The organism is Microlunatus phosphovorus NM-1 (assembly GCF_000270245.1).
GTDB lineage: Bacteria > Actinomycetota > Actinomycetes > Propionibacteriales > Propionibacteriaceae > Microlunatus > Microlunatus phosphovorus.
Genome location: NC_015635.1, coordinates 2,764,755 through 2,822,425, shown reverse-complemented (window position 1 = coordinate 2,822,425; position 57,671 = coordinate 2,764,755). Strand labels below are relative to the sequence as shown.

Sequence of the window (57,671 nt, the reverse complement as noted above, 5' to 3'; positions counted from 1 at the left end):
ATCGTGAACGCCGGGGCGCTGGTGGTCTACGACGAGATCGAGCCGGAGCTGCGTGACCGGATCGAGGACGTGATCCTGAACCGCCGCGCGGATGCCACCGAACGGCTGTTGGAGATCGCCGAGGCACACAACCGGGCCTCGGAGAAGGTCGACGACGCCGCGGCCCTGGCGTGGCGAGACGCACCGGTACGAGAGCGGATCACGCACGCCCTGGTGAAGGGGATCGACGACTTCATCGTCGACGACACCGAACAGATGCGGGTCGAACTCGCCGCCGAGGGCAAGCGTCCGCTGGAGGTGATCGAGGGCCCGCTGATGGACGGCATGGGCGTGGTCGGCGATCTCTTCGGCGCCGGCAAGATGTTCCTTCCTCAGGTGGTGAAGTCGGCCCGGGTGATGAAGAAGGCGGTCGCACACCTGATCCCGTTCATCGAGGCGGAGAGGAAGCCCGGCGACGCGGCGACCTCGAACGGCAGGATCGTGATGGCCACGGTCAAGGGCGATGTGCACGACATCGGCAAGAACATCGTCGGAGTGGTGCTGCAGTGCAACAACTACGAGGTGATCGACCTCGGAGTGATGGTGCCCGGCCAGAAGATCCTGGACACCGCTCGCGAGGTCGGTGCCGACATCATCGGCCTGTCCGGGCTGATCACTCCGTCGCTGGACGAGATGGTCAGTGTGGCCTCCGAGATGGAGCGCCAAGGCTTCACCATCCCGCTGCTGTTGGGCGGCGCGACCACCTCGCGCGCACATACCGCGGTGAAGGTGGAGCCGAAATACTCCCACCCGGTGGTGTGGGTGAAGGACGCCTCCCGCTCGGTGCCCACGGCGGCGGCGCTGCTGTCGGACGGCGAACGCCGGGAGCAATTGCTCGCCGAGGTGGCGGCGGACTACGAGGCGATCCGCAGACGTCATGCGGCCAAGAAGAACGACCGTCCGCTGCTGACCTATCAGCAGGCGCTCGATGCCCGGACTCCGATCGACTGGGGGGGCTATCAGCCGCCGCGGCCGAGATTCCTGCTGCAGCAGGCCAAGGAATTCCTGCTGCAGCAGGCCAAGGACGTGTGCACGGAGCCGCATTGCGGCGGACACGCCCGTTCGTACACTCGCACGTTCCGCGACTATCCGGTGGAGGTGTTGCGCGAGTACATCGACTGGCAGCCGTTCTTCAACGCCTGGGAGATGAAGGGAAGCTTCCCGGACATCCTGCACAACCCGGCGAGCGGGGAGGCCGCGCGGAGACTGTTCGAGGACGCGAACACGATGCTGGACCGGATCATCGATCAGGGGTGGTTGCGACCGCAGGGTGTGGTCGGCCTCTTCCCGGCCAATGCCGTCGGTGACGACATCGAGATCTACACCGACGAGCACCGCCACGAGATCCGGACCGTGCTGCACCACCTACGACAGCAGGGGCAACATCGCCACGGTATCCCTAACAAGTCACTGGCTGATTTCATCGCACCGAAAGAGACCGGACTGCCCGACTACATCGGGGGATTCGCAGTGACCGCCGGGATCGGCGCCGCAGAGAAGATCATGCAGTTCAAGGCCGAACTCGACGACTACTCCGCGATTCTGCTGGAGTCGGTCGCCGATCGCTTGGCAGAGGCCTTCGCGGAGCGGATGCATGCGGTGGTCCGGCACGACCTGTGGGGTTACGCCGCGGACGAGCAGCTCACCAACGACGAGCTGATCGCCGAGGCTTACCGCGGTATCCGGCCGGCTCCCGGATACCCCGCATGCCCGGATCACACCGAGAAGCAGGCGATCTGGGACCTGCTGGACGTGGAGACGCAGACCGGCATCGAACTGACCGAGTCGATGGCCATGTGGCCGGGTGCGTCGGTCAGCGGTTGGTACTTCTCGCATCCGCAGTCGCAGTACTTCGTGGTCGGCCGGCTCGGGCGCGACCAGGTCGAGGACTATGCGGCTCGCAAGGGATGGAGCCTGCGGCAGGCGGAGAAGTGGCTGGCGCCGAATCTGGGGTATGAGCCGGAGGACTGACCCGAGCGCGGGGGCGACCCTGCACCCAGAGAGATTTGTTTGTGATGGGAATTTGACTCTCACCGTTGATGTCGGGCCTGTTTCGTCCGGGGTGAGTTGAGATCTGTGGATGACGCTCCCTGGGGTGCGGGTCAGCCTGTGGACAACGGAACCACGACGGAAATCGGCCGCTCATCGGGCTCGAACCCCCGCGACACGCCGAGATCTCCACGTTGACAGTCAAATTCCCGTCATGAACTAACTCAAAGCTCAAGGAGGTGAACGTCCGAGGTGGCGTGGCGGGTTGCTCGGGGCTGCGAGAATAGCCGGGCCATGAACGACGCCACCCCGACGCTCACCCCAGAAACCGGTCTCGCCGAGCCTGCCCTTGCCCCGCAGGCGGTGCTCTGGGACTTCGACGGCACCCTGGCAGACACCGAGCCGCTGTGGATCGCTGCCGAGTTCGCGGTCATCGAAGGCGAACTGGGCGCGCCCTGGTCGATGGAGCATGCCGAGCGATTGGTCGGCAGTGATCTGATCGAGGCCGCGATCTACATGCTCGAGACCATCGGCCGGACGGATCTGGAGCCAGCCTGGATGGTGAGTCGGATCCTGGATCGCGTGGTGGCAGCTGTCACGAGCAGTGACGAGTTGGCCTGGCGGCCCGGCGCACTGGAACTGCTGGCGGAACTCCGCGCAACGGGCATGCCCTGCGCTCTGGTCTCGGCTTCCTATCGTGTGCTGCTGGATGCCGTGCTCGAACGGCTGCCGGCCGGTACGTTCGCTGTCTCGGTGGGTGGCGACGAGGTGACCAGGGGCAAGCCGCACCCGGAGCCCTACCAGCGGGCCTGCGCTCTGCTGGGTGTCGAGCCCGAGGACTGCGTGGTGCTGGAGGACTCGATCACCGGTGCCCGGGCCGGCAACGCCGCGGGGTCGGTGGTGGTCGGCATCCCGAACATCGTCGACATTCCGCCGGCGCCCGATCGCGTCATCGTGCCTTCGCTGGTCGGCCTCGATCTTGCCTCACTGACCACGATCTACGCGACGGTGACCCGTGCTCGGTAGCCGACTGCGGGCCGGGCTGGCTGCCCTCACCGTCGCAGTGCTGGCCCTGGCGGCCGGCTGCACCAACGACAACCCGGAGCCGGGACCGTCGCAGAGTTCACCGACCAGCCGACCGCTGATGGTGTTGTCGACCGACCCGATCCGCCAAGCCGATCCGGCCGCGGTCACCGATCCTGCCTCGGTCGTGCTCTCGCTCAATGTCTTCCAGCGGCTGATGACCACCGAGCCAGGCCAGTGGGCGCTCAAGCCGGACGCGGCCAAGGACTGTGCATGGACCGCGCCGACCGTGATGACCTGCACGCTGAATCAGAATCTGCGGTTCCACAACGGTCACGAGCTGACCTCCAGCGACGTGAAGTTCAGCATCCAGCGCGCGCTGCGGCTGGATGTCCGCGGATCCTCGGCGTCGTTGCTGTCCACGCTGCGGCGGATCGAGACCCCCGACCCACTCACGGTTCGCTTCGTCTTGAGCCAGGTGGACAACCAGTTCGCCTGGGGCCTGGCTTCCCCGGCTGCCTCCATCGTCGACGAGCAGGTCTACAACGCCGATGAGGTGCGAGCCAACGACCAGCCGATCGTCGGCTCGGGAGCGTTCGCGGTCGCCAGTTTCGCCGACAACGAGCTGCTGCTGGAGCGGAACCAGACCTATGTCGGCCGTACGCCGCCGCGCTCGGATGCCGTTCTCTATCGCACCGTCGCCGACTCCGCTGCGCTCGAGGATGCGATGAAGAAGCGCACCGCGGACGTGGTCTGGCGCGGGCTCAGTTCGGCCGCCATCACCCGCTACAGCCGCCAGGCCGCCGCCAACGAGCAGAACACGACCGAAGACGGCTATCGGATGCAGACCCAGACGGGCACACGGGTGCTGATGCTCGCCTGGTCGCCGACCTCGCGGCATCGGCGCACTCCCGCCTTGCGCAGTGCGGTCGCCGTCGCTCTGCAGGGCGATCGCACCCTGGACTCGGTGGTGCCGAACGGGATTCCGAACCACATCAGCGCCTTTCCGGTCGGCGGCAGCGCAAAGCCGAAGGTCACCTGGTCGAACCGCATTCAGCTGACCCTCGGCTACGACGCCACCATGCCCGATGGCCGCGACATCGCCACCCAGATCCGGACTCGGCTGGAGGACACCGGAGGGCTCAGTGTCCGGCTCCGCACCGTCGACTCGACCACTGACCCCGGCGCCGATCTGATCGTGCTCGATCGGAAGGCCTGGACCTCGACGGGGCTGGCCTGGCTGCAGCCCTACCTCGATGCTCCGCCGCCGGCCAGCGCCGGCACGGTCGCGAACCTCGAACGCACCTATCAGGCGAGCAGCGGCGAAGCGGACCAGGCACACGGCATGGCCAGCCTGCAACGCCAGGCGGCCGGCGACCGTGTGCTGTTGCCGATGAGCCAGTCCGACGAGCATCTGTTCGCAGCCCCGGGAGTGGAGGCGCCGGCCAACTCCTTCGGCCCTGGCTGGCAGCTGGGCGTATGGGGGCTCGCCCGTGTCTGAGCTGGATCCACGGAATTACGCGGGTGTCGGCACCGGGCCCCTGCGGGCGGGGGAACGGGTCACCCTTTCCGATGCCAAGGGACGGCGACACTCGATCCTGCTGGTGGTCGGCGGTGCCTTCCACACCACCAAGGGCGGGATCGCCCACGATGACCTGATCGGCGGACCGGACGGGGTGGTGGTGCACTCCGCGGGCGGCACGCCCTACTTGGCGCTGCGGCCGCTGCTGGCCGAATGGACCGTCACCATGCCCCGGGGTGCGGCGGTGGTCTATCCGAAGGACGCGGCACAGATCGTCGGCGGGGCGGACATCTTTCCCGGCGCCCGGGTGATCGAGGCCGGCGTCGGCTCGGGGGCGCTGACTCTGTCGCTGTTGCGGGCGATCGGGCCGACCGGCCGGCTGATCTCCTACGAGAGACGCGCCGACTTTGCGGCCATCGCGCGCAAGAACGTGGAGAACTTCCTCGGGCGACCGCATCCGGGCTGGGACCTGCGCGTCCAGGATCTGGTCGAGGGCCTCCAGTCCGACCCGCCGGGCGACATCGACCGGATCGTCCTCGACATGCTCGCCCCCTGGGAGTGCGTCGAGGTCGCAGCCGAGGCGTTGGTGCCGGGCGGGGTGCTGTGCGCGTACGTCGCCACCACCACCCAGCTGGCGCGGATGGTGGAGACGATCCGAGTGCACACCGGCTTCACCGAGCCCGAGGCGACAGAGTCCCTGGTGCGCGGCTGGCACGCCGAAGGACTGGCCGTACGGCCGCAGCACGCGATGGTCGGACACACCGGATTCCTGGTGATCGCCCGCCGGCTGGCGCCCGGGGTGGTCGCCCCGGCACGCAGAAGACGACCGGCGCCCGGCGCGTATGGCGACGATTACACCGGTCCACGAGGTGACCGCGGGTAGGGTCGAAGACCTAGGAGGTGTTCAGATGACATCGACCGACCGTCCCGATGACCGTGAGTCGACCCTGGCGATCCTGCGCGAGGAGCTCGACCGGATGCGTGACCGTGCAGCCAGCTATCCACACGACATTGCTGTCCTGGAGCGACGCCTGGCCGATGCCCGTTCCGAGGCACGGACCACAGCTGCGAACAACGAACGGCTCGCCGCGACGCTGCGCGACGCCAGGGAACAGATCATCGCCTTGAAGGCGGAGGTCGACCGGCTCGCCCAGCCGCCCGCCAGCTTCGGCGTCTTCGTGGCGGAGGGTCCCGACGGCACTGCCGACATCTACACCTCAGGCCGCAAGATGCGGGTCAGTGTCAGCCCCGACGTTGATCTGAGCGGCCTCGAACCGGGTCGTGAGTTGGTCATCAACGAGGCGCTCAACGTCGTCGGGGTGCAGGAGTTCACCGACGTCGGCGAGATCGTGCTGCTCAAGGAAGTCCTCGAGGACGGCGAGCGGGCGCTGGTGATCGGACACGGCGACGAGGAGCAGGTGGTCCGGCTCGCGGCCCAGCTGCGTGGTGGTGACCGGCCGATCCGTTCCGGTGACTCTTTGCTCGTCGACCGCCGGGTCGGGTTCGCATTCGAACGGGTGCCCAAGCTGGACGTCGAGGAGCTGGTGCTGGAAGAGGTGCCTGACCTCGACTATTCGGTGATCGGCGGGCTGGGCCCCCAGATCGAGGCGATCCGCGACGCGGTGGAGCTGCCGTTCCTGCACAAGGAGCTGTTTGCCGAGCACCAACTCAAGCCGCCCAAGGGCATCCTGCTCTACGGTCCGCCCGGCTGCGGCAAGACGCTGATCGCCAAGGCCGTGGCCAACTCACTGGCGCAGAAGGTCAGCGAGCGGACAGGCCGGGAGGGACGCAGCTTCTTCCTCAACATCAAAGGCCCCGAGCTGCTGAACAAGTACGTCGGCGAGACCGAGCGGCACATCCGGCTTGTGTTCCAGCGGGCTCGGGAGAAGGCGACCGACGGGATGCCGGTGATCGTCTTCTTCGACGAGATGGACTCGCTGTTCCGGGTCCGTGGCTCCGGGGTGTCCTCTGACGTGGAGAACACCATCGTGCCGCAGCTGCTGAGCGAGATCGACGGCGTCGAGGGCCTGGACAACGTGATCGTGATCGGCGCCTCCAACCGGGAGGACATGATCGATCCGGCGATCCTGCGACCCGGCCGGCTGGACGTCAAGATCAAGATCGAGCGGCCGGATGCCGAGGCGGCCCGGGAGATCTTCAGCAAGTACCTGACCGCAGAGCTGCCGATCCATCCCGAGGACCTGGACGAGTTCGCCGGCGACAGCGCCGCCACCGTGCGCGGCATGATCGAGCGCACCGTCGAGCGGATGTATGAGGAGACCGACGAGAACCAGTTCCTCGAGGTCACCTACGCCGGCGGCGACAAGGAGATCCTCTACTTCAAGGACTTCAACTCCGGAGCGATGATCCAAAACATCGTCGATCGGGCAAAGAAGTCCGCGATCAAGGACTATCTCGACACTGGCGTGAAAGGTGTGCGGATCGGCCATCTGATGCAGGCCTGCCTGGATGAGTTCGGGGAGAACGAGGACCTGCCGAACACCACCAACCCCGACGACTGGGCCAAGATCAGCGGCAAAAAGGGGGAACGGATCGTCTTCATCCGGACCCTGATCAGTTCGAAGAAGGGCACCCAGCCCGGGCGTTCCATCGACACGGTCAGCAACACCGGTCAGTATCTGTAACAGTAGGTGCGGGAAGCTTTTTGCGGCCTGCCGCGGGCTCTTGGACTTGTCCCCTGAACAGTTGACAGAGTTTTGCCGACGACAACTCTTACGGCTACCGTACTTGTACGGAATCGGCTCGATTCGTTGCCCGCAGCGTAACGATCGGGACGAACTGTCCAATCCGTCTGCTCGACGACCTGGAGTTCCAGCGTGGGCGTTGTCGTACGAACCTAGGAGTAAAGAAGTCCCGTGGACTACAAGCTGGTCATCGGCCTCATTGTGGCGATTATCGTCGTCATTCTCGTAGTGGTGCAGCTACAGATTCGCAAACAGTACGACCTCGAGAGCCCGCTACCGCCGGACGCAGCGGCCTCGAACATCTCCCGAGCAATCGGCGGCGGTGTGGCCCTGTTCGATGCCGCCGGTGATCTGAGCATCCCCTTCAACGGCGGGATCTTGTCGGTTGCCTTGGAACCAGTGGGTACTGGGAGCAATCTCCACGTCTGGCTCAGCCAATACAATTTCATTTCCGCGAACGGATTCCAGGTGCTCGCGTACAAGGGCAAGGTGTCGAAGATCCGTCGCGCCGTCAGCGGAAGTTAGGAGCTATTGCCATGGCCGACGTCCGGGACTCCTCCTGGAGCAAAGTGGGCGAAGTTGATTCGTCCGGCACGGTGCGGAACTCTTCCTGGTCAAAGGTGGGCGAGGTTGATTCGTCCGGCACCGTGCGGAACTCTTCGTGGAGCAAGGTAGGAGAAGTCGATACCTCCGGAACAATTCGCAATTCGTCGTGGTCGAAGGTGGGCGAAGTCGATTCGTCCGGCACTGTGCGGAACTCTTCCTGGAGCAAGGTAGGAGAAGTCGGCGCGGGCGCAACAATTCAGCAGGCGGGCGGCGCAGCACTGCTCCTGCTTCCGCTTGGCTGACCGGCGGGCGCCCTACACCGTTGCATTCGTGCGGGCACGCTGCACCAGCCGGAAGACCCCACGCCAGCCGAGCAGGAGGGCGGCGAGCACGATGCCGGCGACCAGGACGAACGGCCAGGCGGCGCCCGACCCGGAAGCCAGTCGCAGCAGCATGCCGAGCACCAGCGTGCTGGCCCAGACGACGACCCCAGGACGCCAGCCGGCCTGATCGCCGCGCAGCGCGACGACGCCCCAACAGACGGCGTGTCCGATCAGCGCACCGGCAAGGAACGGCCAGGCGGTGCCCAGCACCCCGAGCAGATTCCCGGCCTCGTCGTGGCTGCGCCGACCGAGAATGGCGAACGCGATGATCGCCACCACGTCGACCACGAGCGCGGGCAGGTACCTCACGTCGCAGAACACTACTGCGGGCCCAGCGGCGGGAGTGAACCGGTTCACCCCGATCCGCGGGTCAGCGGCCACCATTAGGCTGACCTCATGAGTCAGCTCGCGTCCCCAGAACTCCCCCCAGCCCTCCGGGTGATGGGGATCGAGACGGAGTACGGGATCTCGGCGCTCGGGCAGCCGGTGGGTGAAGAGCTGCACCCGATGCAGTTGTCGAACCATGTCGTCAAGGGCTACGGCTGGACGACCACCACCCGGCAGGCCGGCTGGGACTACGAGACCGAGACACCGCTGCGCGATATCCGCGGCTACGAGATCAACCGCGCTCAGGCGCACCCCGACCAGTTGACCGACGACGACCTCGGCATGGCCAATCTGATCTTGACCAACGGAGCCCGGCTCTATGTGGACCATGCCCACCCGGAGTATTCCGGCCCGGAGGTGACCAGCGCGCTCGACGCGGTGCGCTACGACAAGGCCGGTGATGTGGTGATGGCGATCGCTGCCGCCCAGGCCAGTCGCAACCTCGGCTGCTCGGTGCGCCTCTACAAGAACAACACCGACGGCAAGGGCGCCTCCTACGGCACTCACGAGAACTATCTGCTGGAGCGCAGCACCCCGTTCGACCGGGTGGTGACCCAGTTCACCGGCTTCCTGGTCTCCCGGCAGGTGTTCACCGGTGCCGGCCGGGTCGGTCTGGGCCAGGCGAGCCAGCGACCCGGGTTCCAGATCAGCCAGCGGGCCGACTTCTTCGAGGCCGAGGTGGGGCTGGAGACTACGCTCAACCGGCCGATCATCAATACCCGCGACGAGCCGCACGCCGACGCCACCTTGCACCGACGGCTGCACGTGATCACCGGTGACGCGAACCTGTCGGAGATCTCCACCTACCTGAAGGTCGGCACGGCGTCCTGGGTGCTCCGGGCGATCGAGGCCGGGCTCGTGCCGCCCACCGTACGGGTCGACCAGCCGGTGATGACCATGCGAGCCGTCAGCCATGACCCGACCTGCCGGCAGCTGCTGCGGTTGGTCGACGGCCGTCGGGTGACGGCGATGGACCTGCAAGAGGTCTATCTGGACGCGGCCCGGGCCTGCTATGAGCGGCACGCGGGCGAGCTGGGGGAGTCAGCCCGGATCGAGGCGAAGGACATCTTCACCCGCTGGCAGGAGGTCCTCGACACACTGCGCCGCGACCCGACGGAGCTGGCCGATCAGCTCGACTGGGTGGCGAAGCTGCAGCTGATGGAGTCGTACCGCAATCGGGACGGGCTCGGCTGGGCATCGCCGAAGCTGGCGCTGATCGACCTGCAGTATTGCGACGTGGATCCCCAGCGCAGCCTGTTCGCTGCCCTGGTCCGCAAGGGTCGGATGCGTCAGCTGCTCACCGGCGAGGAGATCGAGCAGGCCCGGCTGGCGCCGCCCACCGACACCAGGGCCTATTTCCGGGGGCGGGTGATGGAGAAGTACGGTCCTGCGGTGGTCGCCGCGTCCTGGGACTCGGTGATCTTCGATGTGCCCGGCAAACCCGCCCTGCAGAGGTTGCCCTTGCTGGATCCGTTGAAGGGCACCAAAGCCCAGGTCGGCCCGGTGATCGACGCCAGCGATGATGTCGTGGCGCTGTTCGAGAACCTGGAGCCCCGTCGCGAGCGGCCGTGAGGCGGAGCGAGGGCTCCGTCTGGAGCGACGAGAGAGCAAACACGTTCTTCCGTTTGCGAACGAGGAGCGAAGACGGAGTCTTGGGAGCGCGGCCTCACAGCGAGCGACGACCACACCGCGAGCGGCCGTGAGGCGGAGCGACGGCTCCGTCTGGAGCGACGAGAGAGCAAACACGTTCTTCCGTTTGCGAACGAGGAGCGAAGACGGAGTCTTGGGAGCGCGGCCTCACCGCGAGCGACGACCACACCGCGAGCGGCCGTGAGGCGGAGCGAGGGCTCCGTCTGGAGCGACGAGAGAGCAAACACGTTCTTCCGTTTGCGAACGAGGAGCGAAGACGGAGTCTTGGGAGCGCGGCCTCACCGCGAGTGACGACTGACACGGATAGGCTGGTCATGACATCAGCCCAAGGTGTAGGAGGTGCACAGATGCCTGAGTCAGAACACAAGAGCAGGTCCCGGCACACAGAGACCGAGGCCGCCGAGGAACTGGCACCGGCCGACAGCGCCCACAAGGCCGAGCTCGACGCAGACGTCGACTCGCTGCTGGACGAGATCGACTCGGTGCTGGAGAACAACGCCGAGGAGTTCGTGCGGTCGTTCGTGCAGAAGGGCGGGCAGTGACCGAACGACTGACCGCGCTGCCGCCGGCCTTCCTGCAGGCCGGCACGTCCTCCTTCACCGACTTCGCTGCGGCCGTCGCGCCGAACGTGCTGCCCGGGGCCCGCGCCGAGAGCCCTGGTGCCTCGGTGGCTGATCTGGCGCCGCACGGCACGACGATCGTCGCCGCGACCTTTCCCGGCGGTGTGGTCGTCGCCGGCGACCGGCGAGCCACGATGGGCAACATGATCGCCCAGCGCGATATCGAGAAGGTCTACCCGGCCGACGAGTACTCGATCATCGGGATCGCCGGCTCGGCCGGTCTGGCCGTGGAGATGGTGCGGCTGTTCCAGCTGGAACTCGAGCACTACGAGAAGATCGAAGGTGCCCCGCTGTCGCTGGTCGGCAAGGCGAATCGGCTTGCCACCATGATCCGGCAGAACCTGGGCATGGCCTTGCAGGGCTTCGTCGTGGTGCCGCTGTTCGCCGGCTGGGATCTGGCGCGGCAGGAAGGCCGGATCTTCTCCTACGACGCCACCGGCGGACGCTACGAGGAGCAGGCCTTCTTCTCGGTGGGCTCCGGCTCGGTGTTCGCTCGCGGCTCGCTGAAGAAGCTCTATCGGCCCGATCTGACGGCGACCGAGGCCGCCACCGCCGTGATCCAGGCGCTGTACGACGCCTCCGATGACGACTCGGCCACGGGCGGCCCCGATCTCACCCGGCGGATCTTCCCGATCGTGATGACCGCGACCGCAGACGGGGTGACCCGGGCGAGCGACGACGCGGTCGCAGCGATCGTGGATCAGGTCATCGCCGCCCGGATGCGGCGGCCCGACGGACCAGGAGCGCCGCTGCTGTGAGCATGCCGTTCTACGTTGCTCCTGAGCAGCAGATGAAGGATCGGGCGGACTTCGCCCGCAAGGGAATCGCCCGGGGCCGTTCGGTGGTGGTGCTGCGCTATGCCGACGGCATCGTGTTCGTCGCGGAGAACCGCTCCCAGGCGTTGCATAAGGTCAGCGAGATCTACGACCGGATCGGCTTCGCGGCGGTCGGACGTTACAACGAGTTCGAGAACTTGCGGACCGCCGGCATCCGCTACGCCGATCTGCGCGGCTACAGCTATGACCGCACCGATGTCACCGGACGCGGCCTGGCGAACGCGTACGCACAACTGCTGGGCACGATCTTCTCCTCCGGTGGGGAGAAGCCGTACGAGGTGGAGATCGTGGTCGCCGAGCTGGGGGCGACGCCGGAACTCGACCAGATCTACCGGCTCACCTACGACGGTTCGGTCGCCGATGAGGACGCGTACGCCGTGATGGGCGGGTCGGCCGAGGCGATCACCGAGGCGGTGCGACGCGGCTACCGGCGGGACCTGGATCTCGCCGCCGCCGTCCAGCTGGCGGTACGGGCGCTGTCCAGCGACGGCGGGCCCAACGCGACCCCACGAGAGCTGGGCGCAGGGGCGTTGGAGGTCGCGATCCTGGATCGGACCCGGCCGCTGCCCCGCAAATTCCGCCGGGTGAAGGGGGCCTGGCTGACCGAGCTGTTGACCGCGGCACCTGAGTTGGTCGGCATCGCTGAGCCTGAGGCCGAGCCCGGGCCCGACGGCGGGTGAACGCCAACCAGTCTGCGGAGGAGCGTTCGCGGGTGGTGGTGATCGGGGTCGGGTTGATCGGAGCCTCGATCGGATCCGCGCTCACCCAGCAGGGCTGGGCGGTCCACCTGCGTGATGCCAAGGTCAGCCATGCCCGGGTCGCCGAGACGCTGGGTGCCGGATCGGTGGAGACTCCGTCTGCGTCGGCCGTGGAACTGGTGGTCGTGGCGGTGCCGCCCCGAGCGTTGGCCGGCGTGGTGCGTACCGCGCTGGAGACCTATCCGTACGCCACCGTCACCGATGTCGGGTCGGTCAAGGCGGAGGTGCTCGACACCCTGTGGGGACACCGTGAGCTGCATCGCTATGTCGGCTCGCACCCGATGGCCGGCACCCAGCACTCCGGACCCACCGCGGCGCGGGCCGACCTTTTCGCCGACCGCACCTGGGTGATCACGCCGCATCGACGCTCAGACCCGGCGGCGATCGACGCGGTCACCCGGCTCGCGCGAGCGTGCGATGCGCGGACGGTGATCATGGACGTGGACGAGCATGACGCCGCGGTGGCCCGGGTCTCGCACCTGCCGCATCTGATGTCGGTGTTGACCGCTGGTCATCTGACCACCATGGGTGAGCAGGATCTGGCATTGGCCGGTCCCGGTTTACGCGATGTGACCCGGGTCGCCGGCAGCGACCCGGGACTGTGGGAGCAGATTCTGACGGCCAACTCAGCGGCTGTGCTGTCCGAGCTTCGGCAGGTTCGAGACGATCTCGGTCAGCTGATCGGTGCGATCGAGGATGGTGCGGCCATCCGGTCCGACGGGCACCGCGATACTCGAGCGCTGCGCGATCGACTGGCCCGTGCGGTCACCGGCACCCGCCGGATCCCGGGCAAGCACGGTGCGCCTGCGGTCGCGTACCAACAGGTGGTGGTCGAGATCCCCGACACGCCGGGCGCGTTGGCGAAGCTCTTCGCCGACGTGGACGAGCTCGGCGTCAACGTCGAGGACGTGTCGATCGACCACGACCAGAACCGGCAGGTCGGCTATCTGGCGTTGGCGGTCGCTCCCGACGCAGCGGCCGGACTGGCGGCACGGATGGCAGGTCGCGGCTGGTTCGTCCAGCCCTGACCGTCCATGCCCTTCCGTCGGCTCCCGTCGCGAGCGGCTCCGCTGCAGAGCGAGTGACGACAAACACAGTAGTCTGACCGGGTGTCTGACGAGATTGAGCCCGCAAAGGCGCCTCGCCGCCCCGCACCTGAGGCCGAGCGGTTGGTGATCGCCATCGACGGACCCAGTGGGTCGGGCAAGTCGAGCACCGCTCGTGGGGTTGCGAAGAAGCTCGGGCTGGCCTACCTGGACACCGGTGCGATGTATCGCGCGGCCACCAGGCTGGTGCTCGACTCCGGTGTCGATACCGGCGACGCCGACGCGGTCGCCGCCCTGATCGAAGCCGCCGACATCGCCAGCACTCTGGAGCCGTCGGATCCGGCAATCGCCATCAACGGCACCGATGTCACCGAGGCGATCCGAGAGCCAGCGGTCTCGGCGGCGGTCAGCTCGGTCGCCACCAATCTGGCGGTCCGGGCAAACCTCATCGCCCGGCAGCGAGCCATCATCGGCGGGACCCGGAAAGGAATCGTCGCGGAGGGTCGGGACATCACCACGGTGGTCGCCCCGGAGGCACCGGTCCGGGTGTTGCTGGTCGCGGATCCGGCGGCCCGGGTGGCCCGTCGGCAGGCCGAGCTGGGGGAGAAAGCGACCAGCGCCGAGGTGACCGACCAGGTGATCCGCCGCGACCGGGACGATTCAACGGTCGCCGCGTTCACCGAGGCTGCGGACGGCGTGGTCGTGGTCGACTCCACCCACCTGAGCCTGCCCGAGGTGATCGACGTGATCGTCGGCCTGGCCCGTCGAGTGTCGGTGGGGCATATCCCGGCGGTCGCACCGCGATGACCGTCTCCCGATTCGCCGACGAGGATCCGCGCGAGACCTGGCCGGTCGTCGCAGTAGTCGGGCGACCCAATGTCGGCAAGTCCACCCTGGTGAACCGGATCATCGGGCGCCGCGAAGCCGTCGTCCAGGACATCCCTGGGGTGACCCGGGACCGGGTGAGCTATGACGCGCTGTGGAACGGCCGCCAGTTCACGGTGGTCGACACCGGGGGCTGGGTCTCCGACGCGGTCGGGATGGCCGCCCAGATCGCCGAGCAGGCCGAGATGGCTATCGAGACCGCCGATGCGGTGCTGTTCGTCGTCGATGCCACCGTCGGGATCCTCGACGAGGACGAGGCCGTGGTCAGGGTGCTCCGGCGCAGCAAGAAGCCGGTCGTACTGGCGGCGAACAAGGTCGACGATCCACGGACCGAGGCCGAGGCTGCCGCGATGTGGAATCTGGGCCTGGGGGAGCCGTACGCGGTCTCGGCGTTGCACGGCCGAGGCAGTGGCGATCTGCTCGACGCGATCCTGGATGCCTTGCCGAACGCGCCGAGGGAGCGGGATGACGAGATCGGCGGACCGCGGCGGGTGGCGATCGTCGGCAAGCCCAATGTGGGCAAGTCGAGCTTGCTGAACACCCTCGCCGGGCGGCAGCGGGTCGTGGTCGACAATGCCGCCGGCACCACGGTCGATCCGGTGGACGAACTGGTCGAGGTCGGGGGCACCGTCTATCGGTTCATCGATACGGCCGGGATCCGGCGCCGGGTCAAGGAGGCGTCCGGGCACGAGTACTACGCCAGCCTGCGTACCCACGGCGCCATCGAGCGCGCCGAGGTGTGCGTCGTGGTGATCGACGCGAGTGAGCCGGTCACTGAGCAGGACCTGCGGATTCTCAGCTCCGTCGAGGAGGCCGGCCGGGCACTGGTGATCGCGTTCAACAAGTGGGATCTCACCGACGACGAGCGCCGTCGCTATCTGACCCGCGAGATCGAGCGAGATCTGGTCCAATTCGCTTGGGCGGCGCGGGTCAACCTCTCGGCCCAGACCGGTCGGCACGTCGACCGGCTGCGACCGGTGATCGACGAGGCGCTCGGCAACTGGGAGAAGCGCATCTCGACCGGGAAGCTCAACGCGTTCCTCGGCCGGATCGTTGCTGCCCACCCGCATCCGGTGCGAGGCGGCAAGCAGCCGCGGATCCTGTTCGGCACCCAGGCGCACGCCGGACCGCCGACCTTCATCCTGTTCACTTCCGGCCAGATCGAGGACGGCTATCTGCGCTTCGTCGAGCGTCGGTTGCGGGAGGAGTTCGACTTCACGGGTACGCCGGTGCATCTGCAGGTCCGGGCGCGGGAGAAGCGTGGCAAGCAGTCACGCTGAGCCTGCGGATGAACCGGCCGGCGCCGCTGGCGGCGCGGGGGACGGCACCGGCTCGGGGGAGACGGCGGTGTCCCATCCAGGTCATGGCGTGGTGTTTCCGCGTGGCACGGACGGACGGCGCAGCACGACGGCCGTCGGACGAGCGGTCGTAGCGGCGGCACTGCAGAATGTCGATCCGGCGGGAGCGCGCGCCGCGCGGCAGGAGCCGGGCTGGCGGAGCAACTATCTGCTGCACTTCCGGCGGTTGGTCGAGGCCGGTGTCGGCTCGCCGGATGCCGCGGTCGGGATGGCTCGCGCCGGGCTGGACGCCCTTCGTGGGCAGTTGATGGTGAAGTCCGTCGACGGCGAGGTTCCACTGGCGGATTGGGAGGCGTCGCGGCTGCCCGAGATTGCCCAGGTGCGGGGGAGCGCTGAGCCGGAGACCGAGCTGTCGGTTCCGTATCGGGGCGCGCGTCTGAGGGGTGACGAACTGCGCAGACAGGTCGATCGTTGGGTCGAGGCTGGGGTGGCAGAGCCGACAGTCGCCGAGGCTGTGGGAGCGGTGCTCGACCATCCTGAGTGGCTGCGGCTCGAAGGCCGGACGGTGGCGGTGCTCGGCGCCGGTGCGGAAATGGGGCCGCTGATCCCCTTGCTGCGCTGGGGTGCGCGAGTGGCCGCGGTGGATCTGCCGCGGCCGGCGATCTGGAGCCGAGTGCTCGGCGCGGCTCGGAAGTCTGCCGGTCAGCTGGTGCTGCCGTCGGCGAAGGCGGAAGCCGACTCGGAGTCAGCGGGCGCGGACCTGCTGGCCGACGCGCCGACGGTCGCCGCATGGCTGGCCGACGTCGCAGGCCACGACCAACTGGTCGTGGGCAACTACGTGTATGCCGACGGCGCCGTGAACGTCCGGGTATCGACCGCCGTCGATGTCTTGAGCACACGGCTGGTAGCGGAGCGACCGGACACGGCGCTGGGGTTCCTGGCCACGCCGACCGATGTGTTCGCGGTGCCCGGCGATGCCGTACGGCAGTCGACGGCGGCTTACGAGCAGCGCTCGAAGACGGCCAAGATCCTGGGGCGACCGCTGCGGACCCTGAGCGGCGGGCGCCTGCTGCGACGGGCGTACGTGCCGGGAGCTGACCCGGGGATCAGCGACAGCCTGGTCGCGCAGCAGGGTCCCAACTATGCGCTGGCCAAGCGGCTGCAGCGGTGGCGCGCGACCGTCGCGCGGCGCGACGGTGTGCTGGTCTCGATGAACGTCGCACCACCGACCCGCACCCGCTCGGTGGTGAAGAACCGCGCGCTGGCCGCCGCGTACGCCGGGGCGCACCGGTTCGGCGTCGAGGTCTTCGAGCCATCGACCTCCAACGTGTTGATGGCCGCCCTGCTGGTCCACGACCTGCACACCGGCGGGGGACCCCGGCACCCAGAGCCCTGGCAGGACGAGGCGTACGCCGCCGTGCATGGTGGACTCTGGCGGCTCCCGTACGCGCCGCGCAGCGTGCTGGGCCTGGCCGCGCTGATGGGTGCGGCGCGTCGCTAACCGAACAACGTGTGAATCTGTGCGTCGTAGTCGCCGCCTTTGTTCACACGATCTCTGGGGGCGAGCCCACGGTGTGGCTGAATTCCGCCCTCGGAGCATCGGCATAGTAGAGTTCCCCGTCGTGGTCGGGTCAGGACGGACGACCGCAGCGGGCTGTGGCGCAGCTTGGTAGCGCACTACACTGGGGGTGTAGGGGTCGCAGGTTCAAATCCTGTCAGCCCGACTAGTCTTTAGCCTAGTCAGAGACGGTTTCGGTTCGGAGATGGTGACGAACGTGCACCACACGTGCACTAGTCCTGAAAGGAACACCCGACCGATGACCGCGCGACACACTGACGCAGACGACACGCTCAGCCAGCTCTGGCCCTGCCCGACGTGGTGCAGCAGCACACCTGACGACCAAAGCCACGAGTACGAAATAATCGGCGCCGGGAATCCGGTTCGGATTCACCGCAGCATCGTCGGCGAAGTCTCCGGCATCAAAGTTGAGATCGGTGCGCTAGAGGAACTGGCCGAGAGCTTGCCCCAGACTCTGACACCACTTGTAACCATGTCCGGTTACCTTGAAGACGTGACCGCAGACCTGGCCGACGAGATGGCGAAGCTGCTCTCTGCTGCTGCCAAGCGTGTCCGTGAGATAGCGGCCAGCAACTAGCGCATCCCGCGCCGGGCGTGCTGGCGCTGGACGTGCTGCTCCTGGTCGAGCTGAAGCCGGCCGAGCTGCCGCAGTTGCATGACCGAGAGACGTTGGTCGACAAGAGATATCACCGAGACGTATGGAGGCCGGTTGGCGACCCCGGCACGATTCTCGTGGACGGACAGATTGCCGGCACTTGGCGTCCACGAAAGAGCGGGCGCAGCCTGACCATCAGCATCAAGACCTTCGACTCGCTGCCGGCCGCGAAAAGGAAGTCGCTGAAGGGCGAGGCTGAGCAGATCGCCCCGTTGCGCGGCGCGTCATCGGTCGATGTCGCATTCGACACCTATTGAGTGGGCAGGGAGCCGAGATCTGCCACGCCGAACAGCGCGCCGGGCAGCCGACTGCACTGAACCACGGGTGCTGTGCTCCGAACGCGCCTGACACACATACTCATCGACGGCGTCGGGCGGTTTTCAGTGATCGTTCTTGAAGGCGAAGTAGGAGCCGCGGATCACTCCGGCGAGCTTCGATTTCTGCCTGGCGAACTTGAACCGGGACGCAAGCTCCTCGGGCACATCCATTCCTTCTGAGAGCTTGAAGCCGACAGCCCGCTTGCCGAGATTGTCCATCGTGTACATGACGTTGATCGACAGACCGCTTTCGTAGAAGACGTACGCGATCCGGATGTTCTCGACCTGGAAGTCGGTCGTCTCGAGCGGCCGCGAAGAGATGGTGATGCCGCGTTCTTCCTTGAGGATCGCGTTCACCCAGTCGAGGGTGGCCTTGCCCTGGGTCGCGGGCAGCACGGTGAAGACATGGTCGTACTTGTTCTTGAAATAGCGGGCCTCATTCGCCCGCAGGCCGGCGAGTGCGGCCGCGAATGGCGACGACTCCAGACCGGTAATGGCGACGTCGGTGAAGTCCACCGTGTACGGCTGCCCGTCGCCGTCGCCGTCGCTGGCGTCGGCAGGGATGGCGGGTGCATCTGTTCGGGTGTTCATCGAGACCTCTTCGGATGGGGAGTGCAGGCCGCCGCCGTCCTTCGGCTGGCACCCTGCGAGACGTTTTCGCCGATGGGTCGGACTCTAGTTTCGAGCCAGGACGTCTCGCTTCTCGAATCCTGACCTGTTTGGATCTGATCCGATCAGGCACCGGAGAGAGCCTCTTGCGCGTGGGACCGCGGGATGCTCTCCTAAGAGGGGTTCACGGGGTGCTTGGGCGTTTCCAGGAGGGCGGATGCGGACCTTCAGCCTCGATGGGGTGCAGGAGCGGGATCGGGCGGCAACGCTGACCGGGGCATTCGCGCAATATCCCTTCCCACTGGCATTGGAGCTGACGCGGGCCGGGCGGCTGCGAGCCGACTTCGATCGTTCGGACACACCGTTCGGCACCGTGGAGGGGTTTCATGTGGAAGGAGCGTCGGGGGTCGTCCGGCGGGGGCCGGTGACAGACAGTGCGGTGCCGGAACTGGTGACGCTGCATCTCGAACGGGGTGCGCACGTGGTGCTGGGGCAGGACGGGCGCTTCGCTGAACCGCGTCCGGGCGACGCGGTGTTGAGCAGCACCAGGTCGCGGTTCACCACACAGCAGGACTGGGTCTCGCTTCAGCGCACGATCAGCATTGATGCCAACGAGCTCGGCTTCTCGCCGTCAGCCGTGGAACGCGCCACCGCGATCGTGCTCGACGCGGACGATCCGGTCTTCGGCCCGATCTCCCGCTTCTTCTCCGAGATCGCGAACCGTGCGTTGTCCGAGGATCAGGGGCTCTCGGCGCTGCGGCCCGTGGTGATCGAGATGATGCGCGTTCTCATCGCAACGGTGTCGGCGGACGAGACGAGGTTGCGGCCGGCGCTGGCGCTGACCCTGGGGGAGCGGGTCGTGCTCTTCATCGACCTTCATCTTCTTGATCCCGAACTGACTGCTTCGATGATCGCGCGAGCGCATGCGATCTCGCTGCGTTATCTCTATGTGCTTCTCCGGCAACAGAGCGTGAGCTTGGGGGACTACATCCGGGCTGGTCGAATTGCCCACGCCCGCGGGCTGATCAGCGCGCAGCGACCGGGAATGACGCTGGCCGAAGTAGCCCAACGCAGCGGCTTCTCGGACTATTCGTCCTTTGCCCGCGTCTTCCGATCCGTCTGTGGCAACTCCCCGCGCGAGTTCCGCGAGTTGGCTGCGCAGGACAGGGTGCGCGGTTCACGCGATTCTGTGCGCAATCTGCCGACGACGGCGCCGAAGGGCTCCGCGTAGCGTCGAGACGTGCCACAAGGTGCAATCGCCCGGAGGGAGAGCGCTCGTGTCCGAGATCGCGTCCGAGATCGCAGAGTGGGAAAAGTCGGAGATCGAAGCGGCGAATGCCGGCGGACGTCCAGTCGTCGTCTTCGTCCACGGTCTGTGGTTGCTGTCGAGCAGTTGGGCACCCTGGCGCTCGCTGTTCGAGCAGGCTGGGTACGCCACCATCGCGCCCGGCTGGCCGGACGACCCGCCAACAGTAGAGGCGGCTCGCGAGGACCCGGACGTCTTTGCCCACAAGATGGTGCAGCAGGTGACCGATCACTACCTGGCCGCGATCTCGGAGTTGGTCACCAAGCCCGCCGTCATCGGCCACTCGTTCGGCGGCCTGATCGCGCAGAAGATCGCCGGCGAAGGTGCCTCGGCTGCGACGGTGACGATCGACAACGCGCCCTTCCGTGGCGTTCTGCCGCTTCCGGCGTCGTCGCTGAAGTCTGCGGCGCCGGTGCTGGGCAACCCGACGAACTTAGGCAAGGCGATCGCGCTGACGTTCGCGCAGTTCGCCTATGGCTGGGCCAACAACCTCGAGGAGGACGAGGCACGCCGACTGTACGACGAGCATCATGTTCCGGCCTCCGGCGTACCGCTGTTCCAGGCCGCGGTCGCGAACTTCAACCCGTTCCACAACGAGGTCACGGTCGATGTCAAGAACCCGAACCGAGGTCCGCTGCTGGTCATCGCCGGCGCAGAGGACAACACCGTCCCGCTGGCCATCACCCGCGCCACGTACAAGCAACAGTCCAAGAACCCGGGCATCACCGAGATCGTCGAGGTTCCCGGCCGCGGGCACTCGCTGACGATCGACCACGGCTGGCAAGAGGTCGCCGAAACGGCGCTCGCCTTCGTCCAGCGGTTCGTGTCCTGACCCGCCCGCCCAGCTCGAGAGCGAGGAAGAGATGCCGTACTTCACCACGTCCGAGGAAATCGAGCTCTACTACAGACCGACGACCTCCGGTCGCTGGAGGTGCCGATCCTGATCGCTCACGGCGACGACGACCAGATCGTGCCGACATTCTGGCCTTCATCGCGCAGTAGTCAGATAGCGACCGGGGATCGGCACCGATCCGCTATGACTGCTGGCTGCGCGCCTCGGTAAGTCGTCTGATCGCGCTTGGCCCGACACCGTGGAGATGCCGTAGCTCGGTGAGGTCCTTGGGCAGGTCGCCGATCGTGCGGTAGCCGGCGTCGATCAGCGCGCCGGTTGCCGGGCGTCCGATCCGGACTCCATCGAAGTCAGGGCCACGATCGATCACCTACCCAGCGTATCGAGCCAGTCGAACGGGTCGACGCCGACGAGAACCTTGAGCAACCTGCCACGCGCTTAGGCTGTGAGATTCCTTAAGTCGCGTCGTCAGCGGCCGAGCGCTCGCAAGAGAGTCGTGCAGCACCCGAGGTTGGCCTGATCCGCTGCAGAATCGTGTCAGAAAGGCACAAGTCGTCAGCCAGGCGAGGGCCGACCGGCGCGTCGCTGCGGCTTGCTCCCTCTCATCCTGCTCTAAGGTTCAGCCCAACGACTCTCGTGGACAGTCGTGCCTTCCTTGAGTAGAGGAGCTTTCATGTCTGCCGCAGCACCCGCCGCACCAACTTCCCACCGCCGGGCTCTGAGGGGCGGATTCGCCGCCCTCGTGGGCACCTCGATCGAGTGGTACGACTTCTACGTCTACGCCACCGCCGCGGCGATCGTGTTCCCGCACGTGTTCTTCCCCGCGGATCTGGATCCGAAGCTCGCCACGCTGGCCTCGTTCGGCACGTACGCAGTGGCGTTCTTCATGCGCCCGCTCGGCGGGATCATCTTCGGACATATCGGCGACAAGCTCGGACGTAAGCCCGCCCTGACCATCACCCTTCTGATGATGGGCGTCGCCACCACCCTCGTCGGCATTCTCCCCGGGTACGCGACTATCGGCATGTGGGGTCCCGTCCTGTTGATCCTGTGTCGCATCGTGCAGGGCCTGGCCGTCGGCGGCGAATGGGGTGGCGCGAGCCTGATGGCGGTCGAGAGCGCACCGCCCAAGTGGAAGACCTTCTACGGCGGCTTCACCCAGCTCGGCAACCCGCTCGGCGCACTGCTGGCTTCCGGCATGTTCTGGATCCTCGCCTCGATGGGCGAGGACGTGCTGCTGTCCTGGGGCTGGCGGATTCCCTTCCTCTTCAGCATCGTGCTGATCGGCGTCGGCTTCTGGATCCGCTACCGGGTCGAAGAGACTCCGGTGTTCGAGGAGAACGTCGAAGGACACGAGCAGTCCGCGCCGCTGCTGTTCGCGCTGAAGAACAACCTGGGTCCGATCCTGCTCGGCTTCTGCATCATCGCGATGTCCTCAGGCGGGTACGTGATCGCCACGACATTCGTCCAGAACTACGCCGACACCCCGGAGATCGGCCTCGATCCCGCCATCATCCTCGGCGCCATGACGATCGCCTCCCTGGTCGAGGCCATCGTCACCCTGCCGATCGCGTACCTCGGCGACAAGATCGGCGTGAAACTGGTGATGTACATCGGCACGATCTCGTCGTTCGTCGTCATCATTCCGCTCGTGCTCTCGATCCAGGCGAAGAACGTCGCCCTGATCTGGTTGTTCGTCATCCTGATCCGGGTGACCCTGAGTGGTGCCTGGGCACCGCTGTCGACTCTGATGGCGCAGATGTTCCGCCCACAGTCGCGCTACACCTCGATGTCGCTCTCGTACGGCGTCGGCGCCGCAGTGTGGGGTGGCCTCTCGCCGGCGATCGCTTCGACCCTGCTGATCGTGACCGGCGGCAACTTCTGGTCGGTCGTCGGGTTCTTCGGTGTCTTGACCCTCTCCGCCTGGATCGGCGTGCGGTTCGCTCCGCAGTACACGGACGTGACCCCGGCGACCAGTTAGCGCAGTCTGGGAACTCAGCACGACGCGCCATCGTCTCGTGATCAGGCGCCGGCAAAGCCTGCATCAGGTCACGGGACGATGAGTTCCCGCTCGTAGCGTTCGCGCACGATGCGGGTATGCAGCCAGGTCGCCGAGGTCGCGATGGCCCGGTCCTCGCGCAGCCGGTGCATCAGCCGGTGGAAGCGATTCACCGCGCTGAAGCTGATGGTTGCCTTGAGGTCGTAGCGGCCGAGCGTCTGCGCGAGGAACTCCACACCCACACCCGAGCTCAGGATCTCGTTCGTCGCGCGTACGTCGTCCAGGACCTTGATGCCGAACCCGAACAGCAGATCGACCGGTGAGCCGGTGTGCTGATCGATCGCGCCGATCTTCATCACGCCCGACTCGATGAGCTTCAGGACGCGGAGTCGGCAGGCACTCGGCGAGAGCTGTACCCGGGCCGCGAGCTCGCTGAGCGGAGCCCGTCCATCCTTCTGCAGCACATCGAGCAGTTGCAGATCGATGCGATCCAGCGCGAGCTTCTCGGTGTCGGGAGTCATGTCCCCGAAGAAGCTGCAGAGGATCCGGTCGAAGACGAGCACCTGGACATCCACCACGCCGGGGATCGCCCGAATGGAGATCACCTGATCTCTCAGTTCCCTGCTGTCACGCAACCAGGTCTCCGCCGAGATCTGGAAGGCTCCGGTGGTCTCGGAGATGAAGCTCAACGAGTCGAACTGCTCCAGTTGTTCGATCACCGGACGTGCGGGACCGGTGACCCACACCGACAGATGCGCCGAGATGGACAGCCCGACGACCAGTGGATGGACCCCGGCGACGATACGAAGCCGCCCGCTGTCGGTGAGCATCCGTACTCGGTCTGTGACCACCTCGCGACTCGCACCGACCTTGGCGGCGATCTGCGTGAACGTGGTCCTGCCGTTCTGTCGCAGCATCGCGATGATGCGCTCGTTCAGGTCATCCATGTGACTCCACCGGGTCGGGCCGCGGGTCGTTGTGCCAACCGAGCGACCCTCAAATGTGCAGGAATGCCGCCAAGAGTAACGAGAATCTGTGTCGGAACCGGGTCGATTGACCTCATCTTAATAGTTTGGAAGTCACTTCTGTTGCATCGGGTCTGATGGCTGCCGACGACCCCCGTCGTGGGAGAGCCGTCGATCCGAACGTCATAGACTCACCCGTGTGAGCGGGACTGCGCCTTTCCTCGATCTCGCCGACCCGACCTTCGACGTCAACTCCGATGTCGTGCACGACGCCCGCGGGCGGGACTGGTTCGCCGAGACTCCCTACGGGTGGGCCGTGCTGCGCTACGACCAGGGCACCGCGCTGCTGAAGGACCGACGTTTCCAGCAGGGCACCGCCCGCTGGCCCGAGCAAAACGGGATCCACGACGGGCCGTGGCAACAGTGGTGGGGCGAGACCTTGCTGAGCCTGGAGGGCACCGATCACCTGAGACTGCGGAAACTGCTCGGGCCGGCCTTCCGCAGCAGGACGATCGAGGCGATGCGGCCGCAGTTCCAAGCGCTCGCGAACACGCTGATCGACGGCTTCGCCGCTCGCGGACGAGTCGAGTTCGTCTCCGAGTTCGCCGAGCCGTACGCAGCACGCATCCTGTGTCTGCTGCTGGGCCTGCCAGACGCCGAGTGGTCGCAGGTCGCTCACTGGGCCGACGATCTCGGGAAGTCGTTCGGCATCAACGTACGGCACGATCTGCCACGCATCGAGGCCGCGCTCGAGGGGCTCACCGGTTACATCGACCAGGTCATCGCGGACCGTGCCGAGCATCCCCGCGAGGATTTGGTGACGACCCTCATCCGAGCCCATGCGGACGACGACGCGCTCACGCGGCGCGAGCTCAGTGTCGCCCTGGTCTTCCTGGCCTTCGCCGGGATGGAGACGACCCGCAATCAGCTCGGTCTCGCGCTGCAGAGCCTGCTTGCCCAGCCGGACCAGTGGGCGCTCCTCGCCGCCCGTCCCGAGCTCGGATCACGGGCGGTCGAGGAGATCATGCGGGTGAACCCGACGGTCACCTGGGTCACCCGCGAGGCGGTGGAGGACGTCGACCTGAACGGCCTGCACATTCCCAGGGGCGGGATCGTCCAGGTGCTCTCGCACGCTGTCGGCACGGATCCGGCGATGGCCGGCAATGCTCCCGATATCGACCTGCTGGCCGAGAACCGCCCTGTGCACTCCGGCTTCGGCGGCGGGATGCACCACTGCCTCGGCCACTTCGTCGCCCGTACCGACATGTCGGTCGCTTTGCCGTTGCTGGCCCGCCGGATGCCGGACGCCGAACCGGACGGACCGGGGGAGTGGCTGCCGGTCTCGGGCAACACCGGACCGATCCGTTTCCCGATCCGCTTCCGTCGCGAGCGGCCGTGAGGCGGAGCGAGGGCTCCGTCTGGACCGACGAGGGAGCAAGACATGTTCTTCGTCTTGCGAGCGAGAAGGGAAGACGGAGTCCTGGGAGCGCAGCCGCACAGTGAGTGACGACCAACACAGCCCAACTCAGCCATAGCGCAGCCCGGCACCGTGCTCGAACACCGGATCCTCGGTGTCGTTGGGCACGTCGGACTGGGATGCGCGGACGGCAGCGGCGGATCGGGGCACTTCGAAGGGCAGGCTGCCCTGCGGCGGGACCGCCCCGGTCAGCACGTCGGCCAGCGCTGCGTCGCTGGCACCGACGCTGGTGAGGATCGCCGTGGCGAACTCGGTGAACGGGGTCAGGATGGCCGGCCGCTCCAGGTTGGCGTCGATGATCAACGGGGTCACCGCTGCGATCTCGCGCAGCAAGGCGAGCCGCCCGGGCCGGTAGTCCAGCGTGCCCTGGTGGAAGAACTCCTCCAGGAACAGATCGTCGCGCGGGGAGAACGGGGCCGGCAGTCGGACCACCGCGACATCGGCCTCAGCCGGGTCGGCGACGACCTCACCGAGCCGGGCCGCCTCCTCGTCCGCGACGCCCTCGACGTACACCTTCAGCCCCGACCGCAGTGGCAGTGCCGGCGCATCGCCGATCGGCTCGTTGCGCAGCAGCACCAGACATTCCGCCTGCGCCCGGTGACCGGCAGCGCGGAAGTCCTCGCGGCCGACGATCTCCCCAGCCGCGTCCTCGTCGACGAAGGGGTCGTCGAACAGCCCGAGCTGGAGTTTCACCAGCAGCAGCCGACGTACCGACTCATCGAGCCGCTGCTCGCTGACCAGGCCTTGCTGCACGGCCTGGGTCAGCAGCCCGGTGAGCGCCTCGCCACCGAACTGGTCGGCGCCGGCGTTGACCGCCTTGGCCACCCGCTCCAGCGGCGACAGGTGCTCGACGCCCCAGGCCCGGGCGGGCAGGGGCTTGCCCATGGCCACCAGCCGGGTCACCAGACCCCAGTCGGTGCAGATGACCCCGGTATAGCCCAGCTGCTCGCGCAGCAGACCGGTGAGGATCTGCCGGTTGAAGCCGAACCCGACTTCCTCGATCGGCTCGCCGTCCAGCTCCAGCCCGATCGGCATGCCGTAGTAGGGCATCAGGGCCGAGGTGCCGACCTCGATGGCGCGCCGGAACGGCACCAGATGCTCCTCGAACCGTCCGCCGGGGTAGACCTGCTCGCGCCCGTACGGGAAGTGCGGGTCCTCGCCATCGAGCTGCGGACCACCGTCGGGGAAGTGCTTGGTCATCGTGGCGACCGAGGTCGGACCGAGTTCGCGGTCCAGCTGGAAGCCCTCGATGTAGGCGGCCGCCACCTCGGCGACGAAGCTGCTGTCGTTGCCGAAGGTGTGGAACTGGCGTCCCCAGCGGGGCTCGGTGCCGAGATCGATCTGCGGGTGCAGGCTGGAGCGGATACCGACGGCCACATACTCCTGGCGGGCGATGTCGGCGAACTCTCGTACGCGCTCGGGATCCCGCAGCGCGGCGAGGCCGAGCGGCTCCGGCCAGGCCGACATGGCGCCGGCGGCGAACGCGGCACCGCGGTTCTCGGAGAAGGAATGGCGGGGGTCGCTGCTGACGGTCACCGGGATCGAGTGCGGCGTGGTGGCCGCCAGCTGTTGCAGCGCGTTCGACCACTGTGCTGACTCCCGCGGCGACGGCATGGCGTGCACATTGACGTGGTTGATCAGCTTGTCGATCACGACCTCGCGAGTGGAGGAGCGAGCCATTGCGCCGTCGCCCTCCATCAGCGTGCCGCCGGGTCCCACCTCGATGATGTCGTGGAAGAACAGCCCGACCTTCTCCTCGACCGAGAGCCGACCGACGAGGTCATCGGCGCGTTCGGCGGGGGAGCGCCGAGGATCCTCGAACGGCGCCATCTGCTGATCATGGTCGAGATCTCGGAAGACCGTCCCGTCTGGCGCGGTCAAGGTCTGCAGCTGCGGCTTGGGCACGTCATCGTCCTTAACTGTCAGTGATGCTGGACTGGTGGTGGGGTTCCGGCCGGGGCCGATGGCCCGATCACGGGAGCAGTCTCATGATGTCGTATTCCAGCTGGTAGGCCGGGCCGAGGCTCGGCACGCGGTCGGCGATGGCCGCGAGCCGTTCGGGCCGCCAAGCCGGCCAGGGCGCCTGATGATCATGGACGAAGCTCACCCAGGATCGATGCATCAGATCGGCAAGCTCCTGGGGCGGATCCACTCCGCAGGTCTGCCCGACCCGAGGTGCATCGAGCAGATCCCAGACATACGGCAGCTCCGCGCAGTGACTGGCCAGCCCGGTCTCGGGATGGCGGAGGCGGAAGTCGTAGAGCCAGGTCGGTGCTGACCCGCGCAGTTCCGCCCACCTGACCAGCGGGACGCGAAAGACGAGCTCGGTCAGCGTCTGCCCGACGAGAGCCGCGGGACCGCCTGGCAACTCACCGCAGCCGGCTGCCACGGTCTCCACCAGCGAACCGTACGGCGACGTCCGCAGCAGTGGTTTGAGGTCGTGATCGGCCAACAGCGGTGCGTACTGCTGGCCGAGGGCAGTGAACTCGTGGCTGGTGGCCCCGGCGATCAGCGGAATGTCAGAACTGGTGCCCGCCGCCAGTGCCGCGGTGATGTGGTGCGGAATCAGGTCGCCGTCCAGGTATGGCTGGTAGGCGAGCGTGCCCTCTATGCCGCCTTGGGCAATGCCCTGGAGAGCATCGGCCAGGTTGCGCGGTGGGGGTCGGTGCCCGATCCTGGCCTGCAGATCGAGGATCTGGTCCTCGCTGAGGGCTGCGAGCCCAGCCTTGGTCCACGGCACACCCGCGAGCTCGGCCAGTGCTCGACCATGGGCGGCCGCGGTCTCGGTGGACTGGACCTCCAGCGGCCCGGACTGGCTGATCGCCGCACCGAACAAGCCTCGAGCCTGCTCGGTGACGAGCAGGGCCCAGACCGAGCCGCCGCCGGCGGACTGACCCGCGATGCAGACGTTGTCGGGGTCACCGCCGAACTCGGTGATGTTGCGCCGCACCCAGCGCAGCGCCTCGATCTGGTCGAGCAGACCGCGATTGTGCGGTGCATCGGGGATCCAGCCGAAACCGTCGAATCCCAGTCGGTAGGAGAGGGTGACCGTGACAACGCCGTCCCGGTTGAAGGCGCGGCCGTCATACCAAGGACTGGCTGGTGATCCGGCCTCGAAGCCGCCGCCGTGAATCCAGACCAGCACCGGCAGCCGAGCCGACGGCTGCCCCGGTGCCGGGGTGAACACGTTGACGTTCAAGGTGGAGTCGCCGGGAATGGAGGGTTCGGGGATGGCGGTCACCAGACCGAAGTCACGCCGTTGCGGTGTCGGGCCGTACGAGGTGGCGTCCCGCACGCCCTGCCAGGGCCCAGCCGGGACCGGCGCGCCGAATCGATGTGCACCGATCGGGGGTTCGGCGAACGGCAGGCCCAGGAATGCGGCCGAGCGCGGATGTGGATGACCGTGGGTGTCCCGCCAGACCCCCCGTGCCTCCCCCTGGGCGCAACGGACGGACGGTTCATCACTCACCTGGCTGATCGTGCCAGGTGCTTCTGCGACCTCATCACGCGCCCCTTGGCAGCACATCGAATCATCCGCCGGGCGAGCTCTCCGACGGTGGACGCCGCCGCGATCCGCTCCCGGGGTGGGCGAAGATGATCTTGTCACTGCTCCGAGGAGGTCTTCCATGTCGCAGGTGCCGATGGTGTTTGGTGCCGAGATCACGCTGCCGGCGATCGGCTTCGGCACTGGCGGGATCCAGGGCTATGCCGGCGTCGAGGCTTTGATCCAGGCGTTCGAGCTGGGCTACCGACTGATCGACTCGGCGGTGAACTACGAGAACGAGGGCACGGTCGGGCGGGCCGTACGTCGGTCCTCGGTGCCGCGTGAGGAGATCATTGTCACCTCGAAGCTGCCGGGCCGACATCATGCCTACGATGAGGCGCTGGCCACGATCGAGGAGAGTCTGTTCCGGACCGGACTGGACTATCTGGATCTCTACCTGATCCACTGGCCGCTGCCGCGCCTGGATCGCTACGTCGAAGCCTGGCAGGCGCTGATCACCGCGCGCGATCGCGGCCTCGTCCGGGCCATCGGGGTCAGCAACTTCCTGTCTTCCCACATCGACCGGCTGATCGAGGAGACGGGTGTGTCACCCGCGGTCAACCAGGTCGAACTGCATCCATTCTTTCCCCAGGCCGAGCAGCGTGCCTACAACGCCGACCGGGGCATCGTGACGCAGGCGTGGTGCCCGATCGGCCGAGCCGGGGATCTGTTGTCTCACCCCTTGCTCGGTGCGATCGGCGAGCGGTACGGAGTGTCGCGCGCTCAGGTGATCCTGCGCTGGCACCTGCAGCTCGGCGTCGTGCCGATCCCGAAGTCGTCCTCGCCGGAGCGGCAATATGAGAACCTCGACCTGTTCGGCTTCGATCTGACCGACGACGAGATGACCGAGATCACCGCTCTCGGTCGTCCCGACGGTCGCCTCTTCGGCCTGGATCCCGCCACCCACGAAGAGTTTTGACGACCGCGTCATCACTCACTGCGCTCCAGCGGCCGCTCGCGACGGTACGTCGAAGACGTGCTTCGCTCTCGGCCTCCAGTTGGGCACGGTAGGAATGCACCGGTGGTCAGATCGTCTTGATGTGTGGCAGCTATCGTCGGCTTCGGGTGCGGTCGATTTCTGATGGAGTCGCGGTCGCTCACCCGCGCTCGCGACGATATGATGATTCCATCAAATCATCAAGCAGTGGGGAGTGCTGGCCGTGCCGGGCGATTGGGTAGGGGAGCGGCCCCTGTACGAGGTGAAGGCCAATCTCTTCAAGGGGCTGGCCCATCCGCTGCGGATCAGAGTGCTCGAGGTGTTGGCAGCAGACGCTGACGAGGTGGCCGTGACGACGCTGTTGGCGGAGACCGGTTTGGAGCCCTCGCACCTGTCCCAGCACCTGGGTGTGCTGCGACGCAACCATCTCGTCGTCGCCGAGCGGCGGGGAAGCCAGGTGTACTACCGGCTCGCCTACCCGCAGGTCGCCGACCTGCTCGTCACTGCGCGGGAGTTGCTCGGTCAGATCTTGGTGACCAATACCGCCCAACTGGCGCTGGCCGAAGCGCTTCCGACCACCGCAGCCGGAGCTCGCCGGTGAACGTGGTGAACGCGATGAGACCAGCGAACGCGGTGGCGAGCGTTCGGTCCTATCTGATGCCGCTGTTGCCCGGACGGCGCGACTATCGCCGCCTGCCGCACACCTGGCGTGGTGATCTGCTCGCCGGCGTCACCGTCGGAATCGTTGCACTGCCGCTCGCGCTGGCCTTCGGGATCAGCAGCGGTGCCGGCGCCGAGGCCGGCCTGGTCACGGCCGTTGTGGCCGGCATCGTGGCCGCGGTCTTCGGCGGTTCCCACATTCAGGTCTCGGGTCCGACCGGAGCGATGGTGGTCGTCCTCGGACCGATCGTCGCCACTCACGGAGCCGGTGCGATCGCCTTGGTGTCGATCATGGCCGGGATACTCGTCCTGCTCCTCGGAGTGCTCAAACTCGGTCGCACGGTCAGCTACATTCCCTGGCCGGTGATCGAGGGCTTCACCCTTGGCATCGCTGTGATCATCTTTCTGCAGCAGGTGCCTGCCGCGGTCGGTGTGCCGTCTCCACATGGCGAGAACGCCGTGGTGGCGGCGATCAAGTCGATCGGACAGGCTTCGACGCCGGAGGTGTTCTGGACCATCGGCGCGGTGTTGCTGATTGCCCTGATCATGGTCGGTGCACCGCGACTGCATCCGAAGCTGCCCGGCTCGATGATCGCCATCGTCATCGTCACGGTGGCCGCCACGCTGGTGCATGCCCCGATCGCGCGAATCGGCACGCTTCCGGACTCCTTGCCGGCACCGTCGATGCCACCGGTGGATCCAGTGCTGGTCATGAACCTGTCGGGTGCGGCCCTGACGGTGGCCGCCCTCGCGGCGATCGAGTCGCTGCTGTCGGCGCGGGTCGCCGCCTCGATCTCCGACACCGGCCCGTACGACGCCGACCGTGAGCTGGTCGGCCAGGGACTGGCCTCGGTCGCTGCCGGGCTCTTCGGTGGCATGCCGGCCACTGGTGCGATCGCTCGGACCGCGGTCAACCTGAAGTCCGGCGGCCGCAGCAGGCTGGCGGCCGTCACGCACGGCTTGGTGTTGCTGGCCGTGGTCTATGTCGGCACGGGGGTGGTCTCGCAGATCCCGTTGTCCGCGCTCGCGGGCGTGCTGATGGTGACTGCCACCCGGATGGTGCCCGGCGAAGCGGTCCGCAGCGTGCTGTCCTCCAGCCGATCCGGGGCTGCGACCTTCGTGCTCACCGCCGTGATCACGGTCTCGTTCGACCTGATCGTGGCGGTCGGCATCGGCATCGGCGTCGCTGCCCTCTTCGCGCTCCGGACGCTGGCTCGATCCAGCGGCGTTCACCGCGAGGAGATCGCCGGACCCGCCGACCCCGCGGACGCACGGATCGCCGTCTTCCGACTGGACGGGGCGCTGTTCTTCGGGGTGGCCGAACGGCTGCTCGACCGCGTGCTCGCCATCGATCACGTCGAGGTGGTGATCCTGCGACTGTCCCAGATCCAGATCATGGACGCCACCGGAGCTCGGGTGATCGGCGACGTGGTACGGACGTTGGAACGGCGGGGCATCACGGTGCTGCTGAAGGGTGTCCGTCCGCAGCACCTGACGTTGGTGAGCCGCACGGGGGCACTTGAGGCGCTGGCGCACGAGAAGCATCTGTACGACGACCTTCCGGCCGCTGTCGAGCACGCCCGCGTGCATGTCCATCGTGCCGCTCGACACGGGCCGCCCAGTAGCCGGCCTCAGGTCGGCAATGGGCTAGTTTGATCGTGTCCTCCGTCCGGCCACGTTGAAGGGCTCCATGTCTGCGGCGACGAGCAACACCAGTACGAAGCGATTGATCCTGGTCACCGGCGCTGGCCGAAGCGGGACCAGCACGATCGCCGGGGTCTTCGCCCGTTTGGGCTTCCACGTGCCCCTGCCCGTGCTGAAGGCGAACGCGTCGAATCCGCGTGGCTTCTACGAGTCCTGGTGGCCGGTGAAGTTCCACAACCGGTTGACCAAGCGAGCCGGGATCGAGTTGACGGACGGGCAGCCCAATGCTGCGCACCTGGTGGCCAAGGCTTTGGACGAGAAGGCACGCACCAGCCTGCGTAGCTGGCTGAGCGAGCAGTTCAGCGGCAACGATCTGGTGATGGTCAAGGATCCGCGTGCGGCGTGGGCACCGTCCCTGTGGTCGGAGACGGCACAGGAGCTCGGGGTGTCGATCGGCTACGTGACCATGATCCGGCACCCGAGCGAGGTGGTCGGCAGCCGCTCGACCTACTATGGCGCTCGGCGACCGGCCCTGTCCGAGCGGCAGTTCGACATCAGGAACCTGTGCGGCTGGATCAATCAGAACCTCACCCTCGAACGCGAAACCCGGTCACAGGCGCGGGTCTTCGTGAGCTACGCCGGTCTGCTCGCCGACTGGAGGTCGTCGATCGGGCACGTCTTCGACGGGTTGTCCTTGCCGGCATCCTTGCTGACCCCGGCCGCCGCAGCCGAGATCGACGCCTTCATCGAGCCGAGTCTGCGCCGCCATGGGCAGGACTGGGGTGATCGGGATCTTCCGCCGGCCCTGGTCGACCTCGCCGAGCAGACGTGGGCTGCTCTGGAGGCCAACGCCGAGGCAGCCGTCCCGACCTCCGACAGCGCGGCAGTGTTCGACGAGATCTCGGCCGGCTACGAGCAGCTCTACAGCGATGCCGCCGCCATCGCGCAGGACCATACGGCGACCCGGGCTCGACTCGCTCTCAAGCGGGGGCGCCGAGAAGGTCGTCGTGAGGTGCAGGAGGCCATCGCCGAGCGCCGTTTGAGCAGGCGGATCCGACGCAAGGTGGGTGGCGTGCTGTCGGCGGCGAAGGGCAGGCTGACCAAGGGGTGAACGCTCCCCAGGCCACACCGCCGACTCGGCGGCAGATCCGTCGCTGGCGGCAGTATCTGGCCGACGAGCGAGCCGAGGCGGCCGTCTATCGGGCCTTGGGCGAACGCAAGCACGGAGCCGAGCAGCAGATCCTCTTCGGTTTGGCCGACGCCGAGAAACGGCATGAGGCGCACTGGCTTGCCTTACTGGGTGCAGCGGCCGAACCGGCACCCCGGGCCAGCCTGTGGACCAGGCTGATGGTCTTTCTCGCCGGCCACTTCGGCACCGTGTTCGTGCTCGCCTTGATGCAGCGCGCCGAGGGCCGCAGCCCTTACGTCGACGATGCGGACGCCACCGAGCAGATGGCGGCCGACGAACGGATCCACGGCGAGGTGCTGCGCGGACTCGCCGCCCGTGGCCGCGAGCAGCTGTCGGGATCCTTCCGGGCCGCGGTGTTCGGCGCCAACGACGGACTGGTGTCCAATCTGGCGCTCGTGCTGGGCATCGGCGCCACTGGGGTGTCGAACCAGACCGTGCTCTTCGCCGGCGTAGCGGGACTGCTTGCGGGTGCGTTGTCGATGGGTGCCGGCGAGTACGTCTCGGTCCGCTCCCAGCGGGAGCTGTTGCAGTCGACCCGGCCCGACGCCGCAGCGCAGAAGGCCCTGCCACATCTCGATCTGCAGGCCAACGAACTCGCGCTCGTGTACCGGGCCAGGGGGATGAATGCCGAGCAGGCCGAAGCCCATGCCAACCAGGTGCTGAGGACTCTCGAGCTGGATGCGGACTCGCCTGCGGCCGGAGGCCTCGACCCGCACGAAGCCGTCGGGAATGCGTGGGGCGCGGCGCTGTCGAGCTTCTGCTTCTTCGCCTCCGGTGCCTTGATCCCGGTGCTGCCGTACCTGCTGGGTGCCTCGGGTCTGGTCGCGATCGTGATCGCGGCAGTGCTGGTCGGCCTCGCGCTGCTGAGCACCGGCGCGATCGTCGGCGTACTGTCCGGTGCCTCGCCGGGAAAGCGTGCGCTGCGCCAGTTGTGCATCGGCTACGGGGCAGCAGCGGCCACCTATCTGCTCGGGCTCGCCTTCGGCGCGACCATGAGCTAGACGAGCGAGAGCCTGCGCTAGCGGAGTCCCTGCGGCAGGGGCTGGCGGATCGCGTACCTGCCGGCCTTGACGATCACCGGCCAACTCTTGACCGTCCGTGCCGTCTCCTCGCTGAAGCCGCTCTTGACCGAGAACCGCACCGGGAGCACCGCGTCGGCGGAACGGTAGTAGGCCAGCGCGAGCACCTGCCAGTCCTCGTTCTTGCGTCGCATCTGGTCGTGGTACGCGCTGTCGGTGAGGTAGTAGCTGTAGCCACCGAGGTCGACCACGAAACGACAGTCACGGTCGATCTGACGCTGCAGCAGGTTCAGTTGGAGCAGCGCCATCGGCCAGTCGGTGGCCACGCAGCCGGCCAGCTGGCCGGCCGTCGGTGCGAGTTCGGCGGCCGGGAACTTCTTGCCGCCCAGCGTGTGTTCACGCAGCGGGTAGGCCAAGGCAAGCATGCTGACCATGGCAAGCCCGATCAGCGCTGCCGACAGGAATCGGGCAGCGGATCGACGCTGAAGCTGTCCACACCAGCCCAGCCGGACCGTCAGCGCGCCCCCAACTGCCAAGGCGATCGGAGCGGCCGTCAGGCCGGCGTAGTGGAGGAACCACATCGGCGTTGTCATGGCGAGCGCCCCGTGGGTGAGGAGCAAGGCTGCGATCACCCGGAGCTCGGCTCGCACGAGGCACAGCACCACGCACACCGTCAACAGCACCACCACGACGGCCAGCAGGCCACTCCACTGGGTGCGGTCCGGTGCCCAGCCCCGGAGCCCCAGCACATCGGTCAGTCGTTCGGCGGGTGACTCTCGCACGCGCCGGCGTCCGAGCTGAGCCACGACGACCATCTGCCACATCTGGGCCGGCGCCGCCACGAAGAACGGCAGACAGACCGCCGCGCAGGTGGCCGCGGCCGTGCCGAGCGTGATCAGCCCAGGACGTCGCCCGCGCCGTAGCCAGATCGTGACCACGACGACCAGCAATGGGACGATCCCCCACATCTTCAGCAGCGGGGAAAAGCCGAGCAGCAGCCCGGCGACGACGTAGTGCTGGACGCGGATGCCGTCGCCTCCGCCCAGCAGCCGGGTGACGACCAGCGCGGCCAGCAGCACCGTGGTCGCGGGTGCCTCCAGCAGCATCGTGTGCTCGACATAGACGGCGCCGAGCGCGAGCGCGTAGCACAGCGCGGCGACCAGCCCGGCGATCCGGTTGACCGGACGGAGGACCAGCCCGCACAACACGGCGTTGACACCGCCCAGCAGCATCCAGGAAAGCCGAGCCACAGCAACCGCGTCGGGTTCGCCGATCAGCCAGGAGAGGGCTGCAAAGGTAGCCAGCACGATGGCCACACCGGGTGGGTGCAGCAGCAAGAAGTCTCGGTACGGCAACAGCCCGTTGACCAAGCCGAGAGCGGCGGCGAAGTGAACGCCATCGTCGTAGTTGCCAAGCCCGTGCAGACCCGCTCCGCGCACCACGGCGCCGAGCCTGACGCCGAACGCCAGCAGGAACACCCCGACGAGCCCCATCGTGAACCACCAGCGCGCGAGGTGTGTTCCGAGGGCCGATTGAGCGGCCATCGTGCGGATCCATCCTTCCGGTGCAGGAGAGGGTCGGTCTGGTGGGGACGGGATGGTGACGTCCAACATACGCGCCGGCCGGTAGCCGAGGTTGCAGTGCAGGCAGAGAATTCTGACGCTCAGGTCACGACGTTCGGGGTCGGATCATCCGCGTAGATTGCGGCAAAGTCTCAACTCAGGCTCAACCTGAGTATCACCTAACACATTCGTAACAGTTGTATCTCGATCGGCGGGTCGACTAGTGTGCGGCCTCATCGTGCTCCCGCACATCTCGGAGAACCGCTTGACCGCGACGTGACCGCGGTCCGATGGAGGAGTCTCATGCGTTGTCGCCGTCTCGTCGCCCTGTCCGCTGGTCCTTTGCTTGCGGTGGGTCTGTTGTCCGCCCCGCCGGTGGCGGAGGCGGCGAGCACCGCGCCATCGGCCGTCACCGACGTCACCGCCGGCCCGGGATCGAGCCCGGGCACCGTGGTCTTCGAGTGGCAAAGCGCGGGCAAGAACACCGACTACTTCCTGGTCGAAACCGGTTTGACGGCATTCAGCAAGTCGAGCAGCTCGTCGCTGCCGAGGTCGGGTCGCCATGCCGCGACGTTCAAGATCTCGGCCAAGGTCCGATCGTGGACCATGTCGAAAGCGGACGCCGCCACCGCAGGCGCGCCCTTGGGCTCGGCGAACTACCTCTACTACCGCTTCTTCGCCGTCAACGTGGACGGCTCGAAGACCTACACCACGGCCTATTCGAAGCTGCAGGCAGTGATGCCCTCAGGACTCCCCGCCGGCGCGAGCGGCAAGGGCACCGACATGCGGGTCGCGACCTTCAACGTACGGACGGTCAAGGCCACCAAGGACAAGCGGAACTGGCTGAAGCGGGTCGACGATGTGGCGGCGGACATCCTGAGCACCCGTGCAGGCGTCGTGCTGCTGCAGGAGATCTCGCCCGGCCGGGCCGACGGCAAGGGCGGCTCCACCGCGAAGGTCGGTCGGCAGACCACGACCTTGGTCGACCACCTGAAGAAGCAGGGGGGCAAGAGCTACGACTACCGGATGGTACGCACCACCTCGTACCTGAAGTCGGGGCTTCCCCGAGGCACGCAGGGTGGCCGGATTCTCTACGACAACAAGCGCTACAAGCTGCTCAGCTCGTGCCCGGAGAAGACCGGCAAGAAGACCTACAACGCCTCCTGCTCGTTCAAGCTGCCGATTCTGTCATCGGACGGTGAGAAGAAGCGTCGCCGCGGCGGCTACGCCCTGCTGCAGAACCGTTCCACCGGACAGAAGTTCTGGGCAGTGTCGGCGCATTTCGACGAGCGGCACAGCACCAGCAAGACCACCGGACCCAAGTACGACGCGCTGCGCGGTGCTCAGGCCAGGTCGTTGCTGGCGCTGATCAACAAGGTCAACACCGCGGGTTACCCGGTGATCTTCGGCGCCGACATCAACACCTGGCAGAGCGACAAGTCGGGCTATTCCGGGCACGACGCGATGATCGCCGGCGGTTTCGCCGATGCGTTGGCCGCAGCTACTCGCATCAATCCCGAGTACACGACATCCAACGGCTTCGCGACGACGCTGAAGCCGAACTCCAGCGGCTTCGGTTCACACCTGGACGTGGTGATGGTGAAGGGCGGCAAGGGCGGCGCCGATCGCTGGGTGAACCTGATGCAGAATCCCGATCCGGATCGCCCGTCCGATCACAACCTGGTCTACGCCGACATCACGATCTGAGCTGGTGCCGTTGCGATCCGGTATCGATCGCAGCACACCGATAGAGGAGTCCCATGCGTTGCCGTCGTCTGATCGCCTTGAGCATCGGGCCATTGTTTGCGATCGGCCTGCTGTCCACCCCGCCGCCAGCGTCGGCGGCGAACAGAACACCTTCGGCGATCACCAGCCTCACCGCCAGACCGGGCTCGACTCCAGGGACGGTGGTCTTCCGCTGGAAGAGTGCGGGCAAGAACACCGACTACTTCCTGCTGGAGACCGGGCTGACGTCGTTCAGCAAGTCGCCCAAGTCGAAGCTCCCCACGTCGGGTCGCCAGGCCAGGACGTTCAAGCTCTCCGCGAAGGTGCGTTCGTGGACGATGTCGCGGGGCCAGGCCAGCAGGGCCGGCGCGCCCCTGGGCTCGGCCAACCATCTCTACTACCGCCTCTTCGCGGTCAACCGGGTGGGCAAGAAGAATGTCGTCAAGGCCTATCCACACCTGCAGGCGGTGCTGCCGCAGGCAGTGGGGACATCGCGCAAGAAGGGCACCAAGATCCGGGTCGCGACGTACAACGTACGGACGGTCAAGGCCACCAAGGACAAGCGCAACTGGCTGCATCGGGTGGACGACGTGGCCAAGGAGATCCTCAGCAGCAAGGCCGGGGTCGTGCTGTTGCAGGAGGTCTCACCTGGTCGTGCCGACGGCAAGGGCGGCTCCACCGCGAAGGTCGGCCGGCAGACCACGACGCTGCTCGCTCACCTGGCGAAGCGTGGCGGCAAGAAGCATGACTACCGGATGGCACGCACCACCTTGTACGTGAAGACCGGCCTGCCGCGGGGCACTCAGGGTGGGCGGGTGCTGTATGACAACAAGCGCTACAAGCTGGTCAGCTCGTGCCCGGAGAAGACCGGCAAGAAGACCTACAACGCCTCCTGTTCGTTCAAGCTGCCGATGCTGTCCACCGACGGCGAGAACAAGCGTCGTCGGGGCGGCTATGCCTTGCTGAAGAGCCGGGCGACCGGAAAGAAGTTCTGGGCGGTGTCGGCGCATTTCGACGAGCGGCACAGCTCCAACAAGACCGCCGCGGCCAGATACAACGCGCTGCGGGGCCAGCAGGCCAGGGCGGTGCTGCGGCTGGTGACGAAGGTGAACAAGAAGAAGTATCCGGTGGTCTTCGGCGCCGACACCAACACCTGGCAGAACGACAAAGCCGGGTACGCGGGCCACGCTGCCATGATCGCCGGCGGCTTCTACGACACCGCGGCCGCACGGATCCGGGTCAATCCCGCGTACACGACCTCCAACCGCTTCGATCGGACCCTGAAGCCGAACAGCCACGGTGTCGGGTCGCACCTGGACGTGGTGATGGTGAAGGGCGGCAAAGGCGGAGCCGATCGCTGGGTGAACAAGCTGAAGAACCCCGACTCCCGTCGGCCTTCGGACCACAACCTGGTGTACGCCGATATCAAGCTCTGACCTCGTAGGAGGTCTGCAGGACGAACTCGTCTCTGGTTCGTAACATTTGGCACTGGATTGGCGAGTCGGCTAGTGTTCCGACTCGTTGTGCGCATGCGCACCTCGGGGAAATCGACGTACAGCGGCTTCGGCCGCGAGTTTCCCCACCACGAGGAGTTTCATGCGTTTCCTCCGTCTTGTCGCGCTGTCTGCTGCTCTCCTGCTCGTCGCGGGGCTGCTGTCCAACCCGTCGGTCGCGGAAGCCGCCAGCAAGAAACCGTCGGCCGTCACCAAAGTCACAGCGACCCCCGGGGCAGGCCCGGGGACGGTGACCTTCCGTTGGAAGAGTGCCGGAAAGAGGACCGACTACTTCGTGCTGGAGACCGCGCTGAGCTCCTTCAGCAAGTCCGCCAAGTCCTCGCTGCCGAAGTCGGGCCGGCACGCAAGGAAATTCAAGATCTCGGCCAAGTCGCGGTCGTGGACGATGTCTGCGGCTCAGGCGAAGAGCGCCGGCGCGCCGCTCGGCTCGGCCAACTACCTCTACTACCGCTTCACCGCGGTCAACAAGGTGGGCAAGAAGACCTACACCAAGGCCTATCCGAAGCTGCAGATCGTGATGCCCAAGGAACCCGTCGCCGGGAGCAAGTCCGCCAAGAGCAGCAACGCCAGCAGCACCACCAGCAAGGGCACCGGAGTGCGGGTGGCGACCTTCAACCTCCTCACCGCGCAGCTGGGCAAGGGCTCGCGCAGTTGGCTCAATCGGGTCGACGATGTCGCCACGGACATCCTCAGCACCGGTGCCGGTGTGGTGCTGCTGCAGGAGACCTCACCCGGGCGTGCGGACGGCGTGAACGCACCGATCGGGAACGTCGGCCGGCAGACCACCACTTTGGTCGACCAGCTCAAGAAGCAGGGCGGCTCGAAGTACGACTACACGATGGTGCGCACAACGTCGTACGTGAACTGGAACCTGCCGTCGGGCACTCAGGGCACCCGGATCCTCTATGACAACAAGCGCTTCAAGCTGCTCAGTGACTGCCCGGAGTACACCGGCAAGGACAGCTACCACTCGTCCTGCTCCTTCGCGCTGCCGATCCTGTCGGGCGACAGCGAGAGCAAGCGGCGGCGGGGCAACTACGCTTTGCTGCAGGACCGTTCCACCGGACAGCAGTTCTGGGCAGTCTCGGCGCACTTGGACGAGCGGCACAGCTCCAACAAGAAGACCGGTGCGAGGTACGACCAGCTCCGGGGCAACCAGGCGAGGTCGATCGTGACCTTGGTGAACAAGGTCAACACCAAGAACTACCCGGTGGTTCTGGGGGCTGACATCAACACCTGGCAGAACGACCGGTCGGGCTATTCCGGCCACGACGCGTTGGTCGCCGGAGGCTTCTACGACACCAAGGCGTCGGCGAGTCGCACCAATGTCGCGTACACGACGGTCAACGAGTTCAAGACGAGGCTGACGAAGCACTCCAGCGGACTGGGCTCCCACCTGGACGTGGTGATGGTGAAGGGCGGCAGGGGCAGCGCGGATCGCTGGGTGAACCTGATGAAGAATCCCGATGCCACCCGCGCCTCGGACCACAACCTGGTGTACGCCGACATCACGATCTGATCCCGAACGGGCGGAGTGAGGCTGACAGCGGAGGTCAGCCGACCGCGCCGAGCATCGGCGACGCCGTCACCCGTTCGCCAGCGCGGCCGGCCCGTCTTCGCGTCGGATGTCGATGATGTGGCCGGTCTGACCGGACAGCAGCACGTCCAGCGACTGCTTGGCCACCTCCGGCGACGACAGCAGCGTGCCCGGCGGCTCGTCGCCGAAGGCCTTGGTCCGCATCGGGGTGCCGGTCCGCTCCGGGTTGACGCAGTTGACCCGCACCCCGGAGCCGGCCCACTCGTCGGCCAGCGCCTGGGTCAGGTTGACCACCGCGGCCTTCGCCGAGGAGTAGAGGGAGTAGCCGGAACGGCCACGGGTGTAGGAGGACGAGGTGAACAGCAGCAGCGACCCTTTGGTCTCGGCCAGGTGCGGATAGAACTCCTGGGCGATGAAGATCGGAGCCAGATAGTTGACCTCGGTGGCGGCGTAGATCGTCTCCTCGGTGGACTCGGCGAGCTCACCACGCGGGAGCACACCGGCGGTGTTGACGACGAAGTCGACCCGTCCGGTCTCGGCCAGCACCTGCCGGCACGCGGCGACGACATCCTCACGTCGCTGCACATGGGTGTTGGTGGAGGATCGGGAGAAGGTCTTGACCGTTGCCCCGTACGTCTTGGCCAGATCGGCGATGTCGCCGCCGATGCCGTACGAGCCGCCGAAGACGACGAAGGTCTTGCCGTCCAGCCGCGCGTGATACTCCTCCTCGCTGAGCGGCGCCGGATGATCGGCCGAGGTGAGCTGGAAGAGCTTGTCGGCGATGTACACGTCGATCGGCTCGGTCACTTTCATGTTCCGCTCGTGACCGGACACGACCGCGATCGGCACGTCCGGCAGATAGCGCAGCACGACCGTGCAGTCGTCGGTGGCGGTGAAGTCGGGGTCCTCGGTGGCCTTCGCGTACGCAGCCCGGATGGTCGAGAGACGAAACGACTGCGGGGTCTGTCCGCGGCGGAGCAGGTGCCGAGGAAGCACATCGGTCATCCGCGGGTCCTCGCCAGCGGCCGGCACGGCATCCACCTGGATCACCGTGTCCGCCGAGGGGATCGCGGTGTCGACGGCCTGGTAGGTCTGCAGCGCCTCGACGTTCGCGGTGATGATCGTCTGTGAGACCAGCGGTCGGACGGCATCGTGCAGCAGCACGTTGCAGTCCACCTCCCCGAGCGCCTGCAACGCCAGCGCGGTGGTGTCGTTCCGGGTGGCGTTCGGCCAGTCGGCCCCCTCGAGGATCTGGCCCACCTTTCCGTAGCCGCCCTTCTTGACGATCGCCCGGACTTCGTCGAGATAGCCCGGGGTCATCATCACCACGATCTCGTCGATCAGCGGCGACGCCTGCATCGCGGCGATCGTGTGCTCGATGATCGGCTTTCCGGCGATCTTGATCAGCTGCTTGGGGATGCTGAGGCCAACTCGGGTGCCGGTCCCGCCGGCGAGGATGACAGCGACATTACGCAGGCGACTCACCCCGGCGACTCTAGCCTGCGACATGGGCAGACGGCTGTTGCGGCGGTGTCGCAGGCGGCGGTGTCGCACCGAAGCCGACCCATCGCATAGCCTGCAGCGGTGATACGTCGTGGGCTGAGACGGTTGCGTCGAGTGGCCGGACGGCTGCTGCGCGGCGCGCCGGAGCCACCGGCCAAGCCTGCGGCTCACCGGCCGCCGACCCTGACGGCTGTCGCGAAAGGCCGCCCGGGTCAGGAGCAGATCCCGCCACTGCCGATGTTGCGACAACTGGACAGATGCCTACGAGACACCAAGGCGCGCCGCTGTGCGGTGGTGACCGAGCCCGGGGGCCTTGAGCTGGCGTCGCTGCTGGCCGAGTCGTGGCCCGACCTGGGAGTCACAGTGCTGATGTCGGAGCAGTCCCTGGAGGAGTCGCACACCCAGCTGACCGCGGCCGGTCCGTTCGACGTGCTGGTCGATCTGACGGGCGCTGGTGCCGAGCAGGTGACCCGGTGGCGACGCTGCTTCTGGCACGTGCGATCCGGGGGACGCTATCTGGTGGCGGATGCCTTGACCGCAGGCACCGACACCGACCGTACGCAGGGACTGTGGTGCTACGTCGCCGGTCTGCTGGACGTGCCCCGGCCTGAGGAGAAGCCCGTTGGTCGGCAGGCGCAGGACGACCTCCAGTTGGCAGCCGCGCTGCGGTCGGTGCAGTTGGACGGTGCGACCCTGGTCCTGGGCAAGCGGACCGAGGCGCTGCCGAAGACCCGAGAGCGCCAGATCGGCACGATCCTGCAGGCTCGACCCGAGTTGGGCACGGTGATCACGACGCTTCCGGCGGCGCCGTTGACCTCGGCGGCCACCCTCGAGGTCAACCTGCACGACTACGACAAACGCTTTCGGCCGGTGTTCGACAATCCGCCGATGGCGCTGCGGGCGTACCGCTCGGTGTCCTGCTATCCCCACCAGGTCGCGGTGTCAGGTGGGGTGCTGCTGCCCGACACCTATCGGCACTACTACGGGCCGCGGCTGCAGAACCGCTTCCTCCAGGAGGTGGCCCAGGATTTCGCCCGGCTCAAGGGCGCGGCCGCACGAGCCGAGGTCCGACCGCTGCCCGGCGCCTACTTCTATCTGGACTCGGAGTGGCCAGATCACTTCGGCCACACCATGACCGAGCAGCTTTCCAGGCTCTGGGCACTTCCCGCCGCCCAGCAGGCGTACCCAGAGGTCCAGGGCCTGATCCTGCTGCGGGGCGAGCAGCAGACGATCTCACCCTTCCAGCAGGCGATCTTCGCCGCGGCGGGGGTCGACCAGGTAGTCGCCGTCCGTGGACCGGTGCGAGCCGACACCCTTCTCGCGGCCACCCCGATGCTGTCGAACCCCGACTTCATGGACGCTCGCATCGCCGAGACCTGGGCGCGGGTCCACGACAGTCTGCTCGCCCAAACCGGCGACCGGGACCGTCCGGACCGGATCTTCTGCAGCCGCCGACCGAGCTACAAACGGGTCTGCCACAACATCGCCGAAGTCGAAGATCTCGCCCGGGAGCACGGCTACACCGTGGTATTCCCAGAGGATCACGACCTGCCCGAGCAGGTAGCGATGTTCCACCATGCGCAGCGGATCGCGGGTCTGGCCGGCAGCGCGATGTTCACCTCAGCGCTGTGCCAGGGTCCGCGGGACCTGCTCATCTTGTCCTCGGAGTCCTATACCGCCCGCAACGAGTACATGATCGCCTCGGTGCTGGGTCACCGGCTCGAGGTGATCTGGTGTGATGCCGATGAGAAGCAGCCGGCCGTCGGCTGGAGCGGGTCGGCCTTCTCCGCCGGTTTCACAGTCGATCTGGCCCGGGACGGCGACCGGCTACGACGCTGGCTGGACGGCTACTGAGTTCCGCCCGGATGGGATGCGAGCATGTGGTCATGTCACCCCGCCTGACGGTCATCGTCCCAGTCGCCGTGACCGAGTCGCTGTCGGCATTGATCCGCTCGATCGATGCGCAGTCGCTGCCCTATGACGATTTCGGTGTGACGTACGTGGTGGTCGAGTCGAGCACGATCAGACCGCGACTGGAGGCGCTGGCGACACGTCGACCCAACGTCACGGTCGCTGTGGCCGCGGATGCCGAAGGGCTGGCCGCCGGCGTCCAGGAGGCTCGGGCGAGAGTCGAGACCCGTTGGGTGCTGGTGCTGCCGACCATCGAGGCGCCCCTGCTGCTGCCGCCTCGTGCCTTGGAGTCGCTGGTCGCCGCCGGTGAGCGGCACGATGCCGGTGCGGTGGCCGGGCGCACCTACACCGTCCGCGGGCCGCAATACGGCTGCAGCTTCCGGCACGACGGGATAGCGGCCGATGGTCTGAACCTCGCAGCTGCAGACACGAGGCTGTGTCTGATGGAGGCAACCAGTGGTGAGGGTCCGACGGCGGTAGTGGCGAGCTATCCATGCCTCGCCGTGCTCCAGCCCGTGGATGCTGCCACCGACTCGTCGCCTCGACCGGCCATCGACTCGGTCACCGGCACCTGGTCGGCAGGAGCGCTGGCCTTCGAGGTGTCCGGTTCACTACCGGCGGACTTCAGGGCGACGGAGGTGACGGTCGAGATCTGCCAGCCTTCGAGCGGCCAGCAGTTCTGGCTGCCGACCAGCGGAGAAGTCTCACCCAACGGAACCTTCGCCGCCGCGGCCGGGCTCGATCCGGCGACAGCCGCCGCGGGGGAGTGGCTGGATCGTGGTCTCTGGGAGATCTGGCTCTCGGCGGTGGATGACCGCCAGCGAAGCATCAGGGCGCGACTCGACGCACCGTCACCGGGCGGGGCCGTGCTGGGCGGTCGACTCCTGGCCTGCAAGCGAATAGCCCCGGGGCGGGTCGGTGGGAAGGAACCAGCGGGGCGGGTTGGTGGGAAGGATTCAGCCGGGCGGGTCGGTGGGAAGGATTCAGCCGGACGGGTCGGTGGAAAGGATTCAGCGGGTCTGGTGCTGGACGTCGACGCCACCCGGCACTCACTGTTTCGTCGCTTCCGGGTTGACGATGCACAGCTCGAGGAGACCGTCCAGGGCACCCGCCTGCGATTGAGCGCGACCGAGTTGCATGTCGATCAGCCCACCCGCGTGCCGGGCCGGGTGCTGCAGGATGGCTTCTCGTTGCCGGCAGTGCTGATTGCCGATCCCGCGGGATCGGCAATCGAGTGCTGGCTGTCCGGTCTGCAGGGAAACCGTGGCCTGTCGACCGCCTTCGACGCTGCCCCACCAGCCGCGACCGGGCTCCGGCTGCGAATCGCCCACACCGGCCAGATGTCGGTGCTGAAGCAGCCGAAGAAGAAGAGACCGGCCCCGGCGGCAGGGCCCTCCTCGAGCCGGTCCGCCACGGCTCAGATCGATACCCGGCACTGGGCGGCGCGCCTTCGTCGCCGGATGCCGGCGTTCCTGGAGCCCGCGGTCGGCCGGGTCGCCCGGTTGGAGATCGCCAGAGCCGGCTATCGCCGACTCACCCGCCGGCGGTAGCCGCCGCTGCCGCCGGCCGCAAGCCCCAGGCCGCGCCGAGCTCGGAGCCCAAGGCCGCCGCAAGCCGGCTGCGTACCTCGGCCGGCCCGTCCTCGGGGCTCGCGCCGGCCAGGATCTCCCACAGGCTCGACGCCAGGACCCGATCGGGGTCGACGGTTGCCAACCGATCCAGCAGCTGGTCCGGAACCGGCTGCGGATCGGGATGCACGTACTCGGCGACGATCTCGTCGTAGTGCTCCAGCAGCGTCGTGCTGGTCGGATCGAGCCCGGTGACCAACAGCAGACCAGTGGGCCGGACGTCGATGGGGAGCACCGTCAGGTCAGGGCGGTAACGCGTGAGCACCTCGACGATCGGATAGACATCTCCGGTCCAGGCAAGGGTGTGCTTGCGGCGGGCAGCCTCGTCCACGGTGCGCGGGAGGATGTCGTCGAAGAAGATCACGCCTCGGGGACTGGCATGGCGTTCGGCGTTGATGAAGTCGCGCAGCACGTATTCGAACAGGTGCAGGCCGTCGATGAAGGCGAGCTCGAACGGTCGCCCATCGGTGGGCGCCAGCGGATCCGGCCGGGCGAAGTACTCGTCGCTGGTCGTGCGGAAGAGCGTGACGTCGCAGTTCAGTTCGGCCTTGATGGCGAAGTCCGGATCGATAGCTACCGACCGGGTGCGAGCCAGCGCGAGGCTGCGACCGTCGCGTACCCCGATCTCGAGGTAGGTGGCCGGGGACAGCCGCCGGTGCGCCTCGGCGAGAAGCTCGATGTAGTACACATTCGCAGACTACGACGCGACCGATGCGGCAGGGTTCATGAGCCTCGGGCGCGTCGCCGCTCCTCAAGCTGTTTCGGCACCGGGGGTCTATACACTGTGGCGGGCTCATCGACCAGCGCTGGGCACAGGAGGTAGGCAGCGGCAGTGGCTAGCACGCGGAAGAGAGTCCGCCGCGCGTTCCAGCGCTTCAGCGCCTGGCTGCCGGGTCCACTGGTGCGTGTGATCCGCGACAGCCCGCTGGGTCGGATACTGCCCCGCACCGAGCCGGTGCTGAGCGTCGTCGTACCCGTATACAACGTCGAGGACTATCTGGGCGAGTGCCTCGACAGCGTGCTGGCGCAGACGCTGCAACGAATGCAGATCATCCTGGTCGACGACGGCTCCACTGACGGCTCGGCCGCGATCATGGCCGAGTACGCGGCCCGCGACCGGCGGATCGTGATCGTCCGGCAGGCGAACGCCGGGCTGGGGGCGGCCCGCAACGCGGGCATCACCGCCGCCCGCGCGCCATATCTCACCTTCCTGGACGCCGACGACACGGTGCCTCCGGACGCGTACCAACAGATGGTGCGGACACTGTCCCGCACCGGTTCCGACTTCGCGATCGGCGCCGTCCGACGGATGCGGCACGGTCACCGGTCGGTCCCGTCCTGGACCAAGAACGTGCACCAGGTCGAACGGCTCCGAGTCACCATCGACCAGTTCCCCGACGCGATGCAGGACGTCATCGCCTGCAACCGGATGTTCCGAACCGAGTTCTGGCGCACCAAGATCGGCCCGTTCGAGGAAGGCACAGCCTACGAGGACCACGTGCCGATGGTCACCGCGTATCTGCGGGCCCACGCCTTCGACGTGCTGACGACCTTCACCTACAACTGGCGGATCCGGGAGAACGCGACCTCGATCGGCCAGCAGAAGCATCTGGCCTCCAATCTCGAAGACCGGCTCAGAGTCAAGCAGCAAGCCCTGGACGTGGTGATGCGCGAGGCGTCCTCCGAGGTCCGGGCAGCCTGGCTGGGCCGGGTCGCCGACACCGACCTCCCCGTCTTCATCCCCTACGCTCTGGCCGCCGACGACGACTACCGAGCGGTGCTGCAGCGGGCGGCTGCCGCCTTCTTGGCCCACTTCGACGATGCGGCGCTGCGACATGCCCGGCCCAGTCGCAAGATCTCGGTGGCACTGGTGGCAGCCGGTCGCTGGGACGAGGTGGACCGACTGCTGGAGTTCACCCGACTCAACAGCATGCAGGCCGCCTCGACGGTGGTCGGCGGGCGGATCTTCGCCGATCTCGATTTCGGCCGCGATCTCGCGCTGCGACCGGAGATGTATGAGTACAGCGACCACCAGTCGGCGTACCAGGCGGTGGTGCGCGGCATTCACTGGCAGGCCGACCGCTCGCTCCAGATCGACGGCTGGGCCTTCATCGGCGGTGTCGATCTCACCGAGCTGAAGCCGGACCTGCGCTTCGTGCTCCGCCGCCTGGACGGCTCCGGAGAACTCGAACTGACCCACCGCCGGCGCGAGACACCCGCAGCCACGGCCTGGGCGAACCAGCCGAACCACCGGTATGACCAAGGTGGCTTCGTCCTCACGGTGCCGGTGTCGAGGATCGTGACCGCCGGTCCCTCGCGCTGGCAGCTACGGGTCCGGATCGAGGCCGACGGGGTGGTCCGGGAGGGTCCGGTCCTTCAGCTGGTCCGCACCGGCATCGGCGACCGGATGCCGTCGTCACCGACCATCAGCCCGCTCGACGACACCCGCGTCGTCCCGCTGCTCGACAGCAGCGACGGGTTCGTGCTCACGGTCCAGCACGGGCCGATCCGCGCCAACCGACTCGAGGTCACCCAGACCGGCGAACTCGTCGGGTCGCTGTCCGTGCTGCAACCGCTGCCCAGCCCGCCGACGCGTGCCGTGCTCCTGGAGAAGGAGAACCGCAGCGTCTGCGTGACCACGCCGCTGCAGCGGGATGCTGCCGGTCAGTACGGCTTCCGCCTCACGCCGCCGGCGGGAAAGGGTTCCTGGGAACTGCGTGTCGTCACCGAATCCGGGGAACAGCATCGAGTGATGTGGCCGGTCGAGGCGGTGACCGGACGGACGGTCGCCGACCGCCGAGGCCGGCTGCTCTGGCAGCGGACGCCGCGCGGACTCGTGCAGGCAGCCCGACCCGGCCGGAGCGTCCAGGCGACCGCAGTCCACCTGGACGCCGACCGACTGTCGCTGGAGGTGCAGACCGCCGGCTTGAATGCGGCCGCGCTGCGGCAAGCCGAACTCCGCGGCGACGCCGCCACCGTCCGAGCGGGCACGGTCGAGCCGCTCGGTCCGCAGCGCTGGCGGCTGACTTTCCCCACTCGGATTCACTATTGGAACGCAGCCGAGCCTCGACCACTGGTCAGCGGCGTCTATGGCATCGCGATTCCCGGACGTCGCGCGGCGCAGAGTGCGCTCCCGACAGTCACCTTCGGCGAGCCGCAGCACGACGAGGTCGACGACTCCGAGAACCCGGATGCCCGGCCGGGCAGGTCGGGCGCCTTGATCACGGAGAATCCGGGGGCCGACGAGGCCGTGATCGACGACGAGCTGCACGGCGACGCCCGGGAGGTTGGCGACCGGCTCGGGCCTGGTCACGAGATCTGGGTCCGCGCCGGCGACGATCTGCTGCTCGACCTGCCGGACGACCAGCTGACCAGCTCGCACCATCTGACAGTGGCTCGTCGCACGCGCAGCACCCGCCTGGTGCTCACGGTGCGGCCCCCGCTGGCCGTCGAGGAGCGAGGTCGGGTCAGCCAGCGACGGCTCGGCCAGTGGTATCGGCAGACCACTTTCGAGCCGGCCGACCAGGTGCTCTTTCAGTGCTATCGGGGAGAGTTCGCCACCGACAGCCAGCTGGCGATCCACCAGGAGCTGTGGCGACGAGAGACGCCACTGGAACTCGTCTGGGGGGTCTCCGATTACTCCGTCGAGCTCCCGGCCGGCGCGCGGCCGGTGATCATCGGCAGCCGGGCCTGGTACGAGGCGATCGGCCGATCCCGCTATCTGTGCAACAACATCGACTTCGACCGGTTCTTCGACCGGCGCGACTACCAGCGGTTCCTGCAGACCTTCCACGGCTATCCGTTCAAGTCGATGGGCATCTCCTTCTGGCGCACCAAGGACTTCACCGAGCAACTGATCGAGTTCGAGTGTCGACGACGCAACGAGGCATGGACCTCGATCGTGGTCCCGGCGGACTTCTGCGAGGAGATCTACCGCCGTGAGTATCGGTACGCCGGTGAGGTGCTCGTCACCGGATATCCCCGCGACGACGCGCTGGTGGCTCCGGCCGCAGGCACCCGGGAGCGGGTGCTGCAGCGCCTCGCAGTGCCGGCGGACAAGACCGTGCTGCTCTACGCGCCGACCTGGCGAGAGTCCGATGCGACCGGCGCCTGGGCCGCCCGGTTGTTCGATGAGCTCGACCTCGACCGGCTCAGCGCCGCGCTCGGAGACGACTACGTGGTCTTGTTGCGGGGCCACAACTACAACCTGCGGGACAGTTCGCCGCAGTCGCGACACTCGGCGAGGATCATCGATGTCACCCGATATCCAGAGATCAACGACCTCACGATCGCCGCGGACGCCGCCATCCTCGACTACTCGTCGCTCCGGTTCGACTGGCTGATCACGGACAAGCCGATGCTCTTCTTCGTCCCCGATCTGGAGGACTACCTCGCCTCGCGCACCGCCTTGTTCGACTTCGCACCCACCGCTCCGGGGCCGATGCTGCAGACCACCGACGAGGTGATCGCGGCGGTGCGCGAACTCGAAGCCGTCTCGGCGGAGTTCGCCGAGGCTCGCCGGGACTGCAACACGAGATTCAACTCATTGAACGATGGCCGAGCGACCGCCCGGGTCGTCGACGCCTTCTTCGACCAGGGAGGACGCAGATGAGCGCGGTAGTCAAGGACAGCGCCCAGGTGGCCGATTCGGCCCGGCTGGGCGACGGCACGACGGTGTGGGAGCTCGCCCAGATCCGGGAGGACGCCGAGCTCGGGGCGGGCTGCATCATCGGTCGTGGGGCCTACATCGGCACCGGCGTCCGGCTCGGCAGCAATGTGAAGGTGCAGAACTACGCCTTGGTCTACGAGCCGGCGCAGCTCGCCGACGGGGTGTTCGTCGGTCCGGCGGTGGTCTTGACCAACGACGAGTATCCCCGTGCGATCGAGCCGGACGGCCGCCGCAAGGGCGGCGCGGACTGGGAGGCGGTCGGGGTCGTGGTCGAAACCGGCGCCGCGCTCGGCGCCCGTAGTGTCTGCGTGGCGCCGGTGCGGATCGGTCGCTGGGCGATGGTGGCGGCCGGCGCGGTCGTCACCAAGGACGTGCCGGACTTCGCCCTCGTGGTCGGGGTGCCGGCGCGTCGGATCGGCTGGGTCGGCAAAGCCGGTCTTCGACTGGTCGCCGAAGGCGATGAGTGGGTCTGCCCGAAGACCGGGGACCACTATCGCGAGCGGCGCACCGCTGAGGGGGACGTCGAACTCGTCGAGGCCTAGAGTTGTCGCACCCGAAGGTCAGCCGCCGATGACCAGCCTGGTCTTCCCTTGCCAGCGCAGCGGATCGGTGACCCGACGGCCGTCGACCAGCACCGTGACCCCCGGCAGATCCTCCGGGGACAAGGTGGCGTACTCGCGGTGGTCGGCCTGGATGACGGCAGCTTCGACCGGCTCGCCGCGGTGGGCGGGAAGCCCGAGCGCCTCGAGTTCCTCGGGTGTGTAGAGCGGGTCGCTGACATAGGAGCGGGCACCGCGCCGCTGCAGCTCCGCCACGATCGGGAACACCCCGGAGAACGCAGCCTCCTTGACGCCGCCGCGGTAGGCCGCACCCAGCACCAGCACCGAGAGATCGGTCAGGTCGCCGCGTGCCGCGGCCAGCAGGTCCACGGCGTAGTGGGGCATCCCGGTGTTCGCCTCGCGAGCGGCCCGGACGACGGTGGCCGCCGGATCGTTCCAGAGGTAGATCTGCGGATAGATCGGGATGCAGTGGCCGCCGACGGCGATTCCCGGGCGATGGATGTGACTGTAGGGCTGGGAGTTGCAGGCCTCGATGACCTTCAGCACGTCGACGCCGACAGTGTCGGCGTACCGGGCGAACTGATTGGCCAGCCCGATGTTCACATCGCGATAGGTCGTCTCGGCGAGCTTGGCCATCTCTGCAGCCTCGGCGGACCCGAGGTTCCACACGCCGTTGGGCTGAGGGAGATCGTCACGTTCGTCGAAGTCCAGCACGGCCCGATAGAACTCCTCGGCGTGCCACCCGGAGCCCTCGTCGATGCCGCCGACCAACTTGGGGTATTTGCGCAGATCGGCGAAGACCCGCCCGGTCAGCACCCGCTCCGGGCTGAAGGCGAGGTGGAAGTCCTCCCCGGGCGTCAGCCCGGACGTCTCGGCCAGCATCGGGGCCCAGCGGGTTCGCGTGGTGCCGACCGGCAGGGTGGTCTCATAGCTGACCAGGGTGCCCGGTCGCAGCCCGGCGCCGATGGCACGTGTGGCCGCGTCCATCCAGCCGAAGTCCGGCACCGCCTCGGAGTCCACGAACAGGGGTACGACGACGACCACGGCATCGCTGTCGGCGACCGCCGCCGTGGTGTCCGTCGTGGCCGTCAGGAGTCCCGCGGTCACCACCTCCGCCAGGGCTTCCTCCAGGCCCGCCTCGTTCGGGAACGGCGGCACGCCTTGGTTGACCACGTCCACAGTCCGCGCGTCGACGTCGGCGCCGTAGACCCGGTGGCCCTTCCGGGCGAACTGGACGGCCAGCGGGAGCCCGATCTTGCCCAGCGCCACGACGCAGATCTGCATCACTTCGTTCCTTTCGAGAGAGCTCGACGTACCACAGCTTTGACGGCTCGAGACACCGGCCGTCGACACACGGTGAGGATCAGCGGGTCCAGCGAGCCAACGGAGTGGAGCCGGGCCGCGGTCGACCGATGGATCGGGCCGATCACTGCCTCGGAGGTCAGATCGCCGGCGATCTCCGCGATCGCCGGCACGTCGTAGCGATGCTGGCCGACCAGGAGCTGGACCTCGACCGAGTGGTCCTGTGCGCTGTCCCCGAGTGACTTCAGCACCGCGGAGAGATCGAGGACGGTGCGGAAACTTGCGCGGTCACCGGCCCGTTCGGTGCTGAGCTCCAGCGACGACCAGCCGGCGGTGGTCTCAGCGGTGGGATCGGTGAACCCTGCGTCGAGCAGGCGGCGAACCGGCGCCGGCTTGGCGCCAGGTGGTGTCGGCCGCAGCACGAGACGAGCGAAGGGGCCGCTGTCGGCGGTGACCCCGAGCCGTCCTTCGAGGCGTAGGGAGTGCCCCGAGAATGCGGCTCGGGACACCTGGGCTGCTGTTCGGAGTCGCTTGCTCAGATTCTCCGAGTGCAGTTGATACCAGCTTGGGTCCGTCGTCGGCTGGTCGAACCCCGGATACCAGACGTAGGCCGTTCCGGCGCGGAGCACCAGCGGTGGCGAGTCACCCCGGTCGGCGCAGGCCGCGTGGTAGTCGAGCACCCGCTGCAGCAGGTCGAGCTGATCGGAGGCGACCAGTTCGATGCGAAGACGGGCGAGAACCCCCATCCGCTGCTGCAGCCCCGGCGTCCAGAACTGCGTGACCAGCTGCTGGATCCCGGAGCTGAGCTGGCGCTGGTCCGCCGCCGGAAGACCCGGAAGATCCAGTCGCACCAGCTTGCCCAGCTCCATCGTGAAATGGCGGGTCAAGATGGCATCGCGGACGGGGCCTGGCGGCAGCACGGCTGCGATGTGCTCGATGATCGCGGTGACATCGGCCAGCCGGGTGTGCCACGGCGTGGAGTAGGTGATGTTGGTCGCGTCGTCACGCTTCACCGCGTAGTAGTACACCTGGTCGGTCAGCACCGAGATCCGCGACGCCTGAGCGAGGGCCTCGACCGTGAACGGCTGATCGCTGCCGACCCGGAGATCGAGCGCGTACCGGATCTGGTGCTGCTCCAGCAGCGCGCGACGGAAGAGCTTGGTGTTGGACAACGAGTAGCACAGCGCCGAGCCGCCGAGGTCGACGTCCTTGGCAGTCCGGCGGTAGATGCGTTGATCCACGAATCGGCCGTTCTCACCCTGCATCGTGCCGAAGATCACGTCGGACTGCCATTCGTCCCCCCGGCTCACCAGCCGCTCCAACGCGGTCGGCGACAGGTAGTCGTCGGCGCCGAGGAAGAAGACCCACCGTCCGGTGGCGCACTCCAGGCCACGATTGCACGGCGCGGCCGGTCCGCCTGAGTTGTCCTCTTGGTGGATCACCCGCAGCGTTCCAGGATGCGAGGCCGCGAACTCGTCCAGGAGCTCGCCGCTCCCATCGGTGGAACCGTCGTCCACCGCAATGATCTCCAGGCGGTCGGCCCCGATGCTCTGGGTCAGCACCGACTGCACACACGGGCGAAGGTAGGGGAGGGTGTTGTAGACGGGGATGATCACCGAGACGTCTGGGACGCCTGCGGCATCAGTGGCGTCGGGAACGGTCGGGGAGACCGCGCTGTCTACTGTCACGGCCGGGTCAGCGTTTGATGGAGATCGTCACGCCCTGGTCGGCCGCCGCCAAGATCGCAGTCGAGATCTCCACCGTACGCAGCCCCTCCGCCAAGGTCACGATGTCGTCGCTGAGACCCAGCAACGCGTCGCGGAAGTGCTCGTGTTCGACCATCAGGGGCTCACGGCGGGAGATGGCATACCTGGTCATGTCGCCCTCGGCGACTCCCCGGAAGTTGCGCACCGCCTCCCATTCGCTGCTCACCGCCCCGTTCGCGTAGAAGGTCAGATCGGCGGTCAAGGTGTCGGCGACGAACGCGCCCCGTTCGCCGGTCACCACGGTCTGCCGCTCCTTGAACGGGGTCAGCCAGTTGACCAGGTGGTTGACCGGGGTGCCGTCGGACAGCTCGGCCACCACGGCGACCAGATCCTCATGCGCCCGACCGCTGCGGCGCGAGGTCTGGGCGGCCACCGACACGTAGTCCTGCTGGGTCACCCAGCCGGTGAGGTCGATGTCATGGGTGGCCAGGTCCTTCACCACACCGACATCGGCGATCCGCGCGGGGAAGGGTCCCTGGCGCCGGGTGATGACTTGATAGACCTCGCCCAGATCGCCGGCGGCCAGCCGGGCCTTGAGGTTGCGTAGCGCCGGGTTGTAACGCTCGATGTGGCCGACGCCGGCGATCAGTCCCTTGGTGGCAAACGCCTCGGCCAGCCGGCGAGCCGCCTCGTCGGAGTGCGCCAGAGGCTTCTCGATCAGGGCACAGACACCCGCGTCGGCGAGCTGCAGGCCGACCTCCTCGTGCAGTCCGGTGGGGCAGGCGACCACGGCATAGTCCAGGCCGAGCTCTATCAGCTCGTCGACGGTCCCGACGATGGGGGCGGTGGAGGTGGTACGGCCCTCCAGCATCGGATCGGCGATCCCGACCAGCTCGACGCCGGGAAGCTGCCCGAGCACCCGCGCGTGATTGCGACCCATCGAGCCAAGCCCGATCATGCCTGCCCGCAGAACTGCTCTGCTCACGAGGCGCTCGCTACCGCCGAGGCTTCCACGACGGCCACGCCGTCGATGATCCGCTGGATGTCGCTGTCGCTCAGCGCAGGATGCACCGGCAAGGACAGCGCCTCGGCGGCGGCCCGTTCGGTCTCCGGCAACTGCCAGCGCGGGTCAGCGGCCCCGTCGACCAGGAACGGGCGCAGCCGGTGGACCGGCGTGGGGTAGTAGACCGCGTTCCCGATGCCGAGCGCGGCGAGCTTGGCCGACACCGCATCGCGCTCGACGACTCGGATCGTGTACTGGTGATAGACGTGGCGCAGGCCGTCCGGCACCGGTGGGACGGTGACCCCGGTGATACCGGACAGACCGGCGTCGAGGGCCGCGGCATTGCTGCGACGCTGCTCGGTCCAGCCGTGCAGCCTGCTGAGCTGAGTCCGGCCGATGGCCGCGGCGACATCGGTCAACCGGGTGTTGGTGCCGACGATCTCGTTGGCATAGCGCTGCTCCATGCCCTGATTGCGCAGCAGCCGGACCTGGCGGGCGAACTCGGCATCGTTGGTGCTGACCATGCCGCCCTCGAGCGAATGCATGTTCTTGGTGGGGTAGAAGCTGAAGCAGCCGGCCTGCCCCCAGGCACCGACCTGACGGCCGTCGATCGCCGCGCCGTGCGCCTGCGCCGCGTCTTCGACGATGGCGAGACCGTGCTGTTCGGCGATGGCGGTCAGTCGGGGCAAGTCCGCAGGAAGGCCGTAGAGGTGCACCGGCATGATCGCGGCCGTACGCGGGCCGATCGCCGCCTCGACCGCAGCCGGATCGATGTTGAAGGTGTCCCGCTGGATGTCGACGAAGACCGGATCGGCGCCGACCAGGCGGACCGCGTTGGCGGTGGCCGCGAAGGTGAACGACGGCACGATCACCTCATCACCCGGGCCGATGCCGAGTGCCAGCAACGCGAGATGCAGCGCCGAGGTGCCGGAGTTGACCGCGACGCAGTGCGCCGCGTTCGCGACCGGCGCGAACTCGTCCTCGAAGGCCTTCACCTCGGGGCCCTGCACCACCATGCCGGAGCGCAGCACCCGAACGGCTGCTTCGATATCGGTCTCATCGATGACCGGCTTCGCGGCCGGGATGGGGGTGGGTACGGTCATGCAGGCTTCTCCTACGGGCATCCGGGCAAGGTCTGGGGCTGACTACGGCGGTCACCCTACTATTCGGAGTGCCGTCGGCAAGGCACGATGGTGTGCTGTGTTCGTCACCTTGCAGCAGGCTAGCCTCACACCAGCAACGCTGGACCTGTGCTCCTAGCCAGGCTGCGTGCCCAGCGTCCCGCGAGGAGATCGATGTTCCGAGTCCCGCCTGAGGTCGACGTCTCGCCGGGGGCGCAGGTGCAGGAGCAGCCGACTCGCCCGCACTCGTCGAAGGAAACGGTCCTGGCGGGGGTGGTTGTGGCCGTCACCTTCGTCGTGACGTACGTTTCGACCGTCGCGGTGAAGCCGCTGTTCGCACCGGACTCGCGGTACTACGCCGCCATGGCGTTGTGGTTCGGTGGAGAAAGCCAGAGCGAGGCCGCGCGCCAGGTGGCAGAACTCAGTGCCCAGTCGGGCTGGGCGTCGCCGGGTGTCTCGTTGCTGTTTGGTTGGGGCCTGGTGCAGCCGCGCGTGGTATTGCCTGCGCTCTCCGTTCCCTTCGTGAAGCTCTGGGGGATCGATGGGCTGGTCGTCGTTCCGGGTCTGGCGCTCGCTGCTGTGATGGCGGTCCTGGCGTGGGCGCTCTCCCGCCGTTACGGTCCCGTGGCTGGGATCAGTTCGGTCGTGCTGATCATGTGCAGTTCGCAGATCATGTTCTACGGCTCGGCGATGCTGACCGAGTCGCTGTCGGCGCTCTGGGGGGCGTTGACCCTGGTCGCTGCGTGGCGGTACGTGCGGCGTCCAGGGTCGGGACCTGTTGCCTGGATGGTTGTGCTGACCGTCATCTCGGCGTTCACCCGCCAGGCCACGTTCATCGTGGCCGGTTCGCTCGTCGTCGCCTGGCTGGCGGCACTGCTCCTGCGGCGCCGCAGCAACAGGTGGGCGGTGCCGGCGCTTTCGGTCGCCATCACCGCGTTGGCCACCCAGGTGCTGCAGACCAGGTTGTTCCCCACGTTCTCCCAGCTGGACCAGTTCAAGGCCAAGACCGGTGCGGACAACCTGACCGAGGCGCTGCTCGGCACACCGAGGTTGGCCTGGAAGATCCTACGTACCGACTTGGTGTTCTTTGCCCAGTCGGATCGCGCGCTGCTCGTGCTGATCACGCTGAGCATCGTGTCCAGCGTGGTCTTCTGGCGGCGGGCCGAGACCCACTTGCTCATCGGTGCGGTCGCCGGCACCGCGCTCTACGGAATCACCAACGGCACACCGACCGCGTTCCGCTACGCGATGCCGGGCCTGGTCTGCTACGCCGTCTCGGTCGCGCTGCTCATGTCCAGTCTCGCGTCGAGGGTGGCTCGGCAACCGGACTCACCCGATGATCCGGAAGCTGGGCGACCGCAGCCTCACCCGGCGGGGGAACCGCAGAAGGGGCAGCAGCCTGCTCTCCGGGCTGATCGGGAGCTTGCCGCGCCGAGTGCCCAGGGAAGCTCCGCGCACGATCCGGCGATCGAGTCGCAAAGACCCACCGACGG

46 protein-coding genes, 1 tRNA gene and 1 pseudogene (2 of these 48 cut by a window edge) are annotated in these 57,671 nt (G+C 67.3%); 35 read left to right on the top strand and 13 right to left on the bottom strand.

Annotated features, from left to right (window positions below):
• The 7 genes and pseudogenes from metH to MLP_RS27995 form a co-directional block, all read left to right on the top strand.
• Positions 1–2,010, top strand: the 3' portion of a protein-coding gene (gene metH, locus MLP_RS12715) for a methionine synthase (protein ID WP_013863505.1). Its footprint begins 1,839 nt before the window's first position; only the last 2,010 of its 3,849 coding nucleotides appear in the window; its start codon lies off the left edge, out of view; the stop codon is at positions 2,008–2,010.
• A 312-nt stretch (positions 2,011–2,322) separates the two neighbouring features.
• Positions 2,323–3,054 carry an HAD family hydrolase gene (locus MLP_RS12710; protein WP_013863504.1) on the top strand — a complete coding sequence of 244 codons (732 nt, stop codon included), beginning with the start codon at positions 2,323–2,325 and terminating at the stop codon, positions 3,052–3,054.
• On the top strand, positions 3,044–4,552 hold the full coding sequence (locus MLP_RS26360) for an ABC transporter substrate-binding protein (RefSeq protein WP_013863503.1): 1,509 nt from the start codon (positions 3,044–3,046) through the stop codon (positions 4,550–4,552). Before MLP_RS12710 ends, MLP_RS26360 begins: the two co-directional genes overlap by 11 nt.
• A gap of 19 nt (positions 4,553–4,571) precedes the next feature.
• A pseudogene (locus MLP_RS12700) lies at positions 4,572–5,456 on the top strand (tRNA (adenine-N1)-methyltransferase); the annotation flags it as partial.
• A 25-nt stretch (positions 5,457–5,481) separates the two neighbouring features.
• A complete protein-coding gene (gene arc / locus MLP_RS12695) occupies positions 5,482–7,218 on the top strand; it encodes a proteasome ATPase (protein ID WP_013863501.1) in 1,737 nt (578 codons plus the stop codon).
• Between the two features lie 231 nt (positions 7,219–7,449).
• A complete protein-coding gene (locus MLP_RS12690) occupies positions 7,450–7,803 on the top strand; it encodes a hypothetical protein (protein ID WP_013863500.1) in 354 nt (117 codons plus the stop codon).
• 11 nt (positions 7,804–7,814) lie between these two features.
• On the top strand, positions 7,815–8,126 hold the full coding sequence (locus tag MLP_RS27995; RefSeq protein WP_156821141.1) for a 5-fold beta-flower protein: 312 nt from the start codon (positions 7,815–7,817) through the stop codon (positions 8,124–8,126).
• 12 nt (positions 8,127–8,138) lie between these two features.
• On the opposite strand, the gene MLP_RS12685 is transcribed toward MLP_RS27995, so the two are convergent.
• Positions 8,139–8,516, bottom strand: a complete 378-nt coding sequence (locus MLP_RS12685; protein ID WP_041792215.1) for a DUF3054 domain-containing protein — start codon at positions 8,514–8,516, stop codon at positions 8,139–8,141.
• Positions 8,517–8,603: 87 nt separating this feature from the next.
• Between MLP_RS12685 and dop the strand changes: the two genes are divergently transcribed.
• From dop to MLP_RS12630, 11 genes are all read left to right on the top strand, one after another.
• A complete protein-coding gene (dop, locus tag MLP_RS12680) occupies positions 8,604–10,166 on the top strand; it encodes a depupylase/deamidase Dop (RefSeq protein WP_013863497.1) in 1,563 nt (520 codons plus the stop codon).
• Between the two features lie 425 nt (positions 10,167–10,591).
• Positions 10,592–10,786, top strand: a complete 195-nt coding sequence (locus MLP_RS12675; protein WP_013863495.1) for a ubiquitin-like protein Pup — start codon at positions 10,592–10,594, stop codon at positions 10,784–10,786.
• Positions 10,783–11,622, top strand: a complete 840-nt coding sequence (gene prcB / locus MLP_RS12670; RefSeq protein ID WP_013863494.1) for a proteasome subunit beta — start codon at positions 10,783–10,785, stop codon at positions 11,620–11,622. The genes MLP_RS12675 and prcB overlap by 4 nt, the downstream gene beginning before the upstream one ends.
• Positions 11,619–12,380 carry a proteasome subunit alpha gene (gene prcA, locus MLP_RS12665; protein ID WP_013863493.1) on the top strand — a complete coding sequence of 254 codons (762 nt, stop codon included), beginning with the start codon at positions 11,619–11,621 and terminating at the stop codon, positions 12,378–12,380. Before prcB ends, prcA begins: the two co-directional genes overlap by 4 nt.
• Positions 12,377–13,486, top strand: coding sequence for a prephenate dehydrogenase (locus MLP_RS12660; protein ID WP_013863492.1), 1,110 nt, complete (start codon positions 12,377–12,379; stop codon positions 13,484–13,486). The genes prcA and MLP_RS12660 overlap by 4 nt, the downstream gene beginning before the upstream one ends.
• A gap of 81 nt (positions 13,487–13,567) precedes the next feature.
• Positions 13,568–14,311, top strand: a complete 744-nt coding sequence (cmk, locus tag MLP_RS12655; RefSeq protein ID WP_013863491.1) for a (d)CMP kinase — start codon at positions 13,568–13,570, stop codon at positions 14,309–14,311.
• A complete protein-coding gene (gene der / locus MLP_RS12650) occupies positions 14,308–15,669 on the top strand; it encodes a ribosome biogenesis GTPase Der (protein ID WP_013863490.1) in 1,362 nt (453 codons plus the stop codon). Before cmk ends, der begins: the two co-directional genes overlap by 4 nt.
• Positions 15,650–17,188 (top strand): hypothetical protein, encoded by a 1,539-nt coding sequence (locus MLP_RS12645; protein ID WP_013863489.1) that lies wholly within the window; start codon positions 15,650–15,652, stop codon positions 17,186–17,188. Before der ends, MLP_RS12645 begins: the two co-directional genes overlap by 20 nt.
• 149 nt (positions 17,189–17,337) lie before the next feature.
• Positions 17,338–17,411: transfer RNA gene (locus MLP_RS12640), tRNA-Pro, on the top strand.
• Positions 17,412–17,504: 93 nt separating this feature from the next.
• The gene (locus MLP_RS12635; protein WP_013863488.1) at positions 17,505–17,843 is read left to right on the top strand and encodes a DUF6907 domain-containing protein; all 339 of its coding nucleotides are present in this window, start codon (positions 17,505–17,507) and stop codon (positions 17,841–17,843) included.
• A 17-nt stretch (positions 17,844–17,860) separates the two neighbouring features.
• On the top strand, positions 17,861–18,178 hold the full coding sequence (locus MLP_RS12630) for a DNA glycosylase AlkZ-like family protein (protein WP_013863487.1): 318 nt from the start codon (positions 17,861–17,863) through the stop codon (positions 18,176–18,178).
• Positions 18,179–18,301: 123 nt separating this feature from the next.
• On the opposite strand, the gene MLP_RS12625 is transcribed toward MLP_RS12630, so the two are convergent.
• Positions 18,302–18,829 (bottom strand): hypothetical protein, encoded by a 528-nt coding sequence (locus MLP_RS12625; RefSeq protein ID WP_013863486.1) that lies wholly within the window; start codon positions 18,827–18,829, stop codon positions 18,302–18,304.
• A gap of 235 nt (positions 18,830–19,064) precedes the next feature.
• Here MLP_RS12625 and MLP_RS12620 point away from each other — a divergent pair, with 235 nt between their 5' ends.
• A complete protein-coding gene (locus MLP_RS12620; protein WP_013863485.1) occupies positions 19,065–20,078 on the top strand; it encodes an AraC family transcriptional regulator in 1,014 nt (337 codons plus the stop codon).
• A 46-nt stretch (positions 20,079–20,124) separates the two neighbouring features.
• Positions 20,125–20,985 carry an alpha/beta hydrolase gene (locus tag MLP_RS12615; protein WP_013863484.1) on the top strand — a complete coding sequence of 287 codons (861 nt, stop codon included), beginning with the start codon at positions 20,125–20,127 and terminating at the stop codon, positions 20,983–20,985.
• 202 nt (positions 20,986–21,187) lie between these two features.
• Here MLP_RS12615 and MLP_RS12610 read toward each other — a convergent pair whose 3' ends face one another.
• Positions 21,188–21,373 (bottom strand): hypothetical protein, encoded by a 186-nt coding sequence (locus MLP_RS12610; RefSeq protein WP_013863483.1) that lies wholly within the window; start codon positions 21,371–21,373, stop codon positions 21,188–21,190.
• A gap of 303 nt (positions 21,374–21,676) precedes the next feature.
• On the opposite strand from MLP_RS12610, the gene MLP_RS12605 reads away from it, so the two are divergent.
• Positions 21,677–22,984, top strand: coding sequence for an MFS transporter (locus MLP_RS12605; RefSeq protein ID WP_041790016.1), 1,308 nt, complete (start codon positions 21,677–21,679; stop codon positions 22,982–22,984).
• 68 nt (positions 22,985–23,052) lie between these two features.
• Here MLP_RS12605 and MLP_RS12600 read toward each other — a convergent pair whose 3' ends face one another.
• Entirely contained in the window at positions 23,053–23,949 is an 897-nt protein-coding gene (locus tag MLP_RS12600) for an AsnC family transcriptional regulator (protein ID WP_013863481.1), read from the bottom strand.
• A gap of 217 nt (positions 23,950–24,166) precedes the next feature.
• Here MLP_RS12600 and MLP_RS12595 point away from each other — a divergent pair, with 217 nt between their 5' ends.
• On the top strand, positions 24,167–25,366 hold the full coding sequence (locus MLP_RS12595; protein WP_013863480.1) for a cytochrome P450: 1,200 nt from the start codon (positions 24,167–24,169) through the stop codon (positions 25,364–25,366).
• A 126-nt stretch (positions 25,367–25,492) separates the two neighbouring features.
• Here the strand turns inward: MLP_RS12595 and MLP_RS12590 are convergent, their stop codons facing one another.
• Complete coding sequence (locus MLP_RS12590) at positions 25,493–27,349, bottom strand: glycoside hydrolase family 3 protein (RefSeq protein ID WP_013863479.1); 1,857 nt, start codon at positions 27,347–27,349, stop codon at positions 25,493–25,495.
• 67 nt (positions 27,350–27,416) lie between these two features.
• Positions 27,417–28,913 carry a carboxylesterase/lipase family protein gene (locus MLP_RS12585; protein WP_049804537.1) on the bottom strand — a complete coding sequence of 499 codons (1,497 nt, stop codon included), beginning with the start codon at positions 28,911–28,913 and terminating at the stop codon, positions 27,417–27,419.
• A 157-nt stretch (positions 28,914–29,070) separates the two neighbouring features.
• On the opposite strand from MLP_RS12585, the gene MLP_RS12580 reads away from it, so the two are divergent.
• The 5 genes from MLP_RS12580 (at position 29,071) to MLP_RS12560 (ending at position 34,419) form a co-directional block, all read left to right on the top strand.
• Positions 29,071–29,907 (top strand): aldo/keto reductase, encoded by an 837-nt coding sequence (locus tag MLP_RS12580; RefSeq protein WP_013863477.1) that lies wholly within the window; start codon positions 29,071–29,073, stop codon positions 29,905–29,907.
• A gap of 232 nt (positions 29,908–30,139) precedes the next feature.
• Positions 30,140–30,526 (top strand): ArsR/SmtB family transcription factor, encoded by a 387-nt coding sequence (locus MLP_RS12575; RefSeq protein ID WP_013863476.1) that lies wholly within the window; start codon positions 30,140–30,142, stop codon positions 30,524–30,526.
• A 14-nt stretch (positions 30,527–30,540) separates the two neighbouring features.
• Entirely contained in the window at positions 30,541–32,241 is a 1,701-nt protein-coding gene (locus MLP_RS12570) for a SulP family inorganic anion transporter (RefSeq protein ID WP_041792199.1), read from the top strand.
• Positions 32,242–32,275: 34 nt separating this feature from the next.
• Entirely contained in the window at positions 32,276–33,340 is a 1,065-nt protein-coding gene (locus tag MLP_RS12565) for a sulfotransferase family protein (RefSeq protein WP_013863474.1), read from the top strand.
• Complete coding sequence (locus MLP_RS12560) at positions 33,337–34,419, top strand: VIT1/CCC1 transporter family protein (protein WP_013863473.1); 1,083 nt, start codon at positions 33,337–33,339, stop codon at positions 34,417–34,419. The genes MLP_RS12565 and MLP_RS12560 overlap by 4 nt, the downstream gene beginning before the upstream one ends.
• 17 nt (positions 34,420–34,436) lie before the next feature.
• Here MLP_RS12560 and MLP_RS12555 read toward each other — a convergent pair whose 3' ends face one another.
• The gene (locus MLP_RS12555) at positions 34,437–35,981 is read right to left on the bottom strand and encodes a hypothetical protein (RefSeq protein WP_013863472.1); all 1,545 of its coding nucleotides are present in this window, start codon (positions 35,979–35,981) and stop codon (positions 34,437–34,439) included.
• A 321-nt stretch (positions 35,982–36,302) separates the two neighbouring features.
• Between MLP_RS12555 and MLP_RS12550 the strand changes: the two genes are divergently transcribed.
• The 3 genes from MLP_RS12550 (at position 36,303) to MLP_RS12535 (ending at position 40,757) form a co-directional block, all read left to right on the top strand.
• Positions 36,303–37,706: an endonuclease/exonuclease/phosphatase family protein gene (locus tag MLP_RS12550; RefSeq protein WP_041790014.1), complete on the top strand. Its 1,404-nt coding sequence runs from the start codon at positions 36,303–36,305 to the stop codon at positions 37,704–37,706.
• Positions 37,707–37,759: 53 nt separating this feature from the next.
• Complete coding sequence (locus tag MLP_RS12540) at positions 37,760–39,160, top strand: endonuclease/exonuclease/phosphatase family protein (protein WP_013863470.1); 1,401 nt, start codon at positions 37,760–37,762, stop codon at positions 39,158–39,160.
• 160 nt (positions 39,161–39,320) lie between these two features.
• Positions 39,321–40,757 (top strand): endonuclease/exonuclease/phosphatase family protein, encoded by a 1,437-nt coding sequence (locus MLP_RS12535; RefSeq protein ID WP_013863469.1) that lies wholly within the window; start codon positions 39,321–39,323, stop codon positions 40,755–40,757.
• A 66-nt stretch (positions 40,758–40,823) separates the two neighbouring features.
• On the opposite strand, the gene MLP_RS12530 is transcribed toward MLP_RS12535, so the two are convergent.
• Positions 40,824–42,260, bottom strand: coding sequence for a bifunctional cytidylyltransferase/SDR family oxidoreductase (locus tag MLP_RS12530; protein WP_013863468.1), 1,437 nt, complete (start codon positions 42,258–42,260; stop codon positions 40,824–40,826).
• Between the two features lie 99 nt (positions 42,261–42,359).
• Between MLP_RS12530 and MLP_RS12525 the strand changes: the two genes are divergently transcribed.
• A complete protein-coding gene (locus MLP_RS12525; RefSeq protein WP_156821140.1) occupies positions 42,360–44,132 on the top strand; it encodes a glycosyltransferase family 61 protein in 1,773 nt (590 codons plus the stop codon).
• Between the two features lie 32 nt (positions 44,133–44,164).
• On the top strand, positions 44,165–45,739 hold the full coding sequence (locus MLP_RS12520) for a glycosyltransferase family protein (RefSeq protein ID WP_156821139.1): 1,575 nt from the start codon (positions 44,165–44,167) through the stop codon (positions 45,737–45,739).
• Here the strand turns inward: MLP_RS12520 and MLP_RS12515 are convergent.
• Positions 45,723–46,505, bottom strand: coding sequence for a class I SAM-dependent methyltransferase (locus MLP_RS12515; protein WP_013863465.1), 783 nt, complete (start codon positions 46,503–46,505; stop codon positions 45,723–45,725). The two genes, MLP_RS12520 and MLP_RS12515, sit on opposite strands and share 17 nt — an antisense overlap.
• A 144-nt stretch (positions 46,506–46,649) precedes the next feature.
• Between MLP_RS12515 and MLP_RS12510 the strand changes: the two genes are divergently transcribed.
• Positions 46,650–50,429 carry a bifunctional glycosyltransferase/CDP-glycerol:glycerophosphate glycerophosphotransferase gene (locus MLP_RS12510; RefSeq protein ID WP_013863464.1) on the top strand — a complete coding sequence of 1,260 codons (3,780 nt, stop codon included), beginning with the start codon at positions 46,650–46,652 and terminating at the stop codon, positions 50,427–50,429.
• Positions 50,426–51,028 (top strand): acyltransferase, encoded by a 603-nt coding sequence (locus MLP_RS12505; protein ID WP_013863463.1) that lies wholly within the window; start codon positions 50,426–50,428, stop codon positions 51,026–51,028. Before MLP_RS12510 ends, MLP_RS12505 begins: the two co-directional genes overlap by 4 nt.
• An 18-nt stretch (positions 51,029–51,046) precedes the next feature.
• Here MLP_RS12505 and MLP_RS12500 read toward each other — a convergent pair whose 3' ends face one another.
• Genes MLP_RS12500 through MLP_RS12485 form a run of 4 tightly spaced genes read right to left on the bottom strand, consistent with a single transcriptional unit; the run spans position 51,047 to position 56,160 of the window.
• A complete protein-coding gene (locus MLP_RS12500) occupies positions 51,047–52,330 on the bottom strand; it encodes a nucleotide sugar dehydrogenase (protein WP_013863462.1) in 1,284 nt (427 codons plus the stop codon).
• Positions 52,330–54,036 (bottom strand): glycosyltransferase family 2 protein, encoded by a 1,707-nt coding sequence (locus MLP_RS26355; RefSeq protein ID WP_013863461.1) that lies wholly within the window; start codon positions 54,034–54,036, stop codon positions 52,330–52,332. The genes MLP_RS12500 and MLP_RS26355 overlap by 1 nt, the downstream gene beginning before the upstream one ends.
• Positions 54,037–54,043: 7 nt before the next feature.
• Complete coding sequence (locus MLP_RS12490) at positions 54,044–55,012, bottom strand: Gfo/Idh/MocA family protein (RefSeq protein ID WP_013863460.1); 969 nt, start codon at positions 55,010–55,012, stop codon at positions 54,044–54,046.
• 23 nt (positions 55,013–55,035) lie between these two features.
• Positions 55,036–56,160: a DegT/DnrJ/EryC1/StrS family aminotransferase gene (locus MLP_RS12485; protein WP_013863459.1), complete on the bottom strand. Its 1,125-nt coding sequence runs from the start codon at positions 56,158–56,160 to the stop codon at positions 55,036–55,038.
• A gap of 192 nt (positions 56,161–56,352) precedes the next feature.
• On the opposite strand from MLP_RS12485, the gene MLP_RS28960 reads away from it, so the two are divergent.
• Positions 56,353–57,671, top strand: the 5' portion of a protein-coding gene (locus MLP_RS28960; RefSeq protein WP_013863458.1) for a hypothetical protein. It continues 16 nt past the right edge of the window; 1,319 of the gene's 1,335 nt are visible here — the first part of the coding sequence; its start codon is at positions 56,353–56,355; its stop codon lies off the right edge, out of view.

What these genes read in the sequence shown, in the direction of transcription:
- MLP_RS12710 (WP_013863504.1), top strand. Translation starts at nt 2,323, where the DNA reads ATGAACGACGCCACCCCGACGCTCACCCCAGAAACCGGTCTCGCCGAG.
- arc (WP_013863501.1), top strand. Translation starts at nt 5,482, where the DNA reads ATGACATCGACCGACCGTCCCGATGACCGTGAGTCGACCCTGGCGATC.
- MLP_RS27995 (WP_156821141.1), top strand. Translation starts at nt 7,815, where the DNA reads ATGGCCGACGTCCGGGACTCCTCCTGGAGCAAAGTGGGCGAAGTTGAT.
- dop (WP_013863497.1), top strand. Translation starts at nt 8,604, where the DNA reads ATGAGTCAGCTCGCGTCCCCAGAACTCCCCCCAGCCCTCCGGGTGATG.
- MLP_RS12675 (WP_013863495.1), top strand. Translation starts at nt 10,592, where the DNA reads ATGCCTGAGTCAGAACACAAGAGCAGGTCCCGGCACACAGAGACCGAG.
- der (WP_013863490.1), top strand. Translation starts at nt 14,308, where the DNA reads ATGACCGTCTCCCGATTCGCCGACGAGGATCCGCGCGAGACCTGGCCG.
- MLP_RS12635 (WP_013863488.1), top strand. Translation starts at nt 17,505, where the DNA reads ATGACCGCGCGACACACTGACGCAGACGACACGCTCAGCCAGCTCTGG.
- MLP_RS12625 (WP_013863486.1), bottom strand. Translation starts at nt 18,829, where the DNA reads ATGAACACCCGAACAGATGCACCCGCCATCCCTGCCGACGCCAGCGAC.
- MLP_RS12620 (WP_013863485.1), top strand. Translation starts at nt 19,065, where the DNA reads ATGCGGACCTTCAGCCTCGATGGGGTGCAGGAGCGGGATCGGGCGGCA.
- MLP_RS12605 (WP_041790016.1), top strand. Translation starts at nt 21,677, where the DNA reads ATGTCTGCCGCAGCACCCGCCGCACCAACTTCCCACCGCCGGGCTCTG.
- MLP_RS12600 (WP_013863481.1), bottom strand. Translation starts at nt 23,949, where the DNA reads ATGGATGACCTGAACGAGCGCATCATCGCGATGCTGCGACAGAACGGC.
- MLP_RS12580 (WP_013863477.1), top strand. Translation starts at nt 29,071, where the DNA reads ATGTCGCAGGTGCCGATGGTGTTTGGTGCCGAGATCACGCTGCCGGCG.
- MLP_RS12570 (WP_041792199.1), top strand. Translation starts at nt 30,541, where the DNA reads ATGAGACCAGCGAACGCGGTGGCGAGCGTTCGGTCCTATCTGATGCCG.
- MLP_RS12565 (WP_013863474.1), top strand. Translation starts at nt 32,276, where the DNA reads ATGTCTGCGGCGACGAGCAACACCAGTACGAAGCGATTGATCCTGGTC.
- MLP_RS12555 (WP_013863472.1), bottom strand. Translation starts at nt 35,981, where the DNA reads ATGGCCGCTCAATCGGCCCTCGGAACACACCTCGCGCGCTGGTGGTTC.
- MLP_RS12550 (WP_041790014.1), top strand. Translation starts at nt 36,303, where the DNA reads ATGCGTTGTCGCCGTCTCGTCGCCCTGTCCGCTGGTCCTTTGCTTGCG.
- MLP_RS12540 (WP_013863470.1), top strand. Translation starts at nt 37,760, where the DNA reads ATGCGTTGCCGTCGTCTGATCGCCTTGAGCATCGGGCCATTGTTTGCG.
- MLP_RS12535 (WP_013863469.1), top strand. Translation starts at nt 39,321, where the DNA reads ATGCGTTTCCTCCGTCTTGTCGCGCTGTCTGCTGCTCTCCTGCTCGTC.
- MLP_RS12520 (WP_156821139.1), top strand. Translation starts at nt 44,165, where the DNA reads ATGTCACCCCGCCTGACGGTCATCGTCCCAGTCGCCGTGACCGAGTCG.
- MLP_RS12505 (WP_013863463.1), top strand. Translation starts at nt 50,426, where the DNA reads ATGAGCGCGGTAGTCAAGGACAGCGCCCAGGTGGCCGATTCGGCCCGG.
- MLP_RS12500 (WP_013863462.1), bottom strand. Translation starts at nt 52,330, where the DNA reads ATGCAGATCTGCGTCGTGGCGCTGGGCAAGATCGGGCTCCCGCTGGCC.
- MLP_RS12490 (WP_013863460.1), bottom strand. Translation starts at nt 55,012, where the DNA reads ATGATCGGGCTTGGCTCGATGGGTCGCAATCACGCGCGGGTGCTCGGG.
- MLP_RS12485 (WP_013863459.1), bottom strand. Translation starts at nt 56,160, where the DNA reads ATGACCGTACCCACCCCCATCCCGGCCGCGAAGCCGGTCATCGATGAG.